The organism is Rhizobium sp. NFR07 (assembly GCF_900111905.1).
Lineage (GTDB): Bacteria > Pseudomonadota > Alphaproteobacteria > Rhizobiales > Rhizobiaceae > Neorhizobium.
Map to the genome: position 1 here is coordinate 114946 of NZ_FOKM01000004.1, position 56955 is coordinate 171900.

53 protein-coding genes (2 of these 53 cut by a window edge) are annotated in these 56955 nt (G+C 62.2%); 27 read left to right on the forward strand and 26 right to left on the reverse strand.

The annotated features are described in order from the left end of the window. The 3 genes from BM216_RS10205 to BM216_RS10215 all read right to left on the reverse strand — a co-directional run. Window positions 1–910, reverse strand: partial view of a FecR family protein gene (locus BM216_RS10205; protein WP_092998714.1) — the 5' portion only. The gene continues 47 nt to the left of window position 1, outside the view; only the first 910 of its 957 coding nucleotides appear in the window; its start codon is at window positions 908–910; its stop codon lies beyond the left edge, outside the window. 80 nt (window positions 911–990) lie between these two features. Next, entirely contained in the window at window positions 991–1530 is a 540-nt protein-coding gene (locus tag BM216_RS10210; protein WP_244530155.1) for an RNA polymerase sigma factor, read from the reverse strand. A 168-nt stretch (window positions 1531–1698) separates the two neighbouring features. After that, window positions 1699–4260 carry a GcvT family protein gene (locus tag BM216_RS10215; protein WP_092998718.1) on the reverse strand — a complete coding sequence of 854 codons (2562 nt, stop codon included), beginning with the start codon at window positions 4258–4260 and terminating at the stop codon, window positions 1699–1701. Between the two features lie 257 nt (window positions 4261–4517). Here BM216_RS10215 and BM216_RS10220 point away from each other — a divergent pair, with 257 nt between their 5' ends. From BM216_RS10220 to BM216_RS10240, 5 genes are all read left to right on the forward strand, one after another. Then, window positions 4518–5360 (forward strand): metallophosphoesterase family protein, encoded by an 843-nt coding sequence (locus tag BM216_RS10220; RefSeq protein ID WP_092999357.1) that lies wholly within the window; start codon window positions 4518–4520, stop codon window positions 5358–5360. After that, window positions 5357–6526 carry an ABC transporter ATP-binding protein gene (locus BM216_RS10225; protein ID WP_092998720.1) on the forward strand — a complete coding sequence of 390 codons (1170 nt, stop codon included), beginning with the start codon at window positions 5357–5359 and terminating at the stop codon, window positions 6524–6526. The genes BM216_RS10220 and BM216_RS10225 overlap by 4 nt, the downstream gene beginning before the upstream one ends. Before the next feature lies 1 nt (window position 6527). Next, window positions 6528–7460 (forward strand): carbohydrate ABC transporter permease, encoded by a 933-nt coding sequence (locus tag BM216_RS10230; RefSeq protein ID WP_092999359.1) that lies wholly within the window; start codon window positions 6528–6530, stop codon window positions 7458–7460. Next, complete coding sequence (locus tag BM216_RS10235; RefSeq protein ID WP_092998722.1) at window positions 7457–8293, forward strand: carbohydrate ABC transporter permease; 837 nt, start codon at window positions 7457–7459, stop codon at window positions 8291–8293. The genes BM216_RS10230 and BM216_RS10235 overlap by 4 nt, the downstream gene beginning before the upstream one ends. A gap of 62 nt (window positions 8294–8355) precedes the next feature. Next, complete coding sequence (locus BM216_RS10240) at window positions 8356–9624, forward strand: ABC transporter substrate-binding protein (RefSeq protein WP_092998724.1); 1269 nt, start codon at window positions 8356–8358, stop codon at window positions 9622–9624. Window positions 9625–10138: 514 nt separating this feature from the next. On the opposite strand, the gene BM216_RS10245 is transcribed toward BM216_RS10240, so the two are convergent. Together BM216_RS10245 and BM216_RS10250 are read right to left on the reverse strand one after the other, a co-directional pair. Further along, window positions 10139–11116 carry a substrate-binding domain-containing protein gene (locus tag BM216_RS10245; RefSeq protein WP_092998726.1) on the reverse strand — a complete coding sequence of 326 codons (978 nt, stop codon included), beginning with the start codon at window positions 11114–11116 and terminating at the stop codon, window positions 10139–10141. Between the two features lie 74 nt (window positions 11117–11190). Next, on the reverse strand, window positions 11191–11991 hold the full coding sequence (locus tag BM216_RS10250; protein ID WP_092998728.1) for a potassium channel family protein: 801 nt from the start codon (window positions 11989–11991) through the stop codon (window positions 11191–11193). 182 nt (window positions 11992–12173) lie between these two features. On the opposite strand from BM216_RS10250, the gene BM216_RS10255 reads away from it, so the two are divergent. Further along, a complete protein-coding gene (locus tag BM216_RS10255) occupies window positions 12174–13565 on the forward strand; it encodes an ethanolamine ammonia-lyase subunit EutB (protein ID WP_092998730.1) in 1392 nt (463 codons plus the stop codon). 1 nt (window position 13566) lies between these two features. Further along, the gene (eutC, locus tag BM216_RS10260; protein ID WP_092998732.1) at window positions 13567–14400 is read left to right on the forward strand and encodes an ethanolamine ammonia-lyase subunit EutC; all 834 of its coding nucleotides are present in this window, start codon (window positions 13567–13569) and stop codon (window positions 14398–14400) included. A gap of 99 nt (window positions 14401–14499) precedes the next feature. Here eutC and leuD read toward each other — a convergent pair whose 3' ends face one another. Continuing rightward, entirely contained in the window at window positions 14500–15117 is a 618-nt protein-coding gene (gene leuD / locus BM216_RS10265; RefSeq protein ID WP_092998734.1) for a 3-isopropylmalate dehydratase small subunit, read from the reverse strand. After that, window positions 15114–16529 (reverse strand): 3-isopropylmalate dehydratase large subunit, encoded by a 1416-nt coding sequence (gene leuC, locus BM216_RS10270; RefSeq protein ID WP_092998736.1) that lies wholly within the window; start codon window positions 16527–16529, stop codon window positions 15114–15116. Before leuC ends, leuD begins: the two co-directional genes overlap by 4 nt. Before the next feature lie 146 nt (window positions 16530–16675). Between leuC and BM216_RS10275 the strand changes: the two genes are divergently transcribed. After that, the gene (locus BM216_RS10275) at window positions 16676–17410 is read left to right on the forward strand and encodes an SDR family NAD(P)-dependent oxidoreductase (RefSeq protein ID WP_092998738.1); all 735 of its coding nucleotides are present in this window, start codon (window positions 16676–16678) and stop codon (window positions 17408–17410) included. Between the two features lie 4 nt (window positions 17411–17414). On the opposite strand, the gene BM216_RS10280 is transcribed toward BM216_RS10275, so the two are convergent. From BM216_RS10280 to BM216_RS10290, 3 genes are read right to left on the reverse strand one after another with little or no spacing between them, the layout of a single operon-like run. After that, window positions 17415–17843, reverse strand: coding sequence for an organic hydroperoxide resistance protein (locus tag BM216_RS10280; protein ID WP_092998740.1), 429 nt, complete (start codon window positions 17841–17843; stop codon window positions 17415–17417). 36 nt (window positions 17844–17879) lie between these two features. Then, window positions 17880–18845 carry an NAD-dependent epimerase/dehydratase family protein gene (locus tag BM216_RS10285; protein WP_092998742.1) on the reverse strand — a complete coding sequence of 322 codons (966 nt, stop codon included), beginning with the start codon at window positions 18843–18845 and terminating at the stop codon, window positions 17880–17882. Between the two features lie 13 nt (window positions 18846–18858). Beyond that, on the reverse strand, window positions 18859–20832 hold the full coding sequence (locus BM216_RS10290) for an oxidoreductase (protein ID WP_092998744.1): 1974 nt from the start codon (window positions 20830–20832) through the stop codon (window positions 18859–18861). A gap of 171 nt (window positions 20833–21003) precedes the next feature. Here BM216_RS10290 and BM216_RS10295 point away from each other — a divergent pair, with 171 nt between their 5' ends. The 11 genes from BM216_RS10295 (at window position 21004) to BM216_RS10345 (ending at window position 33162) form a co-directional block, all read left to right on the forward strand. Further along, window positions 21004–21789 carry a GntR family transcriptional regulator gene (locus BM216_RS10295; RefSeq protein ID WP_244530140.1) on the forward strand — a complete coding sequence of 262 codons (786 nt, stop codon included), beginning with the start codon at window positions 21004–21006 and terminating at the stop codon, window positions 21787–21789. Beyond that, complete coding sequence (locus BM216_RS10300) at window positions 21786–23009, forward strand: ABC transporter substrate-binding protein (RefSeq protein ID WP_092998748.1); 1224 nt, start codon at window positions 21786–21788, stop codon at window positions 23007–23009. The genes BM216_RS10295 and BM216_RS10300 overlap by 4 nt, the downstream gene beginning before the upstream one ends. 105 nt (window positions 23010–23114) lie before the next feature. Next, the gene (locus BM216_RS10305; protein WP_092998750.1) at window positions 23115–23987 is read left to right on the forward strand and encodes a branched-chain amino acid ABC transporter permease; all 873 of its coding nucleotides are present in this window, start codon (window positions 23115–23117) and stop codon (window positions 23985–23987) included. Then, on the forward strand, window positions 23984–24970 hold the full coding sequence (locus tag BM216_RS10310) for a branched-chain amino acid ABC transporter permease (protein WP_092998752.1): 987 nt from the start codon (window positions 23984–23986) through the stop codon (window positions 24968–24970). Before BM216_RS10305 ends, BM216_RS10310 begins: the two co-directional genes overlap by 4 nt. A gap of 10 nt (window positions 24971–24980) precedes the next feature. After that, complete coding sequence (locus tag BM216_RS10315) at window positions 24981–25727, forward strand: ABC transporter ATP-binding protein (RefSeq protein ID WP_092998754.1); 747 nt, start codon at window positions 24981–24983, stop codon at window positions 25725–25727. Beyond that, complete coding sequence (locus tag BM216_RS10320) at window positions 25720–26421, forward strand: ABC transporter ATP-binding protein (RefSeq protein ID WP_092998756.1); 702 nt, start codon at window positions 25720–25722, stop codon at window positions 26419–26421. Before BM216_RS10315 ends, BM216_RS10320 begins: the two co-directional genes overlap by 8 nt. A gap of 52 nt (window positions 26422–26473) precedes the next feature. Then, window positions 26474–27367, forward strand: a complete 894-nt coding sequence (locus BM216_RS10325; protein ID WP_092998758.1) for an isocitrate lyase/PEP mutase family protein — start codon at window positions 26474–26476, stop codon at window positions 27365–27367. Then, the gene (locus BM216_RS10330; RefSeq protein WP_092998760.1) at window positions 27364–29097 is read left to right on the forward strand and encodes a hydantoinase B/oxoprolinase family protein; all 1734 of its coding nucleotides are present in this window, start codon (window positions 27364–27366) and stop codon (window positions 29095–29097) included. Before BM216_RS10325 ends, BM216_RS10330 begins: the two co-directional genes overlap by 4 nt. Next, window positions 29094–31154 (forward strand): hydantoinase/oxoprolinase family protein, encoded by a 2061-nt coding sequence (locus BM216_RS10335; protein WP_092998762.1) that lies wholly within the window; start codon window positions 29094–29096, stop codon window positions 31152–31154. Before BM216_RS10330 ends, BM216_RS10335 begins: the two co-directional genes overlap by 4 nt. Beyond that, window positions 31151–31765, forward strand: a complete 615-nt coding sequence (locus BM216_RS10340; protein WP_092998764.1) for a cysteine hydrolase family protein — start codon at window positions 31151–31153, stop codon at window positions 31763–31765. Before BM216_RS10335 ends, BM216_RS10340 begins: the two co-directional genes overlap by 4 nt. Continuing rightward, window positions 31762–33162, forward strand: coding sequence for an FAD-dependent oxidoreductase (locus BM216_RS10345; protein ID WP_092998766.1), 1401 nt, complete (start codon window positions 31762–31764; stop codon window positions 33160–33162). Before BM216_RS10340 ends, BM216_RS10345 begins: the two co-directional genes overlap by 4 nt. 101 nt (window positions 33163–33263) lie before the next feature. On the opposite strand, the gene BM216_RS10350 is transcribed toward BM216_RS10345, so the two are convergent. Beyond that, window positions 33264–35195 carry a PAS domain-containing sensor histidine kinase gene (locus BM216_RS10350; protein WP_177230756.1) on the reverse strand — a complete coding sequence of 644 codons (1932 nt, stop codon included), beginning with the start codon at window positions 35193–35195 and terminating at the stop codon, window positions 33264–33266. Window positions 35196–35580: 385 nt separating this feature from the next. Here BM216_RS10350 and BM216_RS10355 point away from each other — a divergent pair, with 385 nt between their 5' ends. The 3 genes from BM216_RS10355 to BM216_RS10365 all read left to right on the forward strand — a co-directional run bounded on the left by BM216_RS10355 (window position 35581) and on the right by BM216_RS10365 (window position 38055). After that, window positions 35581–35766 carry a hypothetical protein gene (locus tag BM216_RS10355; RefSeq protein ID WP_092998770.1) on the forward strand — a complete coding sequence of 62 codons (186 nt, stop codon included), beginning with the start codon at window positions 35581–35583 and terminating at the stop codon, window positions 35764–35766. A gap of 31 nt (window positions 35767–35797) precedes the next feature. Beyond that, window positions 35798–36316, forward strand: coding sequence for a Dps family protein (locus BM216_RS10360; RefSeq protein ID WP_092998772.1), 519 nt, complete (start codon window positions 35798–35800; stop codon window positions 36314–36316). Between the two features lie 92 nt (window positions 36317–36408). Continuing rightward, window positions 36409–38055: an FAD-dependent oxidoreductase gene (locus BM216_RS10365; protein ID WP_092998774.1), complete on the forward strand. Its 1647-nt coding sequence runs from the start codon at window positions 36409–36411 to the stop codon at window positions 38053–38055. A gap of 19 nt (window positions 38056–38074) precedes the next feature. Here the strand turns inward: BM216_RS10365 and BM216_RS10370 are convergent, their stop codons facing one another. From BM216_RS10370 to BM216_RS10380, 3 genes are all read right to left on the reverse strand, one after another. After that, window positions 38075–38371: a UBP-type zinc finger domain-containing protein gene (locus BM216_RS10370; RefSeq protein ID WP_092998776.1), complete on the reverse strand. Its 297-nt coding sequence runs from the start codon at window positions 38369–38371 to the stop codon at window positions 38075–38077. Between the two features lie 17 nt (window positions 38372–38388). Continuing rightward, window positions 38389–38754 carry a response regulator transcription factor gene (locus BM216_RS10375; protein WP_092998778.1) on the reverse strand — a complete coding sequence of 122 codons (366 nt, stop codon included), beginning with the start codon at window positions 38752–38754 and terminating at the stop codon, window positions 38389–38391. Window positions 38755–38842: 88 nt separating this feature from the next. Then, window positions 38843–39472, reverse strand: coding sequence for a response regulator transcription factor (locus BM216_RS10380; RefSeq protein WP_092998780.1), 630 nt, complete (start codon window positions 39470–39472; stop codon window positions 38843–38845). Between the two features lie 197 nt (window positions 39473–39669). On the opposite strand from BM216_RS10380, the gene BM216_RS10385 reads away from it, so the two are divergent. Both BM216_RS10385 and BM216_RS10390 read left to right on the forward strand, forming a co-directional pair. After that, entirely contained in the window at window positions 39670–40233 is a 564-nt protein-coding gene (locus BM216_RS10385; protein WP_092998782.1) for a helix-turn-helix domain-containing protein, read from the forward strand. A gap of 276 nt (window positions 40234–40509) precedes the next feature. Continuing rightward, window positions 40510–40908, forward strand: coding sequence for a response regulator (locus BM216_RS10390; protein ID WP_092998784.1), 399 nt, complete (start codon window positions 40510–40512; stop codon window positions 40906–40908). A gap of 14 nt (window positions 40909–40922) precedes the next feature. Here BM216_RS10390 and BM216_RS10395 read toward each other — a convergent pair whose 3' ends face one another. The 5 genes from BM216_RS10395 to BM216_RS10415 form a co-directional block, all read right to left on the reverse strand. Continuing rightward, complete coding sequence (locus tag BM216_RS10395) at window positions 40923–41738, reverse strand: ABC transporter permease (protein WP_210217033.1); 816 nt, start codon at window positions 41736–41738, stop codon at window positions 40923–40925. A gap of 7 nt (window positions 41739–41745) precedes the next feature. Beyond that, window positions 41746–42630: an ABC transporter permease gene (locus BM216_RS10400; RefSeq protein ID WP_092998786.1), complete on the reverse strand. Its 885-nt coding sequence runs from the start codon at window positions 42628–42630 to the stop codon at window positions 41746–41748. Beyond that, window positions 42627–43715, reverse strand: a complete 1089-nt coding sequence (locus tag BM216_RS10405) for an ABC transporter ATP-binding protein (protein ID WP_092998788.1) — start codon at window positions 43713–43715, stop codon at window positions 42627–42629. Before BM216_RS10405 ends, BM216_RS10400 begins: the two co-directional genes overlap by 4 nt. Before the next feature lie 103 nt (window positions 43716–43818). Continuing rightward, a complete protein-coding gene (locus BM216_RS10410) occupies window positions 43819–44949 on the reverse strand; it encodes an extracellular solute-binding protein (protein ID WP_177230757.1) in 1131 nt (376 codons plus the stop codon). 155 nt (window positions 44950–45104) lie between these two features. Beyond that, the gene (locus tag BM216_RS10415; protein WP_092998792.1) at window positions 45105–46133 is read right to left on the reverse strand and encodes an agmatinase; all 1029 of its coding nucleotides are present in this window, start codon (window positions 46131–46133) and stop codon (window positions 45105–45107) included. Between the two features lie 324 nt (window positions 46134–46457). Between BM216_RS10415 and BM216_RS10420 the strand changes: the two genes are divergently transcribed. Next, on the forward strand, window positions 46458–47219 hold the full coding sequence (locus BM216_RS10420; RefSeq protein WP_092998794.1) for an SDR family NAD(P)-dependent oxidoreductase: 762 nt from the start codon (window positions 46458–46460) through the stop codon (window positions 47217–47219). A gap of 219 nt (window positions 47220–47438) precedes the next feature. On the opposite strand, the gene BM216_RS10430 is transcribed toward BM216_RS10420, so the two are convergent. Beyond that, the gene (locus tag BM216_RS10430) at window positions 47439–48821 is read right to left on the reverse strand and encodes an aminotransferase family protein (RefSeq protein ID WP_092998796.1); all 1383 of its coding nucleotides are present in this window, start codon (window positions 48819–48821) and stop codon (window positions 47439–47441) included. 339 nt (window positions 48822–49160) lie between these two features. Here BM216_RS10430 and BM216_RS10435 point away from each other — a divergent pair, with 339 nt between their 5' ends. After that, window positions 49161–50363: a mandelate racemase/muconate lactonizing enzyme family protein gene (locus tag BM216_RS10435; protein WP_092998798.1), complete on the forward strand. Its 1203-nt coding sequence runs from the start codon at window positions 49161–49163 to the stop codon at window positions 50361–50363. Window positions 50364–50374: 11 nt separating this feature from the next. Beyond that, complete coding sequence (locus BM216_RS10440) at window positions 50375–51289, forward strand: DMT family transporter (RefSeq protein WP_244530141.1); 915 nt, start codon at window positions 50375–50377, stop codon at window positions 51287–51289. Between the two features lie 69 nt (window positions 51290–51358). On the opposite strand, the gene BM216_RS10445 is transcribed toward BM216_RS10440, so the two are convergent. From BM216_RS10445 to BM216_RS10470, 6 genes are all read right to left on the reverse strand, one after another. Continuing rightward, window positions 51359–52366 (reverse strand): TRAP transporter substrate-binding protein, encoded by a 1008-nt coding sequence (locus tag BM216_RS10445; protein ID WP_092998800.1) that lies wholly within the window; start codon window positions 52364–52366, stop codon window positions 51359–51361. A gap of 51 nt (window positions 52367–52417) precedes the next feature. After that, window positions 52418–53695: a TRAP transporter large permease gene (locus tag BM216_RS10450; RefSeq protein ID WP_092998802.1), complete on the reverse strand. Its 1278-nt coding sequence runs from the start codon at window positions 53693–53695 to the stop codon at window positions 52418–52420. A 1-nt stretch (window position 53696) separates the two neighbouring features. Next, complete coding sequence (locus tag BM216_RS10455) at window positions 53697–54230, reverse strand: TRAP transporter small permease (RefSeq protein ID WP_092998804.1); 534 nt, start codon at window positions 54228–54230, stop codon at window positions 53697–53699. A 20-nt stretch (window positions 54231–54250) separates the two neighbouring features. After that, window positions 54251–55381 (reverse strand): fumarylacetoacetate hydrolase family protein, encoded by a 1131-nt coding sequence (locus BM216_RS10460; RefSeq protein WP_092999365.1) that lies wholly within the window; start codon window positions 55379–55381, stop codon window positions 54251–54253. Between the two features lie 178 nt (window positions 55382–55559). Further along, entirely contained in the window at window positions 55560–56270 is a 711-nt protein-coding gene (locus BM216_RS10465) for a FadR/GntR family transcriptional regulator (RefSeq protein ID WP_092998806.1), read from the reverse strand. Between the two features lie 15 nt (window positions 56271–56285). Further along, on the reverse strand, window positions 56286–56955 hold the final stretch of the coding sequence (locus tag BM216_RS10470; RefSeq protein ID WP_092998808.1) for an FAD-binding oxidoreductase. Its footprint extends 785 nt past the window's final position; the window shows 670 of its 1455 coding nt (coding positions 786–1455); the start codon falls outside the window, past its right edge; its stop codon occupies window positions 56286–56288.

The window sequence follows — 56955 nt, forward strand, 5'->3', positions numbered from 1 at the left end:
GCGTGATCGGCAGGCCCTGTTCGAGCGTCAGGTCGATGCCCTCGATGTCCTTCAGGTCGATGACGATGGTGATGCGGCGTTGAGCCAGCTGCGGATCGCGGAGGATGAGATTGCCGCGCCGCCAGCGGTTTACTTCCGCTATCACTTCGCTCAGCGGCCGGGCCAGGAAGACAAGCTGGCGCGACCGCCAGGCAAGCCGGTTTCCAGCCTCTCCGGTGCCGATGGCGCCAAGCCTGCCGTTCTCCACATCGATGGCATCGCCTTCGCCGAGATCGATATGGCGGCCTCCGGCATCCACCCGCACCGTATGTTCCGTCACCGCCACGCTGGTGCGTTCCGACGTGATGCCGACGGAATAGGCTGTACCGAGTGCCGTGGCACGAACGTTGCCCGCCTGGACGATGAAGGGCCGCGCCGAATCCTCGGTCACGGAGAAAAACGCCTCGCCGTGGTGCAGGATGATGCGACGGACGGATGCGGTGATGTCGACGGAGATGGCGCTGGCGGCGGAAAGTTCGACACGCGAACCATCTTCCAGCATCACGGTTTCCAGCTCGCCGGTACCGGTGGAATAATCGGCACGGTCGAGGACGGTCCACGCCGTCAGGCCACCACCGGTCAGCAGTATGGCGGCACTCGTTGCCTTGAGGAGACCTCGACGCGAAACGCTCTTTTCTGTATGGCTCTTGTGAGATGGGACAATCTCGCTCCCGGCTATCGCCCAGAGCCTTTCCAGCCGCGCATAGGCTTGCGCATTGCGCGCGTCGGCCTCCAGCCAGTTGCGAAAGAGCGCGTAATCGGTCTGCGGCGTATCGTCGTCGAGGAGGCGCGCGAACCACATGGCCGCTTCACGTGCGGCGCGATCGCCGCCGTCTCCATCGCTGCCCATGTCGGCCGGTTCATCCATCATGTCGTGCCCAGTTGTGCCTGCATGCTACCTCAACGATCCGGGGTCCTGAAAATCTGGGTCCGGTTGTGATCGAAATCGTATCAGCGTGTGGCTTGCTGTGCCTGATCCAGGCGCTCCAGGGCCACGACCATGTGGCTGAAGACGGTCTTGGGGGAAATGCCGAGCTTGCGGCCAATTTCCACATAGGTCAGGCCATCAATACGGGCCATGACGAAGACTTCCTTCGCCCTTGGTGGAAGGCATGCGATCGCATCGGAAATGACCCGAAGGTTCTGACTGGCGATCGCATGATCTTCGGGCGTCGGCGTCGGATCCTTGATGAATTGCAGGTCGTCTATGCCACCGACGAAAGGTGCGACGCGCTCCCGGCGCTTAAAGTCGATCGCCAGATTGCGGCCTATCCTGACGACATAACCCGGCTGCAGCGGCCGATCGTTGAGATCGGCCCGGCGCTCCCACAGGCGCAGGAACGTATCCTGCACCAGATCTTCAGCCGTCGCCGGTGATTTCACCATTCTCGCGATCGTCGAAAGGAGAACCTTTCGCAAGCTGAGGAAGGTGGAGACGATTTCTGCGGAATAGGCCGTTTGCATGGTGATCGAGCTACCAGCCGTGTGCACTGCACACAAGAAATATTCGTCCTTTTGTCAAGTTTTTGAAAGCCTGTCCGGCACGACTGTTGCAGCTACGCCATTGGTTGAGCGCGAAACGGAAAAGCCGGTGATCGCTGCTGCAATCACCGGCTTTTTCATGTGTCTTCCTGAGCTTTCTGGTTGCCGTCGCGGCAGTCAGGTCCTGGGCTTCAGATTTTCCGGATCGTAGATCGGTTTGTAACCGACGCCGACCACCTCGACCGGATAGGTCTCGGTAAAATATTCGACATTCAGCTTGCGGCCGACCTGGGCGTAGTCGTGCGGAAGATAGGCGAGGGCGATGTTCTTGCCGACGGTCGGGCCATAGGCGACCGAGGTCGTGTAGGAGATGCGGCCGAGCTCGTCGACCAGCGTCTTGCCGGTCTCCGGATCCATGACCGGCATGGAACCGACCGGGTAGCGTTTTACGCCCTTGGCATCCGTGTTTTCGGTCATGACCAGGGTGCAGAGCATGGCCGGCTGGTTGGCGCGGGCCTTAAATTCCAGATGTTTCGCCTTGCCGCGGAAATCGGCTTCCTTGACCTTCGGACGGGCAAGATCGGCTTCGATCAGGTTGTACTGGGTGAGCAGATCGCCGTTCTGCAGTCGCAGCGACTTTTCCATGCGGCGCGAATTGGCATAGGTCTCGACGCCGAAGGCCATCACGCCGGTTTCGCGCAGCGCATCCCAGACGGCGAGGCCGTCCTCGTATTTCATGTGCAGTTCCCAGCCCTGCTCGCCGACATAGGAAATGCGGAAGGCGGATACGGCTTTGCCGGCGATCTCGATCGGCTTGATGGCGGCGAAGGCGAAGTTTTCGATGTCGAGGCCGGTAGGATCGGCGACCACCTTCTTCAGCGTATCGCGGGCGTTCGGGCCCCAGATGCCGATGGTGACGAATTTTTCCGAGACGTCGGTAATGGTGACGTCGAGGCCGCGATCCTCGGCGACGCGCTTCATGTAGTGGAAATCGCGCGGGCCGGCATCTGCGCCGTTCACCAGACGGCAGCGATCCTCCATGCGGAAGACGGTGAAGTCGGCGCGCACCATGCCCTCGTCGTCGAGGAAGTGGGTATAGATGCCCTTGCCGATATTGGCGTCGCCGCCGATCTTGGCCGCACAGAGCCATTCGAGCAGCTCGACATGGTCGGGGCCTTCGATATCGACCATATGGAAATGCGAGAGATTGACGATGCCGCAATCCTCGCTCATCGCCAGATGCTCGGCATTGGAGACGCGCCAGAAATGGCGATTGTCCCATTCGTTCTCGCGCACCGGCACTTGGTTGGCGTATTTTTCCAAGAGATGCTCGTTGGCGGCGTAGCCATGGGCACGCTCCCAGCCGCCGAGTTCCATGAAATACCCGCCGAGTTCCTTCTCGCGCTCATGGAAAGGCGAGCGCTTGGCGCCGCGGCCGGTCGCATAGGGCTCGCGCGGATGGACCGCCGGGAAGTAGATCTTCTGGGCCGCCTCGCGGGTGCGGCCCTCGATGAACTCTTCCGTCAGCTGATGCGGGTAGAAGCGGGAATAGTCGATCGAGTTGTGGTCGATCTCCGTTCGTCCATCGGTCATCCAGTCGGCGATCAGCTTGCCGTAACCGGGGCCGTCCTTGACCCAGATGGCGACGCAATACCAGAGGCCGCGCACCTTCTGGCTCTCGCCGCAGGAGGGGCCACCGGCGGCGGAGACCTGCAGCAGGCCGTTGAAGGAATGGCCCTCGTTATAGCCGAGTTCGCCTAGGATCGGGGTCAGTTCCATCGCCTTTTCCAATGGCGTCAGGATCTGTTCCATGTCGAGGTCGCGCTGCGAGGGCGACAGGCGCGCCTCGTGCTTTTCGAGGATATCGCGCGGGTGGCAGAGACGCGGATTGTCGGTCTCGTAATACCCCCATTCGATCTGCCCACCCTCGGTCGTGTTCGGGTCGCCGGTGTCGCGCATATAGGCGGAATTGCCCTGGTCGCGCAGCAGCGGATAGCCGATCTCCTTGCCCGTGCCGGCAAATTCGTTATAGGGCCCGAAGAAGGTGAGCGGGTGATCGACCGGCATGACCGGCAGGTCCTCGCCCACCATTTCGGCGATCAGGCGGCCCCAGATGCCGGCGCAGACGATGACGTGATCGGCCATGATCGTGCCGCGATGGGTGACGACGCCCTTGATGCGGCCGCCTTCGACGATCAGCGAGGTCGCCGGCGTATTGCCGAAGACCTTCAGCTTGCCGGCCTTTTCGGCGGCATCAACCAGCTTGCCGGCAACGGTCTGCGAGCGCGGGATGACAAGGCCGGCGTCGGGATCGAACATCCCGCCCTGGACCTGATCCTCCTCGATCAGCGGGAAGAGCTTCTTGATCTCGGCGGGCGAGACATAGTGGGCGCGAGTGCCAAAAGCCTTGGCGGAGGTCAGCTTGCGCTTGATCTCTTCCATCCAGGTGTCGTCGCCGGTGCGGGCGACTTCCAGGCCGCCGATGCGGGCGTAGTGGCCCATCTTTTCGTAGAAATCGATCGAATATTGCGTGGTCCAGACCGACAGATAGTCGTGGCTCGTCGTGTAGCAGAAGTCGGAGGCATGGGCGGTCGAGCCGATATCGGTCGGGATGCCGGACTTGTCGATGCCGACGATGTCGTCCCAGCCGCGCTCCACCAGATGGTGGGCGATGGACGCACCGACGATGCCGCCCAGACCGATGATGACCACTTTTGCCTTGGTTGGAAATTCTGCCATTGCCCGACTCCTGAATATGCGGAGGGACATTAGCGACAGTTCGTGACGCAGCCCAGTCGATATACGACACGCGACGCCCCTTCATCCGTCATCGGATCAGCGCGTGGCATGGGGAAAAGCCGGTCATGAAGAATTTATGAACAAAATGAAACACGACTGGAAAGCGCTGTTACCTGCCTGACATGGGAGGAGACTAAAGAGGCCGCCAACACCGCCCCCGCACGAGGGGCGTCATGACGACAGAAAGCGGCCTTGCCATGAAAATCATCCAGATCACCGACACCCATTTCAGCCCGGAAAAGACCCATTTCAACGGCAACTGGGCGCCGCTCCTGACCTGGATCGAAGACCAGAAGGCCGACCTCGTCATCCATACCGGCGACCTTTCGGTCGATGGCGCCGACAAGGCGGACGACATCACCTTCTCGATGGACCTGATGCGCCAGGTCTCGACCCCCATGCTGATCGTGCCGGGCAATCACGATGTCGGCCACTTCGCCGACATGAGCCAGCCCGTCAATGCCGAGCGCCTGAAACGCTGGCGGGACCTGACGGGTGGGGATCGTTTCGTCGAGGATGCGAACGGCTGGCGTTTCGTTGGGTTCAATGCGCTTCTTCTCGGTCACGAGGACGAAGAGGAAGAAGCGCAGTTCGAATGGCTGCGGACCGCATTCGAGGAGCGCAACGGACGCCGGCTGGCGCTGTTTTCTCACAAGCCGCTGTTTGTCGACGAACCCCATGAAGGCGATACCGGCTATTGGGGTTTCCGCCCGGCCCAGCGCAAGCGCCTCTACGAACTGATGGCCGCCCATGACGTGGCGCTGTTCGCCAGTGGTCATCTCCATTGGGCCTGGAAGGGCAAGTTCGAGAACACGTCGATCGTCTGGGGCCCCTCGGCCGCCTTCGTCATCGACAAGCTGGAACGCGAAATGCCGGGCGAGCGCCTGGTCGGCGCCGTCGTCCATGAATTCAACGACGACGTGACGAGCGACATCGTCGCTGTTCCGGGCATGACCGCCCATTACATCGATGACGTCATCCACGAAGTCTACCCGCAATCGGCTCCCAAGGCCCGCGCGAACGAGGAAGCGGCGGAATGACCACGCTCAGCCTTTCCAACATCGAAAAATCCTTCGGCGGCAACCAGATTCTCAAGGGCGTCAGCCTCGATGCGCAGCCGGGCGAGTTCATCGCGCTGGTTGGCCCGTCTGGCTGCGGCAAGAGCACGCTTCTGCGCATCCTTGCTGGTCTCGACAGCGCCGATAGCGGCGAGATCGTCATCGACGGCCGCGAGGTCAGCCGGACGCAGGCGGCCGACCGCAATGTCGCGATGGTCTTCCAGTCCTACGCCCTCTATCCGCATCTGACGGCCGCGCAGAACATCGCCGTGCCGCTGGTCATGCGCCGGCTGACGCGAACGCAGCGCATTCCTTTCGTCGCGCCTCTCATGCCCGGCCAGCGCCAGGCCGTCGCCGACATCCATCGCGACGTGCGCGAGATGGCCGCCTCGCTCAAGATCGACCATCTTCTCGACCGCAAGCCCGGCCAGATGTCCGGCGGCCAGCGCCAGCGCGTGGCGCTTGCCCGCGCCATGGTGCGCCGCCCGGCCGTCTTCCTGATGGACGAACCGCTGTCCAACCTCGATGCAAACCTGCGTGTCCACGCCCGCGGCGAGATCGTCGAGCTGCATCGCCGCGCCGGTGTGCCGACAGTCTATGTCACGCATGATCAGGCCGAAGCCCTGTCGATGGCCGACCGCGTCGCCGTGATGATCGGCGGCTCGCTGCTGCAGCTCGCCCCGCCGCAGGTGATCTACGACGATCCGCAGCATATCGAGGTCGCCAAATTCGTCGGCCAGCCGCGCATCAATCTCGTCGCCTCGCATGTGGGTGAAAACGGTATCGTTACGCTCGGCACCGAACGCTGCGTGCTCGCCGACCGCAGCTTGGCCGGCGATACGCCGGTCACGCTCGGCGTCCGCTCGGAATTCGTCAAAGTCTCCCGCTCCGGTGAGGCCGGGCTTCCGGCCCATGTCGAGCGCGTCGAATTCCTCGGCTCCGAAATCATCGTCTACAGCAAGCTCGATGCGATCGGCGAAATCATGATCGCCAAGGTCTCTCCAGCGGAAGGCGCGGGTCTTGCCGCCGGCATGCCGATCCGCCTTTCCGCTTCCGCAGAGCACATCTTCGTCTTCGGCGCCGATGGCGTCCGCCTTCCGTCTGCGCCGCTCGTCGAGAACACGGTCAGGGAGGCGGCCCATGGCTGACATGGCCGCAACCTCTATCGGTCAGGTGCCCGCGGCTGCGAAAGCCCGGCGCTCCGCCGCCGAACGGCAGGAGGCCCGTGCCGGCCTCATGCTGTCGCTGCCGGCGATCTTCCTCGTTTTCCTGTTCATCATCCTGCCGGTCGGCGCGGTGATCCTTCTCGGCTTCACCAATTTCGAACTCGGCTATCCGACCTTCGAATTCGTTGGCTTCGAGAATTATGTCGAACTGTCCGACGACCGCACCTTCCTGAAGTCGCTGTGGAACACGACCGTCTATGCGGCGATCGTAACCCCTATCTCGATCTTCATGGCGCTCGGTCTCGCGATGCTGATGGAGGCCGAAGGCATCGGGCGCTCCTTCTTCCGCACCGCCTATTTCCTGCCGGTCGCCTCGCTGCTCGTCGCCATGGCGACCGTCTGGCAATATCTCTTCCACCCGACCATCGGCCCGATCAACACGATGCTCGCCATGATCGGCATCGCCGGTCCGAACTGGCTCGGCTCCGGCGGGATGGTGCTCTACAGCCTGTCGATCATCGGCGTCTGGCAGTCGGTCGGCTTCAATCTCGTGCTCTTCCTCGCCGGCCTCACCGCCATCCCGCGCGAACTCTATTCCGCTGCCGAGGTGGATGGCGCCAAATCCGGCTGGGACCGGTTCCGGCTGGTCACCTGGCCGATGCTCGGACCGACCACGCTCTTCGTCACCACGATCAGCGTCATCAACTCGGTCAAGGTGTTCGAGACGGTCAAGACGCTCACCGAAGGCGGCCCCAACAAGGCGTCCGAAGTGCTGCTCTACACGATCTACCAGGAAGGTTTCGTCTATCTGCGCGTCGGTTACGCCTCGGCCATGACGGTGGTGTTCCTCGCCATTCTCGTCGTCCTGATGTTCATCCAGTACCGCGTCCAGGACAAGCAGGTGCATTACTCATGAGCCCGAACGTCTTCACCTTCGGCCGCGTCGTCCGGCTCTCGATCCTCAGCCTTGGCGCTCTCGTCTTCCTGGCGCCTTACATCTTCATGATCTCGACAGCCGGCAAGGCGCAGAGCGATATCTTCACCTCGTCGCTCAATCTCATCCCGCAGCACTGGTTCTATGCCGAAAACTTCGCCAAGGCCTGGTCGCGTGTGCATATGCCGACGCTGCTGTTCAACGGCGTCATGGTCTGCCTGATGATCCTGGTCATCCAGGTGGTGATCGCCATCCCCTGCGCCTACGCGATGGCCAAGCTGAAGTTCCGCGCCGCCAAGGTCATGATGGTGCTGGTCATGCTCGGCCTGCTGGTGCCGATCCATGCCACCGCGCTGCCGCTCTATGTCGCCTTCGACCGGGTCGGCGCGCTCAACAGCTACATGGCGCTGGTCGCTCCCTTCTCGATCTCGGTCTTCGGCATCTTCCTGTTCCTGCAGTTCTTCCGCGCCATGCCGGACGACCTGATCCACGCCGCACGCCTCGACGGCATGAGCGAGATCGGCGTCATCGCCCGGGTCATCGTGCCGAATGCCTGGCCGGCGATCACGGCCTTCTCGATCTTCTCGGTCGTCGCCCATTGGAACGACCTCTACTGGCCACTGATCGTCGTCTCGAACCAGGCCTATGCCACGCCGCCGCTCGGTCTTCTCTACTTCCGCGCCGCGGAAGCGGGCGACGACTACGGCGCGCTGATGGCGGCCACCCTGATCATCACTTCCCCTCTCGTCGGCGCCTTCCTGCTTGCGCAGAAACGCTTCGTCGAAGGGATCACCATGACCGGTCTCAAGGGCTGAACCCGAAGCCCGGTCGTCCATACCCAAGCCTAAACAAGCCGCCCCGAAACAGGAGCAATGCGATGAAGCATTTCACCAAGATCCTCGCCGCTGCGACCGTCGCAATGACGTTCTCGCTGCCGGCCCATGCAGAAACCACGCTCACCGTGCATTACCCGATGCCCGGTTTCTTCAAGGACGTGATGGACACGATCTCGAAGAAGTTCATGGAAGAGAACCCGGATATCAAGATCCAGTTCGCCAACCCTTCCGCGACCTACGAGGAAGGTATCCAGACGATCATGCGCCAGGTCGGCACGTCCGAAATGCCGGACCTGACCTTCATCGGCCTGAACCGTCTGCGCATGGCCGACGAGCGCGGCATTCCGGTCGACATGGCACCGATGATCGCCAAGGACAAGGCGACGATGGCCGAGCAGGGCTTCTCCGACACCATCCTCAAGCTCGCCCAGGTCAACGGCAAGCAGGTCGGTCTCGCCTTCGCGACGTCGAACCCGATCATGTACTACAATGCCGATCTGGTGAAGGCCGCCGGCGGCAACCCGGACCAGCCGCCGAAGACCTGGGACGGGGTCATCGCACTCGGCGCCAAGATCAAGGCGCTCGGCAACGGCGTCGATTCCGTCGACTTCCGCTGGCAGGGCGACGACTGGATGTTCTCCGCGCTCCTGTTCGGCGCCGGCGGCACCATGTTGTCGGAAGACGAAAGCAAAGTGACGTTCAACGAAGAGCAGGGCCAGAAGGCCATGACTGTCGTCGACCGTCTCGTCAAGGAAGCCGGCATGCCGGTCTTCACCAAGCAGGCCGGTGAGCAGGCCTTCGTCGCCGGCAAGGTCGGTTTTGCCTTCCAGACCACCGGCGCACTGCGCAACACGATCAAGAACGTGGGCGACAAGTTCGACCTGCGTACCGCCGAAATCCCGCTTCTCGACCCGGAAAACGGCAAGCTGCCGACCGGCGGCAACGCTGTCGTCATCCTGACTAAGGATGCGGCCAAGCAGGAAGCTGCCTGGACCTTCGCCAAGTTCGCTGCCGGTCCCTACGGTGCCTCTGTCGTCGTTCCGGGCACGGGCTACGTTCCGAACAACGAGCTGGCTGCAAAGTCGCCTGAATATCTCGGCGAGTTCTACCAGAAGAACCCGCTGTTCCAGGCCGGCCTGAAGCAGATGCCGCGGATGATCCCGTGGTACGCCTTCCCGGGCTCGAACGGCGTCCGCGTCACGCAGACGATCGTCGACAACACCGCCCGCGTCGTAGACCAATCGGCCACGCCGGAAGAGGCTCTCGAAGACGCCGCCAAGGAAGTAAAGCGCCTGCTGCCGCGCAGCTAAGCTATCGCTTGCTAGGAAGATACCAGCCGCCGGACCGAAAGGTCCGGCGGTTTTTTGCTTTTTGCATATCCCTCATCGTCCACCCCATCCGAACCTATGCCTACAATCTCCGTGCTTCCGTCGCCGGAGTGTTTCGCGAGACGTTCGCGGGCAGGCGGGAGCCGGCGCTTTCGTCCGAACCGTAACGTGCGGCAAGGGCGAAAGGGGTGAAACTCATGGAGGGCGCGGCGTCAAAACCGGGCTTTCCTATCAAGCCTTCCCCTGGCAGCCATGCCGGGTTCGGTTGAGCCGTCCAAGTGTGGGCAACCACATGCAGCGAGGCGAGAGGATCATCCGTAGGGGCCGGAAGCCCCGACAAAACGCCGAAGGCCACGCATATGCGGAGCCAACTTACTTACATTCCCTGAGGCCCCACATATGCGTGCGCTTCTCCGGATCGGTCTTTGAAAACCTCGGCAGCAGGCTGCGCGGGAAGGTGAGAAGTATGCGCTATCGGCTTTCGGCGGCAACACCGTCAAATCGCCCGCACTGTCCCGCCGCGTCTGAGCGAATAGGCCACTTCGAGATGGCGCGGCTGGGCGGCATTCTCTGCGATGTCGAGCAGCAGCGAGGCGGCGGCGGCGCCCATGCTGGCGTCGGGCATCTCGACCGTCGTCAGCGGCGGATCCATCATCCGGCCAAGCGAGATGCCGTCGAAACCGGCCACCGAGACGTCGCCCGGCACGGACAGTCCCTCGCGGCGCAGCGCCCCGATGACGCCGAAGGCGAGAAGGTCGTTGGAGGCGATTATCGCGGTCGGGCGGATATCAGCCATGGTGGTGCTGAGATCCAGCATGTCGTAATCGCCGACGAAGGAAATCTGCATGGCGGGGAGCGGCAGGACGCCGGTCTCCACCATCGCCTGACTATAGCCCTGATAACGAAGGCGGGCCCGGTCGGAGGCGGCGAAACTGCCGGAAACGAAGAGAATGCGCTCGTGGCCGAATTCCCGCAGCAATCTCGCAAGTTCGTGGCCTGCCTTGAAATTGTCAACCGTGACGGCAGAGGGGAAGCGATCGGTCGGGCGGTTGTGGAGCAGGACCGTCGGCGGCAGCGGCAGGCCGAGCACGTCGCTCCTGTCGGGGCTGCAGAGTGTGAGGATCAGGCCCGTCGGTTTCTCGTTGAGCAGGGCGGCCACAGCATCCAGTTCGCGGGCGGGATCATAGTGCGACTGGGCGATCAGCACGCCGTGGCCGGCCATCAGCATGCGGTTCTCGATACTGGACAGCGACGAGGAGAAGACCGGATTGGTGATGCTCGGGATCAGTACGCCGACGACGAGGCGTCGGCCCGACTTGCCGCCGGCGACCGTGTGTCGATAGCCAAGCTCAGCCGCCGCACGGCGCACCTTGCGCAGCATCGCCTCGCTGACGGATCCTTTCAGCGTCAGGGCCCGGCTTGCTGTCGCGGGCGAACATCCGGCTCTGGCCGCAACTTCCTGCAGGGTCGTCAAGTCTCGTGCCTCTTTGCGATCTGAGCTTCGCCTATAGCACAATTCGCTTATCGAGCGCTCTTTCGTGCGATGGGCTAGTGGCCCTCGTCGGGAATGTTCAAAAGATTGCCGCAGGCCTTGCAATGCACGGCATCCGCATCATGTTTCTGCAGCCCGCAATCGGGGCATTGGAATGTCACCTTGTTCGGCCGGATGATCGCCTGGGCCAGCCGGACGAAGAGCGAGATGCCGATGATCATGGTGATGACCGAGGTCAGCTTGCCGAGCGTGCCGGGCAGCGTGATGTCGCCGAAACCGGTCGTGGTGATGGTCGCGACGGTGAAATAGAGCGCATCGACGAAACCCTCGCCGCTCGGGCGGTCATAGAAGAAGGTCGTGTAGACGAAGCCGGTGACCATAAAGAGGAAGACGAGGAAGTTCAGGCAGGCGCGGGTGACGTCCTGCAGATGAGAACAGCCGAAACGTCGCATGACCTCCTTCAGCAGCGGGCTGCGGCCGATCGCCCAGATGCGCATGACCCGCAGGAAGGCGAAGTTGAACAGGATGTCGGGAAAGAGCAGCGTGCCGAGGATGACAAGGTCGATCCACGTCATCGGCATCTTGAGGAAGCGGCCGATCGAAGGTGCCGCGAGCGACCGCGCCAGAAGTTCGACCGCCACCCAGACGGCGATCATGTAGTCGATGATCAGATAGGACGGCCCGTCGCGCAGATAGGGACCGAGCAGGAAGAAGGCGAGGATCGCAAGGTCGATAAAGGCAAGCAGCCCCTGCCAGCGCAAGGCCCAGGTATCGCGCCCCCGGGCTATGCGCCGGATGGTCTCGCGAGCGGGAACGATACCGAAACGCGAACTGCTTTGTGTGCCTTGAGAATCCATCGATCCTAAATATTAGTCGCAGGCAATTGGTCAAGCACGCCAGTCTTGTGGCCGCATGGCGATATTGAACTTGAAATTGCGTCCGGTTCTCGTGCTTAATTCCGCAAGGGGCACAGGTCGGAGGAAGCTCGCGTCCCACGGGAGGCCTATCTATTCTAACCGTTCCTGCGGGTTGAGCATTCATGAGCTTTACGACCACCATCGAACAGACAGTGTTTCGCTTCAAGGATCTGAAGGATCTTCTGGCGAAGGCGACGCCGGAGCGGTCGGGTGACCAGCTGGCGGGGATCGCCGCCGAAGGCCCGGTCGAGCGCCTGGCGGCGCAGATGGCGCTGGCCGATCTTCCGCTCAAGGCGTTTCTCGCGGAAGAGGTCATCCCCTCCGAGGATGATGAGGTCTCGCGGCTGATTGCCGAGCGGCACGACTCGGCAGCATTTTCCGCCATCTCCTCGCTCACCGTCGGCGAGTTGCGCGAATGGTTGCTCAAACCCGAGACCACCCATGACCGGTTGGAAGCGGTCACCTGGGGGCTGACGCCGGAGATGGTGGCGGCGGTGTCGAAGATCATGCGGCTGCAGGACATGATCGCGGTCTCGGCCAAGCGGCAGGTCGTTACCCGTTTCCGCAACACGATCGGACTTGCCGGCCGGCTTTCGACCCGCAACCAGCCCAACCACCCGACCGACGACAGCCGCGGTATCATCGCTTCGGCCATCGACGGTCTGCTGATGGGCTCGGGCGATGCCGTCATCGGCGTCAATCCAGCGACCGACAGTGTCGAAGATTATGTGCGGATCGTCTCGCTGCTCGACGAGCTGCGGGAAAAGCTCGCCATCCCCACCCAGACCTGCTGCCTCGGCCACGTGACGACCGCCATCCATGCGATCGAACAGGGCGCACCGGTCGATCTCGTGTTTCAGTCGGTCGCGGGATCGGAAAAGGCCAATCGCGGTTTCGGCATCGATCTGGCGCTGCTCAAGGAAGCGCATGAAGCGGGTCGGTCGCTGAAGCGCGGCATGCCGGGCGCAAACGTCATGTATTTCGAGACGGGGCAGGGAGCAGCACTCTCCGCTGATGCCCATTTCGGCGTCGACCAGCAGACGATGGAGGCGCGGGCCTATGCGGTGGCCCGCGAGTTCGATCCCTTGCTCGTCAATACCGTCGTCGGCTTCATCGGGCCGGAATATCTGTTCAACGGCAAGCAGATCATCCGCGCCGGCATCGAGGATCATTTCTGCGGCAAGCTCTTGGGCCTGCCGATGGGCGTCGACGTCTGCTACACCAACCATGCCGATGCCGACCAGGAGGACATGGACACGCTGCTGACGCTGCTTTGCGCCGCAAATGTCAATTTCGTCATCACCGTGCCCGGCGCCGACGACATCATGCTGAACTACCAGTCGCTGTCTCATCACGACGCCGTCTATTGCCGCGAGACGCTTAAGCGGCCGCCGGCGCCGGAATTCGAGGCGTGGCTCTCTCAGATCGGGCTGATCGATTGCGACGGAGCGCTGATCGGCGAGCCGGCGGCGCTTTCGAGCTATCTCCGCAGCAGCAACCTGATCGGGGCGTGACATGGGCAAGATTATCGAGCCGTCAGAAGCGGAGCCATCGCGGGTCGAGCGACCGGAAGAAGAGGGAGCGCAACCTCAGCCATCCGCAGCCGAACGGGTTCTCGACCTGAGACAGATGACCGATGCCCGTGTCTCGCTCGGCCGACACGGCGCGGGCCTGCCGACCGGCGCGCAGCTGTCCTTTCTGCTCGACCATGCAAGGGCACGGGAGGCGGTATGGACCAGTGTCGATCGTGCGGCTCTGGAAGAGCGGCTGGCCGTGGCCGGTCTCGACGTAGTCCACGTCGACAGCATGGCCGATGATCGCAGCGTCTATGTCCGGCGCCCCGACCTCGGCCGGCTGCTCGATCCGACATCGACCGAACGGCTGAAGGAGCTGGCGGGTGGCAAGGGCTGCGATATCGCGATCGTCGTCGCGGACGGCCTGTCCTCCAGCGCGGTCGATCTCAATGCCGTGCCGCTGATCGAGGCGCTCGCGCCGAAGCTCGGCGAACTGGGGCTAACGGTCGCGTCGATCGTGCTGGCCAGCCAGGCGCGGGTGGCGCTCGGCGATCCTGTCGGCGAGGCGCTGGGGGCGAAACTTACCATCGTGCTGGTCGGCGAGCGTCCAGGGCTTTCGGCCGCCGACAGTCTCGGCGCCTACATCACCTACGGCCCGAAACCGGGCAATCCGGATTCCGGCCGCAACTGCGTGTCGAACATCCGCGACGGCGGATTGCCGATAAGCGAGGCGGCAAGCATCATCGCGGCGCTGGTAAAGGACATGGTGAAGACCGGCGTCAGCGGCGTGGCCTTGAAGGCGGCCGTGGCGAAGCTTGGGACTTCGGGCGTCTGAGGGCGCCGTGGATGCGGACACAAGGGTGCGGCATTTGTCCTTCTCCCCACAGGCGGGGGAAGGAGGCAGGCTGACCCGTCGTAAAATCCAGGCGATCCGCTAGTCTGCGCCCGTCTGCTGCAGCCACGGGTGACGCTCTTTGTCGGCTTCGACATAGCGGGAAATATCGGCGGCATAGCTGGCCGTCAGGTCGAGATCGTCCCAGCCATTCAGCAGCTTGGTACGCCAGACCGGCTCGACCTCGAAACGGAAGACGTGGTTGGCGAGGCGGATTTCCTGAGTTTCCAGATCAACCGCAATGGTCTCGTGCCCGCCCTCCAAAAGCGCCAGAATTTCTTCGGCATCCTCCTCCGTCACCCGAGCAGGGAGCAAGCCGTTGTTGACGGAGTTGGAGGAGAAGATATCGCCAAAACTCGGGGCGATGACGCAGCGGAAGCCGTAGTCGACGAGCGCGTAGACAGCTGCCTCGCGGGAGGAGCCTGCGCCGAAATTGCGGCGGGCGACGAGGATTTCGGCGCCCTGGCGGTTCTCGGCATTGAGCGGGAGATCGGCGATCGCCCGGCCTTCGCCGTCGAAACGCATGTCGTAGAGCAGGTACTGGCCATATCCTTCCGAGCGGGAGCGCTTCATGAAGCGGGCGGGAATGAGCTGGTCGGTATCGACGCTGGCGAAGGGCAGGGGGGCGGCCTTGGCCTCAAGCGAAATGAAGGGTTTCATGCGCGTCCTCCCATCAGGTCGCGGACATCGGTCAGGCGCCCGGTCACGGCGGCGGCTGCGACCATGGCGGGAGACATGAGGTGCGTGCGGGCCTTCGGGCCCTGGCGGCCCTTGAAATTGCGGTTGGTGGTGGAGGCGCAGCGCTCGCCCGGCGGGACGAGATCGCCGTTCATACCGACGCACATGGAACAGCCGGAATCGACCCATTCGAGACCGGCATCTATGAAGATGCGATCGAGGCCTTCTTCCTCGGCGCGCTGCTTGACGACGGAAGAGCCGGGCGAAACGAGGCCGGGGACGGCGGCCTTGCGGCCGTTCAGTACGGCGGCTGCGGCGCGCAGATCCTCGATACGGCTGTTGGTGCAGGAGCCGATGAAGACCCGGTCGACGGCGATGTCGGAAAGTGCTTGGCCGGCTTTCAGCCCCATATAGTCAATGGCTTCGCGGATATGGGCCGAGCGGGATTCGTCGGCGGTGCTCTCCGGCCGGGGAACGGTGCCGCTGATCGGCAGCGCATCTTCCGGGCTGATGCCCCAGGTGACGATGGGGGCGATGTCGCGGCAGTCGATCGTGATCTCGCGGGCGAATTCGGCATCATCGTCGCTGCCGAGCGACAGCCATGTCTCGGTTGCGCGGTCGAAAAGATTGCCCTGCGGCGCCAGCGGCCGGCCGCGCAAAAAATCCACCGTCGTCATGTCGGGGGCGACGAGGCCGCAGCGGGCGCCGCTTTCGATCGAGAGATTGCAGAGCGTCAGGCGACCTTCCATCGAAAGCGCCCGCACTGCTTCGCCGGCATATTCGATCGCATGGCCCTGCGCGCCGTCGGCGCCGATCGTGGCGATCATCGAAAGCGCCATGTCCTTGGCGCTGATGCCGAGGCCGAGCGTGCCGTCGAAACGGACGCGCATCGTCTTCGGCTTCTTCTGCCACAGCGTCTGCGTCATCAGCACATGCGCCACTTCCGACGCGCCGATGCCGAAGGCGATCGCACCGAATGCGCCATGGGTGGAGGTATGGCTGTCACCGCAGACGATGGTGGCACCGGGAAGCGTGATGCCCTGTTCGGGGCCGACCACATGGACGATGCCTTGACGCGGATCGTTGAGCCCGTAAATGCGGACGTCGTTTGCCCGACAGTTTTCCTCGAGCTGGGTGATCATCCCGGCAATCGCCGGATCGGTCTGGTTGATGTCGCGGGTTCTCGTCGGCGCATAGTGATCGACGATGCCGAAGGTGAGGTCGGGGCGGGAGACCCGGGCCTGTTTTTCCTTCAGCTTGTTGAAGCCGTGGAACGAGCCCTCATGGACGAGATGGCGATCGATGAACAGCAATTGCTGGCCATCCGCCTGGCTGGCGACCACGTGGTTCTGCCAGATCTTGTCGAAAAGGGTGCGGGGTTCCGCCTTCGCCATTCTTCCTCTCCACTCGCCATCCTGCCCGTCTGTTCACGGTCGGCGGCTCCTCAATCTGTATTGTTAATAATACAGATTTAATTTGCAAACGAATTCGCGATCGGCCACGTTCGGGTCAGTCGCAGTTTGAACGAAAGGCCAGTCCCATGTCCAAGAACCAGCCGCTCAAGGGTCGCGTCGCGATCGTCACCGGAGCCGGCGGCGATATCGGGTATGCGACTGCCAAAGCCTTTGCAGAGGCTGGAGCCTCCGTCGCATTGCTCGATCTTCACGCCGTCGAGAACGCCGATGCGATGTTTCCCATCGCCTGCGACATCGCCGATCCGGCAGCGGTGGAGGCTGCGGTCGATAAGGTCGTGGCCAAATTCGGCCGCATCGACATGATCGTCAACAATGCCGCTGCCGAAACGCCGCTTGGCACTGTCTGCGATATCCCACTCGAAAGCTGGAAACGCACACTCGACGTCAATCTGACCGGTGCCTTCCTGCTCTGCAAATATGCCATTCCGCATATGAGACGGCAGGGTGGGGTCATTCTCAACATCGCCTCGCAGCTTGGTCACGTCACCACGCCGGGCAGGGCTGCCTATTCCGCCAGCAAGGCGGCGCTCCATTCTCTTACTCGAAGCCTCGCGCTCGATCATGCGGCCGATGGCATTCGCGCCGTCAGCCTGTCGCCGGGTGCCGTGCTCACCAGCCGGGTGACCCGGCAGGCGGGCGGAGAGGAGCAGGCGGTTGCCGCACTTGCGCCGCTCCATCCGATCGGCCGCATCGGAACGCCGCAAGAGATCGCGGCGACCGCGCTCTTCCTCGTGTCCGATGGCGCAGCCTTCATCACCGGCACGGATGTGCTGGTGGATGGTGGCTACACGGCGCGCTGATCCCTTATTCCGCAAGGCTGAGCGTGACCTCGACATTGTTGCGGATCGCGTTGGAATAGGGGCAGGTCTGGTGCGTCAGCGCCAGCAGCGCCTCGGCATCCGACTTGTCGATGCCGGGGATGGTGACGACCATCCGCACTGCCAGCCCGTAACCCGGCGCATCGTCGCGCGGGCCGATATCGACCGCGCACCGGATTTCCGGCGTGCCGATATCGAGCTTCTTCTGCTTGGCGAGAAAATCCATCGTGCTGATGAAGCAGGCCGAGTAGCCGGCGGCGAAGAGTTGTTCCGGGTTGGTGCCGCCGGCGCCGGCGCCGCCCATGCTCTTCGGCTTGACGAGATTAAGCTTCAGCTCGCCCTGTCCGTCGGTAGCCTCCGCGGTTCCGGTGCGGCCGCCTCTGGCGATGGCTTCGGCGGTATAAATGACCTTCATATTGCTCTCCTTGGCATCTTTTCTCTTGGGATTGTCTCAGTGGGTCTGTTTCGCGAGCCAGGCGACATAGTCGTCGCAGGCCTCGGCCGATGCCATGAAGCGGAAGCCGAAATCGCGCTCGAACTTTGCGCCGGAAACCGGCTGGCGGGTTCTGGACAGGTCGTCGTTGAAGGCGATCGTGCTGTCGCTGGCATCGTCCTTGCCTGCTTCACAGGTCCAGCCGGGATGGGATTTCGACAGGCGTTGGCAGAGCGTGCCGACATGCCAGGTTTCGCCGAGGCTGAGATTGTAAAGGTCGGACGGAAGCGTTTCGGCCGTCGCCAGAATGGCGAGAGCGCGGGCTATGTCGCGGCTGCTCGTCCAGTCGCGCGCGCCTCCATCTGGCAGGCGGACGGCTTCGCCGGCGGCGGCCTTGCGGGTCAGCTGATAGGGCGGGCTCATCGTCTCGCGAACGCCGGTCTCGTGCTCGTGCGGGCCGAAAACAGCGGTAATCCGGGCTCTTGCGGTCGAGACGCCGAAGCTTTTGCCTGCCTCCGCGACCAACCGCTCGCTGGCGAGCTTGGTAAAACCGTAAAGCGTCGTCGGCATCGGGTTCACGTCTTCGGTAACAGGAGCGTCTTCGAACGGGGCCGTGCCATAGACTGCCGACGAACTCGGATAGACGAAGCGGGTGAGGCCGGCCTTGCGTCCCTCCTCAAGCAGGATCGCGGTCGATACGGTGTTGACGTCGAAGGCATCGGTCGCCGTCGCGATCGCGCTCTTTGGTCCGAGCGTGATCGCTGCGGCGTGGATGATCTTCTTTATGCCGTGACGGGTGAGGACGGTGGCAATCGCAGCGCGGTCTCGCACATCGGCGATCTCGACTGCGAGGCCCTTCATCGTGGCGAATGCGGGTGGCAGCGGACGGTTGTTGAGGGCGACGACCTGTCTGCCGTCGGCCAGCAATGTTTCGATGAGGTTGAGGCCGATGAAGCCGCCGGCGCCGGTGATCAGGATGGTCATGGCAATTCTCTTCCTAATTCAGTTCTCTGGCGGCCAGATGGGCGTGGTAGACGGCTTCCAGCGCGGTGCGGGGGGCAAGGTTGTCGCCGATCTGGCGGACGGGGATGCCGAGCGCACGCAATTCGCGGAACAGCGTCTGATCGGCGAAATTGTGCTCGGCGGCGATCAGTGCGGTAATGCCGGCATGGATTTCCATCTCGCCGGTGGAGAGGTCCTCCGCCGTTAATGTGCCACCGTCATAGCTCGCAACGCGACGAAGGGTGGCAAGCCTCACCTTGCGCTCGCGCAGCCGCTTCATGTTGGCTAGCGTCGAGTAGATGGTCGTGCGCCAGGCGATGCCGCCGATGGGGGAGAAGAAGGTGACGCGCTTGCCGAGATCGGCGAGATGTTCCGCGAGCGTCAGTGCCGCCCATTCGCCGGTGCGGTCGAAGAGAGCGACGTTGTCTCCCAACGCCTCGGGGTTTTGAAGGGCTTCCGGAATGGTCAGCGCCTTGCCGCCGCCGGGGATGATGGCGCGGACCGGTGTCGAGCCGGTGGCGAGGAACACTGCGTCGGCATTGAAGCCGGCGATTGCCGCCGCTTCGGCCTGCTTGCCGCATTCCACTGTCACGCCCAAGCGTTCAATGTCCGCGATCTGCTCTTCCAGCAGATGAGAGAATTTAGACCGTTTCGGCATCCTGATCGCATCGCGCAACTGCCCGCCGGGTGCGTCACCCTTTTCCCAGAGCGTGACCTTGTGGCCGCGCGCTGCGGCGGTGCGGGCCGCTTCCAGCCCGGCCGGGCCGGCGCCTATGATCAGCAGCTTTTTCGGTTTCTCCGTCACGATCTCCGCCAGTTCGGCCCAGTCTCCCTCGAGCCCCGCCCGAGGATTGACCAGACATCGGATCGGCAGGTTCTTTTCCAGCATGCCGGCGCAGCCCTGGTTGCAGGCGACGCAGGTGCGGATTTCGTGCGTGCGGCCTTCGACGGTTTTTTTCACGATCGCCGGCTCGGCGAGATGGGCGCGGGCCATGCCGACGGCATCGGCGCCGCCGCTCGCAATCATTGCCTCCGCCTCGTCCAGCTTGGTGAAGCGACAGACGGCGAAGACGGGCATGGTCTGGCCGGCGGCATGGAGGGCCGAGCGGATGCGGGCGGGCAGTTCGCGAAACGGTGCGGGATCGATCGCCATGTCGGCCATCTGCGAGGCCAGCGAATAGGAGGCGTGATAGGCCGAGTGGGAGACGTTCAAGAAGTCGATTTTTGCCGCCGCGGCAAGGGCAGGGGCGATGAGTTCAGCCTGGTCGATCGTCATGCCGCCCTCGACATATTCCTCGCCGCTGAGGCGTACGCCGAGGCAGAAGCCGTCGCTGACTTCGGCCCGCACGGCGCGCAGGACCTCGATCGGGAAGCGCATCCGCTTTTCCAGCGAGCCGCCATAATCATCCTCGCGCTTGTTGGAGAGAGGCGAGAGGAATTGCTGCAGCAGGTGGCCGTGGGCCATTTGCAATTCGATGCCGTCAAAACCGGCTGCGACGAGATTGCGCGCGGTCAGCACGTGACCTTCGATCACCGCATCCATATCGTCGCGTTCCATCGGCCGGGGCGGCAGCGCCGATGTCGACCACGGGATGGGCGAGGGGCCGAAGGAGACGGTGCGCTCGAAATCGCCTTCGACTTGTCGTCCAAGATGGATAATCTGGCCGAGGATGCGGGCGCCTTCCGCCTTCACGGCCTCGGTGATCCTGCGGAAGGGCGCGATGCAGGCCGGGTCGAAACCGCAGACGGCCTGGGGGCGCCCGAGGGAATTGGCATGAACGCGGATCGATTCAAAGATGATGGCGCCGACGCCACCTTTGGCCCGTTCGCGGTGATAGGCGAGATGCCGCTCGCTCGGCAGGTGGTCCTCGCCGAAATTGGTCGTATGGGCCGGAACGATGATCCGGTTGCGAAATTCCAGGTTGCCCACCCTCAGCGGACTGAGGGTGCGAGAAAAAGCTTGCGGCATGCGGCGGTGTTCCCGTTTTATATTGCACTGCACATAGGCAATCTTTGTTGCTGACCGTTATATGGGCATTGACGATATCTGTCATCTACAATATACAAAAGCTGTATTAAAAATAAGATAGATTGGGGAACTGGCTTGAGGCCGGCAACGGAACCGCTAAAGACACAGAAAGTGTATCTTCTGCTCCGTGACAGGATTGTTTCGGGAGAGTTGAAGGCGGGTGCGCGGCTGCCCAGCGAGCTTGCGCTCGCAGGCCAATACGAAGTCTCGCGCGTCACCATCAGGCTGGCGCTCGATCTGCTTGCAAGGGAAGATCTCGTCGAAAAACGGGTCGGGTCCGGCACCTATATCAAGGGTGCCGTCTTCGGCCAGCCGGTGACGGCCGATCTTTCCAATGCCTTTGCGCATCTGATCGAGATGGGGCGGTCGACGGCCGTGAAGCTCATCTCGTTCGAATATGTCGAGGCACCTGCAAGAATAACCGAGGCGCTTCGCCTCGAAGACGACGAACGCGTGCAGAAATCCGTGCGCGTCCGTTCATTCGATGACGTTCCCTTCTCCTATCTGACAGCCTACGTGCCCGAGCGTATCGGGCGCGGTTATTCTCGCGATGATCTCGCCAATCTTGCCCTTCTCGAACTGATCGAGCGATCCGGTCTGAAGACCGAAACCGCGTGGCAGGAAGTGGGTGCGGTCCTCGCGAATCCGGAAGTGGCTGAGGCGCTCGGCATCGGTGTGGGCTCGCCCCTCATCGCTTTGACCCGCGTCGTCTACGGGAAGGGCGGGCAGGGCATGGAATATCTCCAGGCCCTCTACCGTCCCGATCGCTACAGCCTGCAAATGAACCTCGTACGCAAGGGCAGTGAAGGGAGCCGGCACTGGAGCCCCACGTCCGAGGTCTATCGGAGCGAGCGCGAAAACGGCCCCCGCGCAGGCAAGAGGATGGTGAAGAAATGAAGACGCTCATGAACTCCGTATCCCGGCGCACGCTGCTGCAGACCGGCGGCGCGCTGGCTGCAACGCTTGCCGCCCCCGGCCTCGTCCGGGCGCAGGCGCCGACGGTCAAGATCGGTCTCTTACAGCCGATGACCGGCGCATTCGCGAATGATGGCGACCTCGCCAAGATCGGCGCGGAATATGCCATCAAGGAAATCAACGACGCCGGCGGCATCAAGGCGCTCGGCGGCGCGAAACTCGAACTGTTGGTCGGCGATTCCCGCTCCAACGCGGAAGCCGGCGCGCAGGCGACCGAACAGCTTCAGGCAGATGGCGCGGCAATCGTCGTCGGCGGTTTCGCCAGCGGCATCGCTATGACCGGAACCCAGGCGGCTGCCCGCTATGAGCTGCCTTTCATCATCGACTGCGCCGTGTCCGACGCGCTGATGACCCGCAACCTGAAAAACGTCTTCCGCTTCAACCCGAGCTTCTCGATGGCAGCCGACGTGGCTCTGAAGAACCTCGTGCTGATCAATGATGCTTCCGGCAAGGCGGCCAAGACTGTCGCGATCGTCCATGAAGACGGCCTTCTGGGTTCGGGTCTTGCCAAGCTGATGCAGGCACGCCTGCCGGAGCTCGGCTTCGAGGTTGTAGAGACGATTTCCCATCCGACGCCGGCCCGTGACATGAACAATGTCGTGCTGCGCCTGCGCTCTCTGCAGCCCGATCTCATCATTCCGTCGCATTACTTCAACGAATTCGTTCTCTTTGCCCGCACGCTGCAGCAGCAGCGGGTCAAGCCGAAGGGCATATACGCCCTCTTCGGCGGCGCGGCGTCGAGCTACAAGTTCGTCAGCGAGTTCCCGGAAGCGGCCGAAGGCGTCATGGACGTCAACCACTGGGGCGATCCCAAGAACCCGACAAACGACAAGCTGATGGCAGCCGTCAAGGACGCCGGCAAGTTCTACGCCTACAACACGCCGATCAACTATTCGGTCATCCAGGTGGCGGCGCAGGCGCTGGAATTCGCCAAGAGCGCCGATCGCGGCGCCATCAACGAGGCGCTTTCGAAGAACGAATTCGACAGCGGCATCATGCCCTACGGCAAGTCGAAATTCGATGCGACCGGCCAGAACGTCAATGCCCTGCCGCTCAATACCCAGGTCCAGGGTGGCCAGATCAAGGTCATTTACCCGGATCAGTTCGCCCAGGCGAAACCGAAATTCCCGGCCAACGGCTGATCCCTTTGACTACGGCAGGTCCGGGGCGGCGCTTTCGCCCCGGACAACTCCGGCAATGCAAGCCCGGCAACTGAACTCGGCAGGAATGTCCGGCAAGGGAAGTTCATGTATTCACCGATCATCATCTTCGAAGCGCTGGCCAACGGATTGATGCTCGGGGCGGTCTATGCCCTGATCGCTCTCGGGCTGACGCTGATCTACGGCGTTCTGCACATCGTCAATTTCGCCCACGGGGCGCTTCTCACTGTCGCCATGTACGCGATCTGGCTGGCATTCGAAAAATTCGGCCTCGATCCCTATCTCGCGATCCTGATCGTCACACCTTTGATGTTTGCGCTCGGTTATGCCTTGCAGCGCTTCATCATCGGCCCGTCCAGCCATGGATCGGACAACGGCATCCTGCTTGTGACGCTCGGCCTTTCCATCGTCATCCAGAACCTGCTGCTTGCCGGATTCAGTTCCGACACGCTGACGATCGCCACCGATTACGCCTTCGGCGTGGTGCCGATCGGGCCGCTGCTTCTGTCGCTGCCGCGCGTCATCGGGCTGGGTGTCTCGCTGCTGACGGCGCTGCTCTTGTGGTTCGTGCTTAACCGCACGGATATTGGCAAGGCGATCCGCGCGGTTGCCAAGGAACGGCTGGGTGCCAGCCTCGTCGGCATCAATGTCGCGCATGTCTATGCCATGACGTTCGCGCTCGGCACTGCGTGCCTAGCGATCGCTGCCGGGCTGCTGATGCCGACCTTCTATGTCAGCCCGACCACCGGTGCCGCCTTCGTGCTCGTCGCCTTCACCATCGTCGTGCTCGGCGGCATGGGATCGATCCTCGGTGCGCTGATCGGCGGCCTGCTGATCGGTGTCGTGGAGGCGGTCTTCAGCCTCTTCCTCGGCGACAGTCTCGGGCAGATCGGCATCTTCCTGATCTTCATCCTGGTCCTGCTGGTCAAGCCGACCGGCCTGTTCGGAGCACGCGGATGACCAAGAATTTCGAACTCATCCTCGCACTCGCGTTTCTGGCCTTGCTCGCCGTCCTGGCACTCGTCGGGCTGCCGGGAAACATCCTCAACCTGTTCATCTTCATGATGATCGTGGCGCTCACCGCGCAGGGCTGGAACATGCTCGGCGGCTATGGCGGCCTGTCGTCCTTCGGCCATGCGGCCTTCTTCGGCACCGGCGCCTATACGACGACGATCCTGCAGACGACATTCGGCATCAATGCCTGGATCGGGCTGGTCTGCGGCGTAGCGCTTGGCGCTCTGGTCGGCGCCCTCATCGGCTTCCTCAGCTTCCGGGCAGGGCTCAAGGGCTCCTATTTCGCCCTCATCACGCTCGCCTTCGCCGAGGTCCTGCGCATTCTCGCCAACAGCTGGGATTTCACCGGCGGCGCATCGGGCATGATGGTGTCGCTGAAGAACAGCTTCTGGGATTTGCAGTTTGCCGATCGCCGTTACTTCTTCCTCATCCTCGTCGTTTTCGTCGTGCTCGGCCTGTTCCTCACCCGCTGGCTGGAACGCTCGGCCTTCGGTGCCTATCTGATCGCGCTGCGTGAAAACGATCAGGCGGCGCAGGCGCTCGGCGTCGACATCTTCCGCATCAAGATGCAGGCGATCACCCTGTCGGCGGCAATCACCTCGCTCGCCGGCTGCCTCTATGTACAGAACTTCCTGTTCATCGACGCCAATGTCGCCTACGGCTCGTGGATCTCCATCGAGGCGCTGTTTGCCGCAATCGTCGGCGGTGCGGGCACGATTGCCGGACCGCTGATCGGATCGGTGCTGCTGCTTGGGCTGGGGGAGATCACCAAGTCCTTCTCGGGCGGGATACCCGGCATCGATCTCGTCGTCTTCGGCATCATCCTCGTCCTCTGCGTCGCCTTTGCGCCGAACGGTGTCCGCGGCTATGTCGCCGACCTCTATCGCCGGCGCATGAACCGGCCGCCAAGCAGCCCGAAGATCGTGTGAGGAGAGAGCCATGCTGAAAGCACATAATCTCACCAAGCGCTTCTTCGGTCTCGTCGCAGTCGACAATGCCTCGATCGATGTTCCGGAAGGTTCGATCACCGGGCTGATCGGCCCGAACGGCGCCGGCAAGACGACGCTGTTTGCCATGATCGCTGGCTTTTCGCCGCCGAACGAAGGCCGTGTCGTTTTCCAGGGTGACGACATCACCACCGAGAAGCCGCATCTGCGCGCCCGTCGCGGCCTTGCCCGCACGTTCCAGATCGTCCAGCCCTTCGCCGGGTTGAACGTGCGCGACAATATCGCGGTCGGTGCCTATCTGCACACGAAGGACCCGACCGAGGCCAAGCGCCGGGCGACCGAGGTTGCCGAAAAAGTCGGGCTCGGGCGCGAGCTCGACAAGCTGGCCTCCGGTCTCACGATTGCCGGGCGCAAGCGGCTGGAACTGGCCCGCGCGCTGGCGACCCGGCCGAAGCTTCTGCTGCTCGACGAAGTGCTGGCCGGTCTCAATCCGTCGGAAATCCGCGACGTTCTGCCGATCATCCGCAAGATCCGCGAGGAAGGCGTCACGATCCTGATGATCGAGCACATCATGCAGGCGGTGATGAACCTCTGCGACAGCGTCTATGTGCTCTCTCAGGGCAAGATGATCGCCAGCGGCGAGCCGAAGGTCGTCTGCACCGATCCGGCCGTGATCGAGGCCTATCTCGGCCATGGTGCCGCGGCCCGCATGCAGGCGGAAGGAGCGGCCCATGCTTGAGATTTCCGATCTCCGCGCCGGTTACGGCGGCACCGAAGTGCTGCGGGGCTTGAGCCTCTCCGTCAACCAGGGCGAAGTCGTCGCCGTGCTCGGTTCCAACGGCGTCGGCAAGACGACGCTGAACAAGGTGCTGTCGGGTGTCATGCCGGCGCGCAGCGGCTCGATAAAGTTCAACGGCGAGGATATTTTCGGCGCCAGTGCCAAACGTGTCGTCGAGGCAGGGCTGATCCATGTGCCGGAGGGCCGCAAGATCTTCCCGAATCTCACCATTCTGGAAAACCTGGAACTCGGCGGCTATTGCCGGCCGCGTTCGGTGCGCAAGGCCAATATCGAGAAGGTCTTTGCGATCTTCCCGCGGCTGAAGGAGCGGACCAGCCAATATGCCGGCACGATGTCAGGCGGTGAGCAGCAGATGCTGGCGATCGGCCGCGGGCTGATGGGCGAGCCAAAACTTCTCATCCTCGACGAACCGTCGCTCGGCCTGTCGCCATTGCTGGTGGAAGAGATGTTCTCGCTGATCAAGCGGCTGTCCGATGACGGCCTGCCGATCATGCTGGTGGAGCAGAACGTGGTGCAGTCGCTGGAGCTCGCGAGCCGGGCCTACATCCTCGAAAACGGCGCCGTGGCGCTTTCCGGAGACGCAGAAAAGCTGCGGGCCGATCCCGAACTCAAGCGGGCCTATCTCGGCCTGTAGCAGCAACAAGAACGCGGCGGACAAGCCGGAAACACGACAAGGAAGAAACCACATGACCCTGAGCCAAGTTCTCAAGAGCGGGGGCAATGTCGTCGCTCCCGGCGTCTTCGACGCCTTGACTGCGTCGATCGCCGAATCCGCGGGCTTCAAGGCTCTCTACCTGAGCGGCGCGGCGATCGCTTATACCCATCTCGGCCGGCCGGATATCGGGCTGGTTTCGATGGCGGAAGTCGCGGACCGGATCGCGATGATCGCGGACCGGGTGTCGACGCCTATCATCGTCGATGCCGATACCGGCTACGGCAATGCACTCAACGTCCAACGGACGGTGCGGCTGTTCGAAAAGATGGGCGCGCAAGCGATCCAGCTGGAAGACCAGACGACGCCGAAGCGTTGCGGCCACCTGAACGACAAGTCGGTGATTTCGGCCGGCGAGATGGTCGGCAAGATCCGCGCCGCGGTCGATGCGCGCAGAAGCGAGGATACGCTGATCATCGCACGCACCGACGCGCTGCAGATGGAAGGCATCGAGCGGGCGATGGAACGCGCCAATCTCTATGCCGAAGCCGGTGCCGATATCCTGTTTGTCGAGGCGCCGAAATCCGGCGACCAGCTCGGTTCGATCGCTGGCGCGCTGAAGGGCGTGAAACCGCTTGTCGCCAACATGGTCGAAGGCGGCACGACGCCGATCCACAATGCCGCCGAACTCGGCGAACTGGGCTTCCAGATCGTCATCTTTCCGGGCGGCGTGGTGCGGGCGATGGCCCGCACCGCGACCGAATATTACCAGTCGCTCGCCGAGAACGGCTCGAACGCCCCGTTTGCCGGCCGGATGTTCGATTTCAACGGGTTGAACGCGTTGATTGGCACGCCGCAGATGCTGGAACTCGGCGCCACCTATGAAGACAAGAACGACACGAAGGACAGAGATGAGGATGCGGCATGAGTTCGCTTGATCCTGTAACGCTTGCCATCCTCAAGGGACGGCTGGAACAGATTGCCGACGAGATGGACGCGACGCTCTATCGCTCCGCCTTCAACCCGACGATCGCGGAAGCCAAGGACGCCTGCCACGGTATCTACCATGCCGAGACCGGCGATACGCTGGTGCAGGGCACGTCGGGCCTGCCGATCTTCGTCGGCGCCATGGCATTTGCCGTGCGCGCGGTCATCGCCAAGGTGGCGCGGGACGGCGGGCTGAAGGAGAAGGACACCTTCATCTTCAACGACCCCTATGAAGGCGGAACACACCTGAACGACTTCCGCCTCGTGCGGCCGATTTTTCGTGACGGCAAGCTCTTTTGCTGGATGGCGTCGGTCGGCCACTGGCTGGATATCGGCGGCAATGTCGCCGGCAGCTATAATCCCAAGGCGGTCGAAAGCTTTCAGGAAGGCGTGCGCATTCCGGTCGTCAAGCTCATCTCCGAAGGGCAGATGAACAACGACATCATCGAGATCATCTCGGCCAATTCGCGCGTGCCGATGTCCAACTGGGGCGACCTCAACGGTCAGCTCAATGCGCTCGATCTCGGCGAAAAGCGGCTTGGCGCGTTGCTTGAGGAATATGGCGCGCAGACGATCGAAGCGTCCTTCGAAGCCTTCTCCAACCGTGCCGAAGCGCTGATGCGCTCTGCGATTTCTTCGATGCCGGACGGGACCTACAGTTTCGAGGACGTGCTCGACAATGACGGCATCACCGACGAGATGCTGACGGTCGCGCTCGACCTGACGATTTCCGGCGACACGATGGAGCTCGATTTTTCCCGCTCTACCCAGGCCGCGCAGGGGCCGATCAACATCTCGCGCTCGACAACGATCGCAGCCTGCTATGTGGCGCTGAAGCACATCTTCACCGAAGTCCCGGCCAATGCCGGCTGCCTGCGACCGATCTCGTTCAACATCGTCGACAACTCGCTGCTCGGTGCCAATGCGCCGAAGCCGGTTGCCGGCTACACCGAAACGATCCTTCGCCTGATCGGCGTCGTGCTCGGCGCGATCGCGCAGGCCGATCCGGATCGTGCGACGGCGGCACCCTTCGGCACGATCAACGCGCTTTCCGTCGCCGGTCACCGGCAGAACGGTTCGCGCTGGGTGATGTTCTCCTTCTTCGGCGGCGGCCTCGGCGGCAATCCTGTCTCCGATGGCCTGAACCACGCCAACAACCCCATCTCGACGGCGACCATTCCGCCTGTCGAAATTCTGGAAGCGGCCTATCCTGTCATGTTCACACAGTGGGCGCTTCGGCCGGATTCTGCCGGTGCCGGCGTGCATCGCGGCGGCTTTGGTGCGGTCTATGAGCTGGAACTGCTGGGCGGCGGCGACGTGGCGCTGCTCGGCGAGCGCGGCAAGCAGGCGCCTTTCGGCGTGCTGGGCGGCGAACCCGCGGCGCTCAACCGCTTCTTCTGGCAGACCGAGGATGGCGAGAAGTCGCCGCCGATGGCCTCCAAGATCACCGATCTCCGACTCCCGGCCGGCAAGCGCATCCGTCTCGAAACACCCGGCGGCGGCGGATGGGGCGATCCCCACCGGCGCGACCCGGAAAAGGTGCTGCACGACGTCAAGCTCGGTCTCGTGAGTGTAGCCCAGGCAAAGGCGCTCTACGGTGTGGTGATCGGAACGGATGGTGAAATCGACATGCAGGCCACCGGCAACCTGCGGAATGGAGTGGCAGCGTGAGCAATCTGGGAACCATCGTCGGCGTCGATGTCGGCGGGACTTTCACCGATCTCTTCTATTTCGACGAAGCTCAGGGCCGGTTCCGCACCAACAAGGTGCCGTCGAACCGCGGCGACGAGGCCGTCGGTTTTCTCGATGGCCTGAAGGGTTTCGGCGAGATCGAGGGGCTGGATTCGATCGTCCATGGCACGACGGTCGGCACGAATGCGCTTCTGGAACGCAAGGGCGCCAAGGTCGGTCTGATCACCACCGAAGGCTTTCGCGATGTGCTGGAAATGCGCCGCCGCGACCGCCGCCATACCTGGGGCCTGTGGGGCGACTTCGTCCCGGTGGTCGAGCGCGATTTCCGCATGGAAGTGGCGGAGCGGACGCTGGCCGACGGCACGATGCGGGCGGAAGTCGATGTCGCGGCTGTGCGTGCGGCAGCCGAAAAGCTGAGAGCCATGGGCGCCGAGGCGCTGGCTATCGTCTTCGTCAACGCCTTCGCCAATCCGCAGAACGAGGAGAAGGCGGTCGCTGCCGCGCGCGCCGTCTGGCACAACGAGAACGTCGCCTGCTCGACGCAGATCCTGCCGGAAATCCGTGAGTTCGAACGCACCTCGACGACGGTGCTCAACGCCTATCTGCAGCCGGTCGTCGGCTCCTATCTCGGCAAGCTGGAAAAGGCGCTGGAAGGCGAGAATTTTGCGGGGCGCTTCCACATCGTCCAGTCGAATGGCGGGGTGATGTCCACCGAGACGGCGCGGCGTCTTCCGGCGCGCACCGCGCTGTCGGGTCCGGCGGCCGGCGTGATCGCGGCGGCGGCAATCGCCGAGGCTGCGGGTTTTCCGAATGTCATCACGGGTGATCTCGGCGGAACATCCTTCGACGTGTCGCTGATCGCCGACGGCAAGGCGGCGCTGGCGGCGCAGACGACGATCGATTTCGGCCTCGTCATCCGCACGCCGATGATCGAGATCACCACGATCGGCGCCGGCGGCGGCTCGATTGCTCATGTGGATGCCGGCGGCCTTCTGCAGGTCGGTCCGGAAAGTGCCGGCTCACGGCCGGGGCCAGTGTGCTACGGGCAGGGGAATACCCGCCCGACGCTGACCGACGCCAATGTCGTACTCGGCCGCATCAATGCCGACCGCCCGATCGGCGGCAAGCTTGCTCGTCTCGACGTGGAAGCAGCGAAAAAGGCGATCGAGGAGCATGTGGCAAAGCCGCTCGGCCTTGGCGTCATGGAGGCGGCGGAAGCGATCGTCAGGATCGCCGATAGCCGCATGGCGGGCGCGATCCGGCTTATGTCGATCGAGCGGGGGCATGATCCTCAAAAATTCGCGGCCGTGCCCTTCGGTGGCGGTGGGGCGCTGCATGTCTCGGCGCTGATCAAGGATGTGGGGCTCAAAGCCGCGCTCGTGCCGCGCTATCCGGGCGTCACCTCGGCGCTCGGCTGCGTCATCGCCGATATCCGCCATGACCAGGTCCAGACGCTGAATATCTTTCTCGACGGGATCGATATCGAGGCGGTCGGTACAAGAATGGTCGAGGAGGCAGACAAGGCACGAGCCGTGGTTGAGGACGCGCGTCTCTCCATGGAGCGGATCGATACGCTCTTCGAACTCGACATGCACTATGTCGGCCAGACGCATACGGTGCGGGTGACGCTTCCGGCACGCGTCGAGGGCGGAAAGTCGGATGTCTCGGCAGAGATGATCCGCAATGCTTTCGAGACGGCCTATCAGGCGTCGTTCAGCCGGCTTCTGCCCGGCGTGCCGGTGCGTATCGTCAACCTCAGAACCAGTGCCATCGGCATCCGCCCGAGTTTTGATCTGAAGGCACTGTCGGCCCCGACCGATACGACCGTTTCGTCGGCAACGACTGGGACGCGGCAGGTATGGTTTGATGGCGGCTGGCACGACACGACGATCTACGCCCGTCTGGAACTGCCGGAAGGCTGCGAGATTCAAGGGCCGGCGATCCTCGAGCAGCCGGATGCGACGACGGTGGTCTCGCCGGAGTTCAGGGCGCGCGTCGATCTCTATGGCAATGTCATCGTGGAGCGTAAGGCATGAGTGGGCATCCGATCCCGATCGAAAAGACCGGTCTCATCATCGTCGACCTGACCAACGACTTTCTGGCACCTGAAGGTGCCTATGGTCGGGCAAAGCAGGGCGCGCCGGAAATCGCAGCGCTGCCGGAGCGGATCAAGCCGCTGGTCGACGTGATGCGCAGACGAGGCGGCTATATCATCTCCGCCCAGTTCACACTGGTGCCGACCAAGGGTGGCGAGCCGATCATCTCGCCGCATCTGAAAGAGCTCCGGCCTTTCCTCGGCAAGGGTGATTTTGCGCCCGGCACCTGGGGCAACAGCCTGATCGACAGCCTGGCGCCGGCCGATCTTGTCGTGGAAAAGGTCGCCTATTCGTCCTTCTACATGACACGGCTCGAATGGGTCCTGCGCAAATGCGGCATCGAGAAGCTGCTGGTCGGCGGCATCGTCACCAATGGCGGTGTCTCATCGACCGTGCGGGATGCGCATGTCCGCGATTTCGAGACGATCACCCTTTCCGATGGTTCGGCGGCATTCTCGGTCGAGACCCATGAGACGGCGATTGCTGCACTGAAGCCCGTCAGCCGTATCGCCACGGTGGCTGAAATGATCGCCGAGTTCGAAGAGCAATGAGCCGGGTCGAATTCTCGGATCGGGAATTCGAACTGAGCGTGCCGCTCGTCATCATCGGCGGCGGCGCGGCGGGGCTGGTGGCTGCACTTTCGGCCAAGGCAGAAGGGATCGATCCGCTGGTGCTGGAGCGGGATGCCGTGCCGCGGGGCTCGACGGCACTGTCGGCCGGGCTGATCCCGGCGCCCGGTACGCGCTGGCAAAGGGCGGCGGGCGTCATTGACACGCCGGAGACGTTTGCCGCAGACATCCTGCACAAGGCTGACGATGAACCGGATCCAAATCTCGTGCGCCTCGTTACGAAAACCATAGGCCCGACGCTGGAATGGCTGGCGGAAGCACATGGCCTGCCGTTTTCGCTGGTCGATAATTTCCGCTATCCCGGGCACTCGGAACTGAGGATGCACGGCTTACCGTCGCGCTCCGGCGAAGAGCTGATCGACCGACTACGCACCGCCTGTGAACAGGCCGGCATCGATATCCTCACCGACGCACATGTGGATACACTGATCGCGAGCGCTGGTGGCGAGATCCGCGGCATCGTGGTGGAACGGCCTGACGGGAGTCGGGAAGAGATCGGTTGCGATGCGCTGATCCTCGCCTGCAACGGTTATGGCGGCAATCCGGCATTGGTGGCCGAACACATCCCGTCCATGCGCGAGGCGACTTATTTCGGCCATCCTGGCAATCAGGGCGATGCGTTGATCTGGGGTGAGGCACTCGATGCCGCGACCCGCCATCTCGGCGGCCATCAGGGGCATGGATCTGTGGCGCATCCGGTCGGCATCCTGATCAGCTGGGCGACGGTCATGGAAGGCGGTTTCCAGGTGAATGCAGAGGGCCGGCGCTTCTCCAACGAGGCCAAGGGCTATTCCGAACAGGCGGCCAACGTGCTCACGCAGCCAGACGGTATTGCCTGGACCGTGTTCGACGCACGGATTGCCGATATCGCCCGACAGTTCGAGGATTTTCGCCAGGCGGAGCAGGCAAAGGCGATCGTAGCGGCCGACACGATCGAGGAACTGGCGGCGAAAATGCAGGTCGATCCTGCGGCTCTGTCGTCCACGTTCAATGACGTCGAGGAAGGCAAGAGCCTTGGCCGAAGTGATCCTTTCGGGCGCAATTTCGCCAGCGTGCCTCGGCTTATCGCCCCCTATCGCGCGGTGAAGGTCACCGGAGCCCTGTTCCACACCCAGGGTGGGCTTGCGACCGACGGTCAGGCTCGCGTCGTCCGACAGGACGGTTCGGCGATCGAGAACCTGTTTGCCGCGGGCGGGGCAGCCTGTGGTGTTTCCGGCAGCGGCGCCAGCGGCTATCTCTCAGGCAACGGCTTGCTGACCGCCGTCGCACTTGGCCGTGTCTCTGGTCTCTCCGCTGCGAACATGCTTCACGGCGCGTGACCGACCCATTGCCCAGCTGATCCATTTCGTCGGATTGCCTCAGCGATAACGGCGCGCGAAGCTTTGCCGCCGTGCCGATTTTGTCGAAGTGTCACACGGGATCAGGCGGAGATGGAAACGGGCATCGCGGCCCTGGAGGCAAGCGGCAGCCGGATCTCGACGACAGCGCCACGTCCGTCGATGCGATCGCGGATGGCGATCGTACCGCTATGGGCCATCATGATCGAACGGCACATCGCGAGCCCCAGGCCCATGCCGTTCGGCTTGGTCGTGTTGAAGGGCTTGAACAGGCTCTCCGGCGGCTGAGCGCCGAGCCCCGGGCCGCTATCGGTGAAACGAAGGACGACATTTTCCCCGTCCATCTCGCTCTCGATCAGCAGGACGCGTGCGCCGATGGCGGTCGTGTCCATCGCCTGCATCGCGTTGGATATGACGTTGAGAAACGCCTGCTGCAAAAGCACCCGGTCTCCCTGGACCGAGGCAAACGGCGCGCCGAGCGCAAGGCTCAGGTGGACGGCGTCGCTCGTCAGTTCCTTTATCTTCATGCGCAGGGCTTCGCTCACCAGCGTGTCGATCACCACTTCGGCGCTCTCGGATTTCGCCTTGCCGAGCAGCAGCCTGACGCGCTTGACCACTTCCGCGGCATGTTCGGTGGCCGTAACGGCATCCTGCAGCGCAGACCTGGCTTCGTCGACATCCGGCGGCGTGCGGCTGATCCAGCGGATGCCGGCCTGCACGAAGGTCATGATCGCCGAGAGCGGCTGGTTGACCTCATGCGCGATGGATGCGGATATTTCCCCGAGCATTGCGGCGCGTGAAGCCTGCTCCAGTTCCTGCCGCGACGCTTCCAACGCCTCCTGGAATTCGTAACGCTCGGTCATGTCGACGATGCTGGCCTGGATGCGGTCCAATCCCTCTCCGTCCGGCGGGAAGCTCAGGGCGACAAGGATCGGGATCATTCTGCCGTCACGGCTGCGAACGACCGTTTCCGTCTGGAACTCGGTCTGCCCTTCGAAGATGCCGACCAGGAACTGGCCAAATCGAGCATCACTGTCGGGCAGGAACTCGTCGAGACGGGTAAAGAACTGGTCCTTGGAGGGAACTGCCATCAGCCTCAGCGCCGTCTCATTGACGTCGGTGATGCGCACGGCTCTGCGCATTCGGGATACGAATTCCGGGTTTTCAGCAATATAGGGTCGCAGATCCATCACGCCGCGATCGCGCAGGGCATCCAGCGTTCCCTTGACCTCGCGGAAATCGTTTTCCCAGATCGCGATGGCAAGGGTCTCGAAAATGGTGCGGTAACGATGCTCGCTGGCTTTCAGGGCGGCCTCGGCTGCCTTGCGGTCGGAGATGTCGACTGCTGTTTCCAGGATCGTCGGCATCGATCCCCGCATGTCGCGCTGCAACCGCCAGCGGCAGAGGACGTCCAGCTCCCGGCCGGCCTTGGTGCGGACCTTCAGTTCGCCTTCCCACTGCCCGGTGGCTTCAAGCGCGGCCTCGGCGGCGGTGCGGGATCGCGGGAAGCCGACCTCGATCAATGCTTCCGCCTTCTGGCCAACAGCCTCTTCCTGCGTCCAGCCGTACAATATCTCGGCGCCATGGTTCCAGTAGATGATCCGCCCGGCCCGGTCGCGCAGGAAGATCGCGTCGCCGGTCATTTCCAGCATGCGGGCCTGTGCTTCCAGGATGGTTCGGTCGCCCACGTTCTTCAGGAGCAGAAGTGTGGTGACGAGATTGGCGGCAAGGCTGAACAGCAGCCGCAGCGTCGATTGGGATTCGGCGTCCGCGCCATGGGAATAGAAAAAACCGACCAGGGTCAAAGCCGCGCAGATGGCGGATGTGCCCCGGACGATGCTCCTGCTCCCCAGGTCTCCAGCCAGCACGATGACGAGGACATAGAGGACGGCGACAGCGCTGGCGAGTGTCGTGAACGTATCTACTGCAAAGATCGCCAGCCCGAGCGCTACGCCGGCGGCCACGCGATAACGCTGGCTGCGCGCGTGTGCGAAGCGGCCGTCGCTGCGGCGCATCCATGTCACCAACTCGCCGTGCAAACCCTGATCCCCATAATAACCTTTCCATCCACGAGGAGACTGGCACATGCATACCGGTCTTGTCGAAGACAGTTGGTTCCCTGCCTATCTAAAATTGCAAAATCTTCGTTGCAGATGCAATATTTTGGGCGGAGAATAGCCTCGCAACAACGGCTTGGTCATCCCTCATTTCCGACAATTGTCGAGCCCGGCCGATGTTTTTGCCCAAGCTGGGGTGACGGCGGGATTGTCCAAGCGGAGACATCCGCACGTTCCCTATTATTCCGACAGGTTTGCCTGCCGGGTCGGGAACGCATCAAGTGCAGTTTCATTCATTGCTTATGTCGGCGGTGCGCCCGTCCGAAAGATCGGAGACAGTACGATGACGAAGAAGCGCCAGGACGCGGAAGACCATCTGCGCGACGGTCTCGAAAGTCTGCCCGAGCCGGTTGACCTCAGCATGCCCACGGCGGAGCCGCCGCATGTGGAGACAGACGAGGATCTGGACGAGGCGCTGCGGGAGACATTCCCCGCCAGCGACCCCCCGGCGTCGCTGCGGACGGCATAATCGATTTCATTTCCAGGAAAGGAAGACGACCATGGATCAATCAACCAAGTCGCGGCGCACTGCTGCCCTGAGAACCCCCACAGGCCTTGGCAGTGAGGCCGTGAAGGATATCTCGGCGGGTGCAACTGCGCTGCTGGCGGATGTGTTTGCCCTCTATCTGAAAACCAAGAATTTCCATTGGCATATGTCCGGCTCGCATTTCCGCGAATACCATCTGCTGCTCGACGACCATGGCGACGAATTGCTGGCAATGACCGATCCTCTTGCCGAACGTGTCCGCAAACTCGGCGGCAATACGCTGCGTTCGATCGGCGACATTTCCCGCAAGCAGCGCATCGCCGACAATGATGCGGATTTCGTTCACCCGCATGAAATGCTGGCCGAACTGCGCGACGATAACGGCAGCCTGATCGCCAGCATGCGGTCGCTGCATGACGTCTGCGACGAGCATGGTGACGTCGCTACCGCCAGCCTGCTGGAAAACTGGATCGACGAAACTGAGAAGCGCGTTTGGTTCCTGTTCGAAACCTTGCGCGACACCAACAACTGACATTTCCATGAAGCGGCATCCGTATTGCGGATGCCGCTTTTTTATTTGATAAATCTGCAAGTTCTGGTTGATGATGCGGCGGGGAGCAGTTGATGCCCGATCTTCCTCTTGATCCGACCGATCCGTGGATCCGGCCGGCGCAGACCTTTCCGTCGCTGACCGACGAAATGATCGACCGGGTCCGTCCTTATGGCGAAGAGGAACTGGTCGAAGAAGACACCTATGTCTTCCGTCGCGGTGATCATTCGATCGATTTCCTGCTGGTGCTGGATGGCGAATTGCAGATGTTCGCCGACAATCCGCTGACCGGGCGGGAGTTTCTCTACAGTTACAAGCGTGGCCAGTTCAGTGGCGAGCAGAACATGTTCACCGGCCGCAGCATCCTGCTCTCGGGCATTTGCCGCGCCGGTTCGCGGGTGGTGCGCGTCAAATACGACAAGTTCCGTTCGCTGATCACCGGCGAACCGGATATCGGCGAGACCATCATTCGTTCCTATATTCTCCGTCGCGCCGGCTTCGTGCGGCATGCCACGGGAGGCGGAATTCTCATAGGGCATCGGGAAAGCGGCGAGCTTCTGGGCATCCAGCGATTTCTCATCCGCAACCTCTATCCCGTCACGCTGATGGATCTTCACGAGTCTCAGGCGACGGAAGTGATGGAGCGGTTCGCCATCAGCACTTCTGAATTGCCGGCCCTGATCACGCCGGACCACGGTGTTCTGAAACGACCGACCAACGAGATGCTGGCTGAAGAACTCGGCCTGTTCGAGCCGCCGGATGAGGGCGCCGTCTATGACGTCGTCGTGCTGGGCGCCGGCCCGGCCGGGCTCGCATCGGCTGTCTATGCGGCGTCGGAAGGTCTCAAGACGCTCGTCGTCGAAACCATGGCGCCCGGCGGCCAGGCCGGGACATCGTCGAAGATCGAAAACTATCTCGGCTTCCCGACCGGCATTTCCGGGCTGGCGCTTGCCGGGCGCGCGCATATCCAGGCGCAGAAATTCGGCGCGCGTCTTTGCGTATCGCGAAGTGCGGCTTCGCTCGATTGCTCCAAGGCTCCCTATGTGGTCGGGCTTAGCGATGGCCGGGAGGTCACTGCCAAAACCGTGGTCGTCGCCACCGGCGCGCGTTACCGCAAGCTCGACATACCGGATTACGCCAGGTTCGAAGGGCAGGGCATCCAGTATGCGGCAACCGCGATGGAGGGGCAGATCTGCACCGGCCACGAGGTGGTCATCGTCGGCGGCGGCAACTCCGCCGGCCAGGCGGCGGTGTTCCTGTCGCGCACCGCGCGTCACGTGCACATGCTGGTCCGCAACAAGATCTCGGCGACCATGTCCGACTATCTGGTTCAACGCATACGCATTTCTCCTCACATCACGCTTTGCGAGGGCTGCGAGGTCACCGAACTCTCGGGAGAGAAGTCGCTCGAGGCGGTTGCGTGGGTTGATCGGTCGACCGGCGAGACATCCCGTTGCAATGCCTCCAGCATCTTCGTCATGATCGGCGCCGAGCCGAATACGGACTGGCTCGACGGATGCCTGGAACTCGACCGCAGCGGGTTCATCTGTACCGGGATGTCGTCGGAAGACGCGACCCGGCATCCTTACGCTTCCAGCAAGCCGGGTGTCTTTGCCGTCGGCGATGTCCGTGCCGGATCCGTCAAGAGGGTCGCGTCGGCCGTGGGGGAAGGATCGGTCGTCGTCGCAGCCATTCACCAGTATCTCGCGACCGCCCATTGAGGCAGCCAGCCGTGCTGGTTCAGGCGTATCGCGGGATAGGTCCGACCTGCGGGGTCTGGTCGGGAAGGTCGACGATTTCCTCGTCGATGTAGCACCAGCCCCAGCCTTCCGGCGGATCATATCCTTCGATGATCGGATGGCGGGTCTGCCGGAAATGCACCGTCGCGTGCTGGCCCTCGGACTGATCGCAGCAACCCACGTGGCCGCATTCGCGGCAAAGGCGCAGATGCACCCATGTCATGCCTTGTTCGAGGCATTCTTCACATCCGCGCGTCTTCGGTGTCACCGTCCTGATGAAGTTGTGATGCGTGCACATGAAAGGCCTCGCTCGTCTCAGCCACCGGGCTGGGTTGCTTTCTCGATACAGTCGATGAGGATATCAACCTTGAAGGGTTTGGGAAGCACGTGCACGTCATGACCGAGCTTCAGGCGCTCCACTTCGTCGGAAAAGGCCGTAACGAAAATGAACGGCACCTTACTGCCGCGAGAGGTGAGCGTCTGGAAGAGATCGATGCCACTCATGCCGTCCATATGCACGTCGGATACGATGCAGGCGCAATCAACCGCGGTCGAGGCGAGAAAGGATTCAGCCGATGCGAAGGCGCGAGGCTCATATCCCAGCGACCGCAGCAGACTGCTGATTCCACGCCGAATATTTTCCTCGTCGTCGATGATCGAGATGATTGCGGGCGCTTTCAAAGAGGGTAACCAATCTCCGGAGGATCCGGCTTTTTAGAATTTACCCAAATATGCGTCGCGACACGGGAAAGTTAAATTATACGCGGGTTTATTTACCCAGATTTGGATAGGAAAGGCCGAGAAGCTCCGCCATTTTTACCAGATCTGCGAAAGTCTTGGCGCTCATCTTGCGGCTCACCTTGCCCCGATGAATCTTCACGGTGATCTCACTCAGGCCAAGCTCGCCGGCGATCTGTTTGTTCATCAGGCCGGCGGTTGCCATCGCCATGATTTGCCGCTCGCGTGGAGAGAGCTGGTTGAAGCGGAGCCTGATGTCGGATTCCGTTCTGCTCGATCCCAGAAATGCGCTGTGCTTCTCGACAGCTGAAGCAACGGCGTCGAGAATATCCTGGTCACGGAACGGCTTTGAGAGAAAGTCCGCTGCCCCGGCCTTCATGGCTCGAACTGTCATCGGGATATCGCCGTGCGCGGTTACGAATATGACCGGCAGGTTGACGCCGCGGTCGGTCAGCCGCTGCTGAAAGTCGAGGCCGCTGGTGAACGGCAGCCTGATATCCAGTATCAGGCAGCTGGCGTGGGGCAGGCTGTTATCTTCGTAAAGATCGAGCGCGCTGGAGAACGTGCGCACCTGATATCCGACGGAACGCAGCAATGTATCGAGCGACTGACGGATCAGCGGTTCATCGTCGACCACCAAAATGATTGGGCTTTCCGTCATGTTTTCATTATCGGCGACGCGTTCACGATTTCAGCTTCGCCACCCTATGCGGTGGTTTTGGAGGCAAGCAATAATACCGAGGTATATGCCCCTAAAACTCAGGTGTCCCAAAACGCCCTTCATGTACAATATCGAAACGATGCAACGCCCCTCAATATGGACCCGTCATAATTCAACAGGTCCCTAGGAGAGCGATCATGTCCGCCACTGCCGCTGTTGTAAGTCGCCACGTTCGTCCGCTCGAAATGAGCGAAATTCACGCCGTCCTTTCCAACGATAATATTTCGGAAAATTTGTCCGGTGGTCAACATGCCGTCCTTGGCGAAAGCCGCGGCGCCCATCTGCATCTGCTCGATATTGCCCAGCAGCCATCCGCGCCACCGGCCCAATCGGCCATTACAGGCGGTCTTGCGCCCTGGCAGGTCAAGAAGGTGAAGCAGTACATAGGTGCCCGCATCTCCCACGGCATTCCGCTGGACGAACTGGCACAGCAGGTCAGGCTCAGCACCAGCTATTTCTCGACGGCCTTCAAGGCGACTTTCGGCATTTCCCCGCACAGCTATATCGTCGCCTGCCGCGTGGAACATGCCAAGCAGCGCATGCTCAACACCGAAGCGCCGCTTTGCGAGATTGCGCTCGACTGCGGACTGGCCGACCAGTCGCATCTTTCGCGGGTTTTTCGCCGCGTGACCGGCACAACCCCGAGCGCATGGCGGCGCCATGCCGTGCAGCCCGAGGCAGCCCTCGCATTCCTTCAATAATTCGAGCTATTTCCTGCAGGGACGCTGCATCTGCCGCGATGGCATGCAGTGCCCTCAGGGCGTGCTTTGCGGTGGCGGTAAACGCTCTCTCGCTCGCGCCCTAACGATTTGTGCACCAAATCTGCACATCTTTCCTCCGAAGCGATCGATTACGGAACTACTTAAAGTCGAATGCGTTAAAAGAGGCGGTCGGGGCTGGCATATACTCGCACGAGAGCCAGCAAATTGGGTGCAGCGCAAGAATGACGTTTGTCCGCGCACCCGGTAGGACGGATTATGGCTGAGGACTTGTCAGTTCAGTTGCTCCTGGTCGAGGACGACCATTTGCTGCGACTGGACGCGGAAGAATTGCTTACGGAAAACGGTTTCACGGTGACGTCCGTCTCGACGGGCGAAGAGGCGTTCGCGCTTCTCGATGATGCTTCCTCTCAATTTGCAGGTGTGATCACCGATATACGGCTCGGCAAGGGCGCCAATGGCTGGCAGGTCGGCCGACACGCGCGCGAACGCTTCGCAGCCATTCCGGTGGTCTATGTCACTGCCGATAGCGCGGCGGAATGGACCTCGCATGGTGTGCCGAACAGCATTTTGGTGCAGAAGCCCTTCGTGCCGGCACAGCTGATTGCCGCGATCAGCGGACTTCTCAACAACGCCAGCATGGCAAATTCCGGATAGGCTTTCGTTTCACGCTATGTCTGCGTGACGGCTGCGGTCCTGATCGACGTCCTCTCAGCTCGGCGCCTTCGGAGCTCGACCAGGATGATGGCGATGATCGTGACTGCGATCAGGATGACAGCCAGAGCGTTGATCGTCGGCGTGATGCCGCTTCTGACCTTCGAAAAGACATAGACCGTCAGCGTGTCGTAAGGACCGCGGGTGAACAGCGTGACGTTGAAATTCTCGATCGACTGGAAGAAGGCGATGGCGGCACCCGCGCCGAGCGCCGGATAGAGATGCGGCAGCAGGATGCGTCGCACCACCTGCGCATGGCTGGCGCCGAGATCGAGCGCGGCCTCCTCAAGTGACCGGTCGAAGCTCTGCAGTCGCGCCAGCACCAGAAGCATCACGAAGGCCGAAATGTAGGATACCTGTCCCAGCACCGAGAGATGCAGGCCTGGTGCAACCGACACCGTATTCCAGAAGAGAAGCGTGGAAATGCCAATCACAGCGCCAGGGATCAGGATCGGCGCGACCATCATGCCGTAGAGTGCGGTGCGGGCGACGCCGGCGACGCTGTTGAGGAGGATGGCGGCTGCCGTGCCGATCGGGACCGATAGCGCCACCACCGCCACCGCGACGAAAATGGTGTTGCGGAACGCGTTCAGGAGGCGGGCGTCGTTCCAGAGCTCTATGAACCAAGTCCAGGTGAAGCCCTGCCAAGGATAGACGGAGGGGAAGCGGCTGTCGTTGAAGGCTGCGCCGCCCATGATGACGAGCGGCAGCAGCATGTAGGCCAGGAAGAGCCAGAGATAGAGACGGAATAGCCAGTCAGACTTCTGTGTCACGGCAGCCTCACTTCGCTATGTCGGAAAGCTTGACCCTGAAAATCTTCATTACCACCGTGACGAAGACCGTGCAGAGGATCAGCAGCAGGAAGGCGTAGGCCGAGCCAGTGTTCCAGTCGAGGGATTCGAACATCCATTGCTGGATGATCTCGGTGAACCAGCGGGAGTTGGTCGAGGCGAGCAGGGTCGGCACGAGGATCGAGCCGGCCGAGAGCATGAAGACCATGACGGAGCCGGAGGCTATGCCGGGCTTGGCATGGGGCAGCACCACCCGCCAGTGAATGCGCCACCACGGCGCGCCGAGATCTTCTGCCGCCTCGATCTGGTTGGTGTCGAGCGACTGGATGGCGTTATAGACCGGGAAGAGCATGAACAGGACATAGGTGTAGACGAGTCCGATGATCACGCTGCGAAAGCCGGTCATCCAGCGGATCGGCCTCTCGATGATGTCGAGATTGATCAGCAGGAAGTTCAGCGGTCCCCTGAGCGACAGGATGATGAACCATGCGAAGGATCGCATGATCTCGCTGACCCAGAGCGGAATGGTGAGGATCAGGAACAGTGTCGGCAGGCTTCTGACGGAGACCTTCTTCGCCAAATAGTAGGCAAGTGGATAGGCGATCAGGAAACAGATCACCGTGACCACGCAGGAATAGAGAATGGTCGAGACGAAGACCGTGATGTGGATCGGGCTGCGTACGAAGGTCATGTAATTCTTGAGCGTATAGACATCCTTCGGTCCGCCCATTTCCACCACCGGCAGGTAGGGCCTGAACGAGTTCTCGAACAGGTAGAGGTTCGGCAGGATGACCAGGACCAGAAGCCAGAAGACCACCAGAATGCAGATGAGCGTGGTCAGCGGCAGGCCGTAACGGCGCAGGAGATCGCTCATGCTGCCTGATCCGCCCTGGCTTCGTCGGACAGGATCATCGCGCGATCCCGGTCGAAGATGGCGAACATCTGTTCGCCGCGTGCCGGAACGGCGCTGCTGCCGTCGTTGCGCGCTTCGGACACGATGATGCGGCCCGCCTTGTCCTGCGTGTGGATGGAGATGAAATTGCCTTCGAAGGCGATGTCCGTCACCTGCACCGGCAGCGAGTTGTGGTCGGTGGCGGCCTTTGTGAGGCGCACGTGTTCCGGACGGACATAGAGTTTCGGATCGCTGAGATCGCCGGGGCCGAGCCTGCCGTGGAAGGCGCCGTCATCGCTGACGAATGTGCCATGCGTGCCGTTGCGTTCCGCGAGGCGGCCGCTGAAGATGTTGTTCTCGCCGACAAAGGAAGCGACGAAGCCGTTCGCCGGGTTTTCGTAGATTGCGCGCGGCGGGGCCGCTTGCTGCAGGCGCCCGTGGGACATGACCGCCACCCGGTCGGACATGGCAAGCGCCTCGCCCTGGTCATGGGTAATGTAGATGAAGGTCACTTGGGTGCGCTTCTGGATCGTCCTGAGTTCGGTGCGCATGTGTTGGCGCAGCTTCAGGTCGAGTGCCGAAAGCGGCTCGTCCAGCAGCATGACCGAGGGTTCGACGGCAAGAGCCCGGGCGATCGCGACGCGCTGCCTCTGGCCGCCGGAAAGCTGGCCGACCGACTTGTCGGCGGCATTCGGCAGGTCGACCAGCGCCAGCAGTTCCTCGGCGCGCTTGCGTCTGGCCTTCCTGTCGATGCCACGTACCTCCAGCCCGAAGGCGATGTTTTCCCAGACCGGCATGAGTGGAAACAGCGCCAGGTTCTGGAAAATCAGCGCCGTCGGCCGCTGGTTCGGCCGCTGGTCGCGCATGTCCCTGCCGCCGATGCGCACGACGCCCTTGGTAGGGGATATGAAACCGGAGACCATTCTCAGAATGGTGGTCTTGCCGCATCCGGACGGCCCGAGGAAGGAGAAGAATTCTCCAGCCTGAATATCTACCGATACGTGGTCCACCGCGCGAAATCCGCCGAAATCCGCGCAAACGTCCTGTAGCTCAACACTGGCACTCATATCGACCGCTTTTCCTCTGTATCCGTCCGGATGCTGCATGTGCCGCGCCTGCCGGGGCCGAATTGGTCCAGGCAGGCGGGCTCAGTGCGTCGTCAGGCTGCCCTCAGGCGGCCTTGTACTTGTCGGCATATTCGCCGCGCTTGGCGAGGAACCAGGCGGTCTGGTCGGGCCACCAATACATCTTGGCGACTGCGTCGCCGGGGAAGCTCGACTTGTAATATTCTGAAACCGAGGCATCCATCTTGTCGATGCCGCCCTTGCCGACCGGGTTGGCGGAGAAAGCTGTGGCCCAGAGTGCCGAGCCATCTGCCGTCGACACCCATTTGGCGAATTCGTGGGCCTGCTCGACATTCTTGGCGTTCTTCATCAGCACCAGACCCTGGTTCCAGGCGAACGCGCCTTCCTTCGGCGCGAGGTAACCGTAGCCATCCTTGGCGAGGTTGAAGCCGGTCGAATCCCAGCAGAGGCCAAGCGCTGCGCCGTTGGTGCGGAAGGCAGCCTGAGCGTCGTTCTCGCCGTTCCAGAACTGCACCACGTTGGTCTTGGCCTTGACCGCCTCGGCTAGCGCGATATCCCACAGCTCGACCATGGTCGCCTCGTCCTTGTAGCTGTCGATCCACGGCTTCGGCAGCTTGCCTTCGGCATCCAGCCAGCGGCCCATGGCGGCAAGTGCGGAATGGCCGCGGACGGTCACGTTGACATCGGGATTGAAAAGGTCGGCGAGGCTCGCCTTGCCGTATTCCGTCGGGAATTCGGCCTTCGAATAGACCAGCGCCTCGGTGCCCCAGACGGAGGGGACGATCATGCGCTTGCCGTCGATCGTCGCGCGTTCGCCGGCCGAGCCATCGGCCAGGCCTTCGGCATAGTTGTCGAGTGCCAGCTTGGTCGTGTCCCAGCCCTGGATCAGGCCGTTGGCATTCCAGGCGGAGACACGGTCGAGCGTCGGCTCGACAATGTCGGATGCGCCGGTCTCGAGCGAGATCTTGCCCTGTGCGAACATCGTGTCCTGGTCGGGCTGTTCGGTGAAATTCACCTTGATGCCGGTCGCTTTCTCGAAGGCGGGAAAGACCTTTTCGACCATGCCCGGATAGCCGGCCCAGCCGGTAAAGTTCACCGTGCCGGATGAGGCGAGCGCGCTTGAGGAAATGACGGCCGGTGCCGCCAGGATGCCGGCGCCGATGGCGGAGGATTTGAGGATCGTGCGACGTGTAAGCGGTGATTTCAGAATGCTCATCGGAGTGCTCCCGGTTTGATGACCATTGTTCATGTACCCGCCGGTTTCCCGGACTTGTCTTCGTAATCGGCTGCAATGGATTTGCTGCCGGCAGTCTGCATTTCGAATGTCAGAAGCATGCAATTACGATCAGTCCTACGTCCCAAATCCTCCCGCTACTTGGCCATTGCAGGCGATGCCTGGGTCGGTGTTCCTGTCTGTGACGCTCCGGCTTTTCCACCACGAAGGCTGACGACCTCCGCCATCACGCAGAGCAGTTCGAACATGACGGTGATGCCGAGAAAGGCGGTCGCGCCGCTCTGGTCGAAGGGAGGAGAGACCTCCACCATGTCGGCTCCGACGATGTTGAGACCACGCAGCGCACGCACGACCTGCAGCGCCTGATAGCTGTTCGGTCCGCCGATTTCGGGCGTGCCGGTTCCGGGTGCGAAGGCCGGATCGATGAAGTCGATGTCATAGCTGACATAGGTCTCGTCGGTTCCGGCGATCTCGCGTGCCTCGACCATCACGTCATCGACGCCACGGGCATGAAACTCCTCGATCGGGATGACGCGGATGCCGACGGCATCGGCGAAATCGCGGTCCTCGAAGTCGTAAGCCGGACCACGGATGCCGATCATGCAGACGCGCTTGGGATCGAGCAGGCCTTCCTCGACCGCGCGTCGGAACGGGGTGCCGTGGGTATATTTGAAACCGCCGAAATAGGAATGGAAGAGATCGGTATGGCTGTCGAAATGGATCATGCCGAGCGGCCTGTCGCGGCCGAGCGAACGAAGGATCGGCAAGGACGACAGATGATCGCCGCCGGCGGTCAGCGGCATGATGCCGGCCGCCTGGACCTTGTCGTAGAAGGCGGTGATCCGCCGCATGGAATCCTCGACATCGGCCGGGTTCGGGCCGACGTCGCCGAGATCGGCGCAGCGCGCAAGGTCGTAGGGGCGGATCCTGGTCGCGCCGTTCTGGTGGCGCACCATGGAGGAGAGATCGCGCAATTGGCGCGGCGCGTGGCGAGGGCCTGGACGGTTGGTCGTTCCGCCATCCCACGGCACACCGATCAGGCCTATCTCCACATCGCTCAGGCGTGCGTCGTCCAGCGCAATGTGCGGCAGGCGCATGAAGGTCGCGATGCCGGCAAAACGCGGCAGATCGACCCCCGAGATCGGGTGGAAGTCTGATGTCGTCATCCAGTTCCCCTGGCAGTTCCCCGGCGGCTTTGCCGCTCATGTTGAGGGCGAGCTAACCATGTCCGATGGCGGCTGACAACGGCATATTGACCAGAAAACTGTCCGCCTCGGTGAATTCAGCACGAGGTTGCAGGCTATTGTGCAAATGCGGAAAAATGATGCGTATGGTGCCTATTCTTTGGGATGCATCGGTGGCCAGGAAGGCTTAGTTCTCCGCCTGTTTCAGCCAATCGGTGCAAAGTAACCGGAATTCGCTCCGGTCGGCTTGGCAGGCCGGGTGGAAACGATCTAGGCCTTTCGGATGATAGCCGAAGGGGTGATTTGATGAACGACAGGACAGTGCTCGTAACCGGTGCAACGGCCGGATTCGGAGAGGCGATCTCCCGCCGGTTTTCCAAAGAGGGCTGGAAGGTCGTGATCACGGGGCGGCGCAAGGACAGGCTCGACAGATTGGTAGAGGAACTCGGCGGTGCGGACCGCGCCCATGCCCTGCCGTTCGATATCCGCGAAGAAGCGGCGACGGCTGCGGCGATTGCCAGCATCCCGGCAGGTTTTTCCGATATCGACGTGCTGGTCAACAATGCGGGACTTGCTCTCGGCACCGGGCCTGCTCAGGATTGCGATCTCGACCAGTGGAAGACGATGATCGATACCAACATCACCGGGCTCGTCACCATCACGAGGCTCATGCTGGAGCAGCTGATCAAGAGCCGGGGCCTGATCGTCAACCTGGCTTCCGTCGCGGCCAACTGGCCTTATCCGGGCGGCAATGTCTACGGCGGGACGAAGGCTTTCGTCCGGCAGTTTTCGCTCGGCCTTCGCAGCGATCTTTCGGCCAAGGGCGTGCGCGTCACCTCGATCGAGCCGGGCATGTCGGAAAGCGAGTTCACGCTGGTGCGCACAGGCGGAGACCAGGCGGCCTATGACAAGCTCTATGGCGGTGCCAACCCGCTGCAGCCGGAAGACATCGCGGAGACGATCTATTGGGTGTCGTCGCTGCCGGCGCATGTCAACATCAACAGCCTGGAGATCATGCCGGTCAGCCAGTCCTGGGCGCCGTTCCAGGTGCATCGGGAGGGGACGTAGGGGCAGTCTCCACCCTTTTCCCTGTAAGCCTAAGGCTTCGCCCACGGTATGTCACAGGGATCCAGCGGCCAAGTCCTTGGGCCGGTGAGACCTCCTCACGGCGCAGACGCGCCGTGGCTGGATTCCTGTGACAAGCACAGGAATGAGGGAGAGCCAGAGATCGCCGCGCTGCCCTCTGCAAACACAAAAAAGGGGCTCTCTCGAAGCCCCTTCTTCATTTCACTCAAAAACCTTGGTCAGCGCCTTGTCTATCGCACCGGTGATCTGGTCGATCTCGGCGGCATTGATGATCAGCGGCGGGCTCATGCAGAGCGTATTGTTGAGGCCGGGGACCGAGCGGTTGGTGGCGCCGATGATGACGCCCTGTGCAAGGCAGTCGGCGGTTACGGCCTGGACCATCTTTTCCGGTGCCGGTTCCTTTGTCTCGCGATCCATAACGAGCTCGGCGCCGCAGAACAGGCCGAGGCCTCGCACGTCGCCGATGACCTTGTGGCGGCTCTGGAGTTCGCGCAGATTGTTCATCAGGCGCTCGCCCATGTTGAGCGTGTTTTCAAGCAGGCCTTCGTCCTCGATGATGCGCATGTTTTCAAGTGCGGCCGCCGGGCCGGATGTGCAGCCACCGAAGGTGGAGATGTCGCGGAAATAGGACATGGGGTCCGACGGATCGTCCTTGAACATCTCGAAGACCTTCTCGGTCGTCACGGTGCAGGAGATCGCCGCATAACCGGATGCGACGCCCTTCGCCATGGTGACGAAATCGGGCTCGATGCCGAAATGCTGGTAGCCGAACCATTTGCCGGTGCGGCCCATGCCGCAGACGACTTCATCGATATGCAGCAGCACGTCGTATTTGCGGCAGATTTCCTGCACGCGCTGCCAGTAGCCCTTGGGCGGCACGATGACTCCGCCACCGGCTGTCACCGGCTCGAGGCAGAGAAGGCCGACGGTTTCCGGGCCTTCGCGGAGAATGACTTCCTCGATCGCATCGGCGGCCCTGATGCCGTAATCCTCGATGTCGCCCCACTGGCTGCGATATTCGAGGCAATGCGGTACCTCGACGAAGCCCGGAGGCATCGGGCCATACTGTTCGCGGCGTTCCTGCTGGCCGGCGGCAGCAAGCGTGCCGATCGTCGTGCCGTGATAATCACGCTCGCGATAGAGGATCTTGTATTTGCCGCCATTGTGCTTCCGGTGCGCGATCTGGCGCACCATCTTGAACACCTTCTCGTTGGCTTCCGAACCGGAGTTGGAATAGTAGACGCGGGTCATGCCCGGCATCTTGGCGATCAGCTTTTCCGCGTAAAGGGCGGCGGGAACATTGCCGGCAGCGCCGGCGAAATAGTTGAGCTTGACCAGCTGGTCGCGAACGGCATCGGCGATCGTCGTGCGGCCATAGCCGACATTGACGGTCCAGACGGCGCCCGAGACGGCATCGAGATATTCCTTGCCCGTCGCGTCCCACACTTTCGTGCCCTTGCCCTCGACATAGATTTTGGGATCGACGCTCTCATACTGCTTGTGCTGCGAGAGATGATGCCAGACATGGGCGCGGTCGGCCTCGATGACGGCCTGGATATCGTTGGGGCGCGAAGCGACGTTCATGATGTTCCCTCTGTTTTGCATGCGCGGCCTTTGAATGAATTCGCGTCGAAGCGATCCGGTGGCCCGCGCCTGCCCCCATGAAAGAGCGGTTCGTGTCCTGTGTCAAAGGATTTGCGTTGTGATCGTCGGCCGTTTCGTTGCGGACGTAACGGGTCCTGGCGATGCTTGCCGAGGCCGTCGTCGCCGGTAGTCGGCAGCGTCCCGGCTTCCTGAGTGAATTCGAGGAAAAAACGAATGCGGAGCGTACTGCGGCTAGCTTAATCGGCTTCCGGTTTTGCCGCCAATCCCCTAGGAATACATGGGCCCGGGAGTGAGGGGCCGAATGACCAGGAGGAAGAATTGAAGATCACCAAGCTGGAAACGGTGCGTGTCGCCGAGCGGAGCAATCTGCTCTGGGTTCTGGTTCACACCGACGAGGGCATTACCGGGTTGGGAGAGACCTTTTTCGGTGCCGAAACGGTCGAGAGCTATATCCATGAATATGTCGCGCCGCGCGTCATCGGCCGCGATCCGCTGGCGATCGATCTTCTGGCGCAGGAACTGGTCGGCTATGTCGGCTTCCGTTCGTCCGGGGCGGAAGTGCGCGGCAATTCGGCCTTCGATATCGCGCTATGGGACATTTTCGGCAAGTTCACCGGCCAGCCGATCGCGCAGCTGCTCGGCGGTTTTTCGCGCAAGGAAATCCGCACCTACAATACCTGCGCGGGAACGGAATACATCAAGAAGGCGACCGGGCAGACGACGGCCAATTACGGCCTCTCCACCGGCAAGGACTATGACGACCTCAACGGCTTCCTGCATCGCGCCGACGAACTGGCGGAATCGCTGCTTTCCGAAGGCATCACGGCGATGAAGATCTGGCCGTTCGACCAGGCGGCGGAAAAGACCAAGGGGCAATATATCTCGTCTGCCGACCTGAAGGCGGCGCTCGAACCCTTCGAAAAGATCCGCAAGGCCGTCGGCGACAAGATCGATATCATGGTCGAGTTCCATTCCATGTGGCAGCTCCTGCCGGCGATGCAGATCGCCAAGGCGCTGACGCCCTACGGCACGTTCTGGCATGAAGACCCGATCAAGATGGACAGCCTTTCCAGCCTCAAGCGTTATGCCGAAGTATCGCCGGCACCGATCTCTGCTTCGGAAACACTCGCAACCCGCTGGGGTTTTCGCGATTATCTCGAAACCGGCGCTGCCGGCATCGTCATGCTCGACATTTCCTGGTGCGGTGGCCTGTCGGAATCGCGCAAGATCGCCTCGATGGCGGAAGCCTGGCACCTGCCGGTCGCGCCGCATGACTGCACCGGTCCGGTCGTGCTCTGTGCTTCGACCCACCTGTCGCTCAATGCTCCGAATGCCTTGGTTCAGGAAAGCGTGCGCGCCTTCTACAATACGTGGTATCGCGATCTCGTCACCGCGCTGCCGGAGGTGAAGAACGGCATGATCACCGTGCCGCCCGGTCCTGGTCTCGGCATGGAGCTGAACCCGGATCTGGACAAGGTCTTCACTGTCGGTCGTCGGTTCTCCGACGCCTCGACCCTATAGGTACATTCGAAATGCAGATTTCTTCCGCATCCGGTCTCCGGAGCATGTCTGTCGCCGGGCCGGCCATCATGCTGCTCGGCATGCTGATGTTCGCGCTCAACGATACGATGGGCAAATGGCTTGTCGCCAGCTACGGGCTGGGCCAGGTCGTCTTTCTGCGCAGCCTGGCTGCTCTCGTCATCCTCGTGCCGCTTGTCTGGATGGCCGGCTTGCCGGCGCTTCGACAGGCGGAACGGCCCTGGATGCAGTTCGCCAGGGTGGTCTGTTCCACGGCGGAAGTATTCTGCTTCTATTATGCGGTCATGTATCTGCCGCTCGCCGACGTGATGACCTACTGGCTTGCGGCACCGATCTATGTCGCAGCGCTGTCGCCGCTTCTCCTCGGAGATCACGTCGGGTGGCGGCGCTGGACGGCGATCGCCGTCGGCTTCGTCGGGGTCATCATCACGCTGGAGCCGTCGGCTGCGATGTTCACCATGCCAGCGGTGATCTCCATCATCGGCAGCGGTGCCTTCGCCTTCATGATGATCTCGGGGCGCTTCCTGCGTAACACGCCGGATTCAACGCTCGTCTTCTTCCAGGTTGGTGGAGCAGGGTTGGCGGGCCTCTTCTTCGCACCTTTCGACTGGGCGCCGATCCAGTCGGGCTTCGATCTCAGCCTGCTCGCGCTTCTCGGCATCGTCGCGATGGCGGCGCATATGCTGGTCAACCGCGCCCTGAAGATCTCGGATGCGGCGACCGTCGCGCCGCTTCAATATACGCTTCTGCTCTGGGCGGTTCTCTTCGGCTGGATGTTCTTCGGTGACGTGCCGCGGCTCAGCATGGTTGTTGGCGCGGCCCTGATCGTCGCTTCCGGCCTGTTCATCTTCGTCCGCGAGCAGATGCTGAAGAAGCGGGACAAGGTTCTTCCTGCTATCCCCGAGTAGAAACGAAGAAGCCCGCGCCGGCGGGGCGCGGGCTTCATTCGCAGCAGATGACCGAAACGCTGTTTCGGATCAGTTGCCGCGGATGGTCTTCAGTTCTGCGAGAATGCCATCGACGACGTCGGCGCCGATCTGGTCCTTGTGCTTTTCGTAGACGACCATGGACTTTTCGCGGATGCGGGCCTGCTCTTCCGGCGAGAGCTGGTTCACTTCGAGGCCTGCTTCCTTGATCTTTTCCAGCGACTTCTTGTTCAGATCGGCGATGACCTGACGCTCGACGTCGCGACCGACGACCGCGCAGTCACGCAGGGCTGCCTGCTCTTCCGGTGCGTAGGAGTTGAAGATCGGCTTGGAGAAGAGGAAGAGGAACGGCGTGTAGGCGTGGTTCGTCTCGGTGATGTATTTCTGCACTTCGAAGAATTTCGAGGTGTCGATCGTCACATAGGGGTTTTCCTGCGCGTCGATCGCCTTGGTTTCCAGCGCCGAGTAGATTTCGCCGAAGGCCATCGGGGTGGCGTTGGCGCCGAGGTTCTGGAAGGTGTCGAGGAAGATGTTGTTCTGCATGACGCGAACCTTCATCCCCGAGAAGTCTTCCCACTTGGTGACCGGGTGCTGGGAATTGGACAGGTTACGGAAGCCGTTTTCCCAGTAGGCCAGGTTGACGAGGCCGGCAGCGTCCAGCTTCTCGTTCATGGTGTCGCCGAACTTGCCGTCGAGAACCTTGTAGGCTTCGTCGGCATTCTGGAACAGGAAGGGCAGGTCGAACACGCCAAGCGCCGGGATGATGCCGACGAGCGGCGAGGACGAGGTGACGACGGCTTCCTGGACGCCCGAACGCAGCGCCTGGGTTGCCTGAAGGTCGCCGCCGAGCGCGCCGCCCCAGAATGCGGTGAGCTTCAGCTTGCCGCCGGACTTCTCATCTAGGCATTCCTGCATGGCCTTGATGCCGTTGCCAACCGGGTGATCGGCATTGATGCCGTTAGAGACGCGGATATTGCGGCTCTGGAATTCGGCGAATGCCGGTGCCGTGCCCGAGCAGGCGATCGCGAGCGCGGTGGTAGCAAAAAGCAGTTTCTTCATAGTAGGTCCTCCCAATTGGACGTTAACTTGAACAGGTTGACGGTCAGGCGATCAATGCAGCCACCGTGCCGGCACGATCACCAGATCGGGGAACAGCACGAGCAGGAACAGCACGATCGTCTGGGCAAGAAGGAACGGCCAAACCCCGGCCGTCACCTTTCCGAGCGGGATCCTCCCGACCCCACTCACGACGTTGAGCACCACGCCGACCGGCGGCGTGATGAGGCCGATGCAGTTGTTCATGATGAACAGCACACCGAAATAGACCGGGTCGATGCCCGCCTGCTTGACGATCGGCATCAGAACCGGCGTCAGGATCAGGATCGTCGGCGTCAGGTCGAGCGCGGTGCCGACGACCAGGACGAGGACCATGATGGCGAACATCAACAGGATCGGACGGTCGATCAGCGGCTCGATATAGCTGGTGATCTCAGCCGGAATGTTGGCGGCGGTGATCAGCCAGGCGGAGACGAGCGCCGCGCAGACCAGGAACATGATGACCGAGGTCGTCTTGGCGGCCTGCAGGATGACGCGGGGCAGGTCGCGCGGCTTCAGTTCGCGGTAGATGAACATGCCGACGAACAGGGCATAGACCGCCGCGACGACAGCGGCTTCGGTCGGCGTCACGACGCCGGCCTTGATGCCGCCGAGGATGATGACCGGCATGCCGAGCGCCCACAGCGCTCGGCCCGTTGCGTTGAGGCGCTCCTTGGCGGTGGTCTTCGGCAGCGCCTGGATGTTGTCCTTGCGCACGACGATCAGCCAGGTGACGACCAGCGACAGGCCCATCAGGATGCCGGGGAAGATACCGGCCATGAAGAGCTGGGTGATCGACACGTTTGCCGCCACGCCGAAGACGATGAAGGCCATCGACGGCGGGATGACCGGGGCGATGATGCCGCCGGCGGCAATCAGGCCGCCGGAACGCGGGATGTTGTAGCCGGCCTTCGCCATCATCGGGATGAGGATCGCGGCGAGTGCCGCCGTATCGGCAGCTGCCGAGCCGGAAATCGATGCCATGATCAGGGCCGCGACGATCGCCACGATGCCGAGACCGCCACGGATGTGACCGACCAGCGCGATGGCGAAATCGATGATGCGCTTCGACAGGCCGCCGGAATTCATCAGTTCGCCGGCAAGGATGAAGAAGGGGATGGCGAGGAGGGTGAAGGTATCGGCGCCGGCGATCATGTTCTGGGCGATGATTTGCGAGTTGAACATGCCCATGTACCACATGAGGATGACGCCGCAGAACATCAGCGAGAAGGCGACGGGTACGCCGATGGCCATGGCTCCGAGCAGGGAGCCGACAAAGACGAGAAGGGTCATATCAGGTGCGCTCCGCCATCTGCTCGATCGTCAGGTTTTCACCGGTAAAGGCCGCAATCTCGTCTTCGGTGACGCGACCAGTGACCAAGCGGAACAGGCGCTCCAGCGAGATCAGCACGCAGCCTGCGCCGGTGAAGAATCCGATGCCGTAGACCCAGGCCATGGAGAGACCGGTCACGGGCGCCGCCATGCTGGAATTGATGGGCAGCTGCACCCAGGTTCCCCAGAAGAAGATCGCGGAACACAGAATGATCGTCATGTTGGAAAGGATCATGCAGGCGATGCGACCCTTGCGGCCGAGCAGGGCCACCAGGGATTCGACGCCGAGATGGGCGTGTTCGCGGAAGGCGACGACGGCGCCGATGAAGGTCAGCCAGACGAAGAAGTAACGCGACATCTCGTCGGAGACGGTGAGGCCCGAGTTGAAGCCGTAACGGAGCACGACATTGCCGAACACCATCAGCGCCATTCCTGCGAGCAGCAGGATGAGCAGGATCTCGAGGAACCTGTAGAACAGATCGATAACTTTGGTCATTTTCTCCTCCCCGATGCCTCCTACATCAGCCCGCGCTGGGCCAGGTTCCTCATCAGTGCCGTTATTCCGAATGTCCATTCGGGGCAGGTGTCGCTGTATTCCACCCGATTGATCAGCCTCCCGAGCGTCGGGGTGGAAATTTCGACGACATCGCCGATCTCATGGGTAAAGCCGAGGCCCTTGCCGCGCCGGTCCTTGACCGGGGCGAACATGGTGCCGAGGAACAGCAATGCTCCGTCGGGATATTGATGATTGCGGTTGAGCAGCTGCGACGCCAGATCTTCCGGAGAGCGGCTGATCGCCTGCATGTGGCTCGAGCCGATCATCTCGAAACCGTCCTCGCCCTTCACGGAGAGGCTGATCTCTGCCGACTTGACGTCGTCGATCGTGAACCTGCCGTCGAACAGGCGGATGAACGGGCCGATCGAGCAGGAGGCGTTGTTGTCCTTGGCCTTGCTGAGCAGCAGCGCCGAGCGGCCTTCGAAATCACGCAGGTTGACGTCGTTGCCGAGCGTCGCGCCGATGATCTCGCCTTTCGAAGTGATGGCGAGCACAACTTCCGGCTCGGGATTGTTCCAGTCCGACTTCGGATGGATGCCGACATTCGCGCCGCAGCCCATTGACGACATCGGCTGCGCCTTGGTGAAGATCTCGGCGTCCGGGCCGATGCCGACTTCCAGATATTGCGACCAGAGGCCCATGTCCTGCAGCAGGCGCTTCACTTCGGCCGCCTTGTCGGAACCGGCGACGAGGCCTTTCAGGTTGTCGCCCAGGACGGGTGCGAGGCGTCCGCGGATTTCCTGGGCGCGCAGCGGATCGCCCTTGGCCTGTTCCTCGATCACGCGCTCGAGCATGCTGTCGGCAAATGTGACGCCGGCCGCCTTGATGGCCTGCAGGTCGGCGGGGGCAAGAAGCTGACCCGTGGCGCCACTGAGGAAATCCTCGAGGCTGCCGAGATCGAGGGAAGACGGAGAGCTCTGCAGCTTGCGGGCGAGATCATCGATCTCCAGAAGCGCGGAGAGCGTCGGCGCCATCGAAGAGAGATCCAGAATACGACCGTTGGACAGAAGCACGGGGCAGGGGCCGCCTGCTGCTTTTGACCACACGCGACCGACCAGCAATGCGTTCGACGCATCGGCCGGCAAAATCATATCAGACGACAGGGCATGCTGATGTGCCAAGAAATCCTCCCATTTTCAGGAGAGAGCCTCCACTCCCTCCGGCATTGTCAGATGTCTGACAACGTTACCACGTTTTTAGTATGACTTTTCCTGCGAGTCCAGCGGCGCTACCAAGCCACTGTTGAAAAACGTTAACTCTGCAACCGGTTCACATCTCCAGCTCGAGGCTGAGCCGCCGCGCTGCGCCTTCCAGATGATGCCGCATTGCAGCCTTGGCTGCCAGTGGATCGCTGCTTGCGATCGCATCTCTGACGGCAACGTGTTCGGCGATCGTGGTCTCGACGATCTCCTCGAGTATGGCCGCGGCGCGTGCCGCATTGATCGCGATGTGAATTCGTTCGGCGATGAAGCCGACGAATTGCTGGAAATAGTCGTTGTGGGTCGCAGCCGCCACGACCTTGTGGAAGGCGAGATCGGCGACGATGCCCTGGTCGGTCCATTTCTCAGCACCAGTCATCAGGGCGAGAGCTTCGTCCAGCTTGGCGAGATCCGCCGGCGAATGATGGAGGGCCGCGAGACCGGCTGCTTCCGTCTCGAGCGCAAACCGGACCTGAAACAGGCTGCGGAACGTCTCGCGGTCACCGAGATGGCCGGCTTCGATGCGGATCGACTGCCGCGTTTCAAGCTCAGTCGCGAAGGCACCGACACCCTGGCGTGTCTCGACCAGGCCTTCATTGCGCAGTTGCGCGATCGCCTCGCGCACGACGGACCGGCTGACGCCGAACGTGCTGGCAAGGATATGTTCCGTCGGCAGCTTCTGCCCCGGCCGGATACGTCCGTCAGCGATCTCCTTGCCGATTTCCGCGGCGATGCGGATCGGCAGATGCTCGCTTCTCTTGATCTGGGTGAAATCGGCCATGGCGGTTCCTGACGATTATGCCGGCTCGCGAATAGCCGTGCCGATGTCGATCTGGCAATGGGGGTTGAGAAGCAGGTCGGGGTCGATCGCCTTCTTGATCGCCACCAGCAGGCCACGCTTGGTCTCCGACAGGCGCTCCTCGAAGTCGTCGCGCTTCAGGCGGCCGATGCCATGCTCGGCACTGATGCTGCCCTGGTACTTGTCGACCACGACATTGACGACCTTCTTGGCCTTGTAGATGCGCTCATGGCGCTCTTCCGGCGTCGAACCATTGGGCGGCAGCACGTTGAGGTGGACATTGCCGTCGCCGACGTGGCCGTAGGACACGCTGATGCAGTCGGGCAGAGCCTCACCGACGGCGGCTTCGGCATCCGCGACGAAGGCGGCGAGCTGGGAGAGCGACACGGAAATGTCGGTGCGCATGTGCGCGCCTCGCTTTGCCTGGCCCTCGTTCATGCCTTCACGGATGAGCCAGAGATTGCGAGCCTGGGACTGGGACGAGGCAATCGTGCCGTCGACGACGAGCCCGTCCTCCATGACCCCTTCGAGGAAGCGCTGCATGAGATCGTCGATGTCGACGAGACCGGAGCCGGAGATCTCCATCAGCACGAAGGCCGGATAGTAGCCGGAAAGCGGGATCGGCAGATCCGGCATCGCCTCCTGCGCCAGTGTGAAGGCGAGCGGG

Excerpts from the sequence above, each read along its gene's own strand:
- BM216_RS10215 (WP_092998718.1), bottom strand. The coding sequence starts at position 4,260 with ATGGCAGAATTTCCAACCAAGGCAAAAGTGGTCATCATCGGTCTGGGC.
- BM216_RS10220 (WP_092999357.1), top strand. The coding sequence starts at position 4,518 with ATGAAAATCATCCAGATCACCGACACCCATTTCAGCCCGGAAAAGACC.
- BM216_RS10225 (WP_092998720.1), top strand. The coding sequence starts at position 5,357 with ATGACCACGCTCAGCCTTTCCAACATCGAAAAATCCTTCGGCGGCAAC.
- BM216_RS10230 (WP_092999359.1), top strand. The coding sequence starts at position 6,528 with ATGGCCGCAACCTCTATCGGTCAGGTGCCCGCGGCTGCGAAAGCCCGG.
- BM216_RS10235 (WP_092998722.1), top strand. The coding sequence starts at position 7,457 with ATGAGCCCGAACGTCTTCACCTTCGGCCGCGTCGTCCGGCTCTCGATC.
- BM216_RS10240 (WP_092998724.1), top strand. The coding sequence starts at position 8,356 with ATGAAGCATTTCACCAAGATCCTCGCCGCTGCGACCGTCGCAATGACG.
- BM216_RS10250 (WP_092998728.1), bottom strand. The coding sequence starts at position 11,991 with ATGGATTCTCAAGGCACACAAAGCAGTTCGCGTTTCGGTATCGTTCCC.
- BM216_RS10255 (WP_092998730.1), top strand. The coding sequence starts at position 12,174 with ATGAGCTTTACGACCACCATCGAACAGACAGTGTTTCGCTTCAAGGAT.
- eutC (WP_092998732.1), top strand. The coding sequence starts at position 13,567 with ATGGGCAAGATTATCGAGCCGTCAGAAGCGGAGCCATCGCGGGTCGAG.
- leuD (WP_092998734.1), bottom strand. The coding sequence starts at position 15,117 with ATGAAACCCTTCATTTCGCTTGAGGCCAAGGCCGCCCCCCTGCCCTTC.
- leuC (WP_092998736.1), bottom strand. The coding sequence starts at position 16,529 with ATGGCGAAGGCGGAACCCCGCACCCTTTTCGACAAGATCTGGCAGAAC.
- BM216_RS10275 (WP_092998738.1), top strand. The coding sequence starts at position 16,676 with ATGTCCAAGAACCAGCCGCTCAAGGGTCGCGTCGCGATCGTCACCGGA.
- BM216_RS10280 (WP_092998740.1), bottom strand. The coding sequence starts at position 17,843 with ATGAAGGTCATTTATACCGCCGAAGCCATCGCCAGAGGCGGCCGCACC.
- BM216_RS10285 (WP_092998742.1), bottom strand. The coding sequence starts at position 18,845 with ATGACCATCCTGATCACCGGCGCCGGCGGCTTCATCGGCCTCAACCTC.
- BM216_RS10290 (WP_092998744.1), bottom strand. The coding sequence starts at position 20,832 with ATGCCGCAAGCTTTTTCTCGCACCCTCAGTCCGCTGAGGGTGGGCAAC.
- BM216_RS10300 (WP_092998748.1), top strand. The coding sequence starts at position 21,786 with ATGAAGACGCTCATGAACTCCGTATCCCGGCGCACGCTGCTGCAGACC.
- BM216_RS10305 (WP_092998750.1), top strand. The coding sequence starts at position 23,115 with ATGTATTCACCGATCATCATCTTCGAAGCGCTGGCCAACGGATTGATG.
- BM216_RS10310 (WP_092998752.1), top strand. The coding sequence starts at position 23,984 with ATGACCAAGAATTTCGAACTCATCCTCGCACTCGCGTTTCTGGCCTTG.
- BM216_RS10315 (WP_092998754.1), top strand. The coding sequence starts at position 24,981 with ATGCTGAAAGCACATAATCTCACCAAGCGCTTCTTCGGTCTCGTCGCA.
- BM216_RS10320 (WP_092998756.1), top strand. The coding sequence starts at position 25,720 with ATGCTTGAGATTTCCGATCTCCGCGCCGGTTACGGCGGCACCGAAGTG.
- BM216_RS10325 (WP_092998758.1), top strand. The coding sequence starts at position 26,474 with ATGACCCTGAGCCAAGTTCTCAAGAGCGGGGGCAATGTCGTCGCTCCC.
- BM216_RS10330 (WP_092998760.1), top strand. The coding sequence starts at position 27,364 with ATGAGTTCGCTTGATCCTGTAACGCTTGCCATCCTCAAGGGACGGCTG.
- BM216_RS10340 (WP_092998764.1), top strand. The coding sequence starts at position 31,151 with ATGAGTGGGCATCCGATCCCGATCGAAAAGACCGGTCTCATCATCGTC.
- BM216_RS10345 (WP_092998766.1), top strand. The coding sequence starts at position 31,762 with ATGAGCCGGGTCGAATTCTCGGATCGGGAATTCGAACTGAGCGTGCCG.
- BM216_RS10350 (WP_177230756.1), bottom strand. The coding sequence starts at position 35,195 with ATGCGCCGCAGCGACGGCCGCTTCGCACACGCGCGCAGCCAGCGTTAT.
- BM216_RS10355 (WP_092998770.1), top strand. The coding sequence starts at position 35,581 with ATGACGAAGAAGCGCCAGGACGCGGAAGACCATCTGCGCGACGGTCTC.
- BM216_RS10360 (WP_092998772.1), top strand. The coding sequence starts at position 35,798 with ATGGATCAATCAACCAAGTCGCGGCGCACTGCTGCCCTGAGAACCCCC.
- BM216_RS10365 (WP_092998774.1), top strand. The coding sequence starts at position 36,409 with ATGCCCGATCTTCCTCTTGATCCGACCGATCCGTGGATCCGGCCGGCG.
- BM216_RS10370 (WP_092998776.1), bottom strand. The coding sequence starts at position 38,371 with ATGTGCACGCATCACAACTTCATCAGGACGGTGACACCGAAGACGCGC.
- BM216_RS10380 (WP_092998780.1), bottom strand. The coding sequence starts at position 39,472 with ATGACGGAAAGCCCAATCATTTTGGTGGTCGACGATGAACCGCTGATC.
- BM216_RS10385 (WP_092998782.1), top strand. The coding sequence starts at position 39,670 with ATGTCCGCCACTGCCGCTGTTGTAAGTCGCCACGTTCGTCCGCTCGAA.
- BM216_RS10390 (WP_092998784.1), top strand. The coding sequence starts at position 40,510 with ATGGCTGAGGACTTGTCAGTTCAGTTGCTCCTGGTCGAGGACGACCAT.
- BM216_RS10400 (WP_092998786.1), bottom strand. The coding sequence starts at position 42,630 with ATGAGCGATCTCCTGCGCCGTTACGGCCTGCCGCTGACCACGCTCATC.
- BM216_RS10405 (WP_092998788.1), bottom strand. The coding sequence starts at position 43,715 with ATGAGTGCCAGTGTTGAGCTACAGGACGTTTGCGCGGATTTCGGCGGA.
- BM216_RS10410 (WP_177230757.1), bottom strand. The coding sequence starts at position 44,949 with ATGAGCATTCTGAAATCACCGCTTACACGTCGCACGATCCTCAAATCC.
- BM216_RS10415 (WP_092998792.1), bottom strand. The coding sequence starts at position 46,133 with ATGACGACATCAGACTTCCACCCGATCTCGGGGGTCGATCTGCCGCGT.
- BM216_RS10420 (WP_092998794.1), top strand. The coding sequence starts at position 46,458 with ATGAACGACAGGACAGTGCTCGTAACCGGTGCAACGGCCGGATTCGGA.
- BM216_RS10430 (WP_092998796.1), bottom strand. The coding sequence starts at position 48,821 with ATGAACGTCGCTTCGCGCCCCAACGATATCCAGGCCGTCATCGAGGCC.
- BM216_RS10440 (WP_244530141.1), top strand. The coding sequence starts at position 50,375 with ATGCAGATTTCTTCCGCATCCGGTCTCCGGAGCATGTCTGTCGCCGGG.
- BM216_RS10445 (WP_092998800.1), bottom strand. The coding sequence starts at position 52,366 with ATGAAGAAACTGCTTTTTGCTACCACCGCGCTCGCGATCGCCTGCTCG.
- BM216_RS10450 (WP_092998802.1), bottom strand. The coding sequence starts at position 53,695 with ATGACCCTTCTCGTCTTTGTCGGCTCCCTGCTCGGAGCCATGGCCATC.
- BM216_RS10455 (WP_092998804.1), bottom strand. The coding sequence starts at position 54,230 with ATGACCAAAGTTATCGATCTGTTCTACAGGTTCCTCGAGATCCTGCTC.
- BM216_RS10460 (WP_092999365.1), bottom strand. The coding sequence starts at position 55,381 with ATGATTTTGCCGGCCGATGCGTCGAACGCATTGCTGGTCGGTCGCGTG.
- BM216_RS10465 (WP_092998806.1), bottom strand. The coding sequence starts at position 56,270 with ATGGCCGATTTCACCCAGATCAAGAGAAGCGAGCATCTGCCGATCCGC.